This window comes from Halosimplex amylolyticum, assembly GCF_051414035.1.
GTDB classification, from domain to species: Archaea; Halobacteriota; Halobacteria; order Halobacteriales; family Haloarculaceae; genus Halosimplex; species Halosimplex amylolyticum.
The window spans coordinates 1-50,806 of the sequence record NZ_JBLKNW010000013.1; the positions used below are offsets into that span (position 1 = coordinate 1).

General features: G+C 66.4%; 47 protein-coding genes. 23 read left to right on the forward strand and 24 right to left on the reverse strand.

Annotated features, from left to right (window positions below; genetic code table 11):
- The first annotated feature begins 297 nt into the window (after positions 1–297).
- On the forward strand, positions 298–621 hold the full coding sequence (locus tag ACMGFE_RS24910; protein WP_436928016.1) for a zinc ribbon domain-containing protein: 324 nt from the start codon (positions 298–300) through the stop codon (positions 619–621).
- On the opposite strand, the gene ACMGFE_RS24915 is transcribed toward ACMGFE_RS24910, so the two are convergent.
- The 3 genes from ACMGFE_RS24915 to ACMGFE_RS24925 form a co-directional block, all read right to left on the reverse strand.
- Positions 622–1,050: a PIN domain-containing protein gene (locus ACMGFE_RS24915; protein WP_436927970.1), complete on the reverse strand. Its 429-nt coding sequence runs from the start codon at positions 1,048–1,050 to the stop codon at positions 622–624.
- On the reverse strand, positions 1,047–1,355 hold the full coding sequence (locus ACMGFE_RS24920) for an AbrB/MazE/SpoVT family DNA-binding domain-containing protein (protein ID WP_436927971.1): 309 nt from the start codon (positions 1,353–1,355) through the stop codon (positions 1,047–1,049). Before ACMGFE_RS24920 ends, ACMGFE_RS24915 begins: the two co-directional genes overlap by 4 nt.
- A gap of 1,726 nt (positions 1,356–3,081) precedes the next feature.
- The gene (locus tag ACMGFE_RS24925) at positions 3,082–4,284 is read right to left on the reverse strand and encodes an RNA-guided endonuclease InsQ/TnpB family protein (RefSeq protein ID WP_436927972.1); all 1,203 of its coding nucleotides are present in this window, start codon (positions 4,282–4,284) and stop codon (positions 3,082–3,084) included.
- Positions 4,285–4,644: 360 nt separating this feature from the next.
- Here ACMGFE_RS24925 and ACMGFE_RS24930 point away from each other — a divergent pair, with 360 nt between their 5' ends.
- Positions 4,645–5,310 carry a cyclase family protein gene (locus ACMGFE_RS24930; RefSeq protein WP_436927973.1) on the forward strand — a complete coding sequence of 222 codons (666 nt, stop codon included), beginning with the start codon at positions 4,645–4,647 and terminating at the stop codon, positions 5,308–5,310.
- A 14-nt stretch (positions 5,311–5,324) separates the two neighbouring features.
- On the opposite strand, the gene ACMGFE_RS24935 is transcribed toward ACMGFE_RS24930, so the two are convergent.
- Positions 5,325–6,785 (reverse strand): outer membrane protein assembly factor BamB family protein, encoded by a 1,461-nt coding sequence (locus tag ACMGFE_RS24935; RefSeq protein WP_436927974.1) that lies wholly within the window; start codon positions 6,783–6,785, stop codon positions 5,325–5,327.
- Between the two features lie 317 nt (positions 6,786–7,102).
- On the opposite strand from ACMGFE_RS24935, the gene ACMGFE_RS24940 reads away from it, so the two are divergent.
- Positions 7,103–7,279, forward strand: coding sequence for a DUF7331 family protein (locus tag ACMGFE_RS24940; RefSeq protein ID WP_436927975.1), 177 nt, complete (start codon positions 7,103–7,105; stop codon positions 7,277–7,279).
- A 27-nt stretch (positions 7,280–7,306) separates the two neighbouring features.
- The gene (locus tag ACMGFE_RS24945; RefSeq protein ID WP_436927976.1) at positions 7,307–7,753 is read left to right on the forward strand and encodes a winged helix-turn-helix transcriptional regulator; all 447 of its coding nucleotides are present in this window, start codon (positions 7,307–7,309) and stop codon (positions 7,751–7,753) included.
- A 23-nt stretch (positions 7,754–7,776) separates the two neighbouring features.
- Here ACMGFE_RS24945 and ACMGFE_RS24950 read toward each other — a convergent pair whose 3' ends face one another.
- Positions 7,777–11,121 carry an alpha-L-rhamnosidase gene (locus tag ACMGFE_RS24950; RefSeq protein ID WP_436927977.1) on the reverse strand — a complete coding sequence of 1,115 codons (3,345 nt, stop codon included), beginning with the start codon at positions 11,119–11,121 and terminating at the stop codon, positions 7,777–7,779.
- 696 nt (positions 11,122–11,817) lie between these two features.
- On the opposite strand from ACMGFE_RS24950, the gene ACMGFE_RS24955 reads away from it, so the two are divergent.
- Entirely contained in the window at positions 11,818–13,068 is a 1,251-nt protein-coding gene (locus ACMGFE_RS24955) for a Cdc6/Cdc18 family protein (protein ID WP_436927978.1), read from the forward strand.
- Between the two features lie 196 nt (positions 13,069–13,264).
- On the opposite strand, the gene ACMGFE_RS24960 is transcribed toward ACMGFE_RS24955, so the two are convergent.
- From ACMGFE_RS24960 to ACMGFE_RS24970, 3 genes are all read right to left on the reverse strand, one after another.
- Entirely contained in the window at positions 13,265–16,891 is a 3,627-nt protein-coding gene (locus ACMGFE_RS24960) for an Eco57I restriction-modification methylase domain-containing protein (protein WP_436927979.1), read from the reverse strand.
- 144 nt (positions 16,892–17,035) lie between these two features.
- Positions 17,036–17,599 carry a hypothetical protein gene (locus tag ACMGFE_RS24965; RefSeq protein ID WP_436927980.1) on the reverse strand — a complete coding sequence of 188 codons (564 nt, stop codon included), beginning with the start codon at positions 17,597–17,599 and terminating at the stop codon, positions 17,036–17,038.
- On the reverse strand, positions 17,596–18,021 hold the full coding sequence (locus ACMGFE_RS24970) for a hypothetical protein (RefSeq protein WP_436927981.1): 426 nt from the start codon (positions 18,019–18,021) through the stop codon (positions 17,596–17,598). The genes ACMGFE_RS24965 and ACMGFE_RS24970 overlap by 4 nt, the downstream gene beginning before the upstream one ends.
- Positions 18,022–18,139: 118 nt before the next feature.
- Between ACMGFE_RS24970 and ACMGFE_RS24975 the strand changes: the two genes are divergently transcribed.
- Positions 18,140–18,718, forward strand: a complete 579-nt coding sequence (locus ACMGFE_RS24975; protein WP_436927982.1) for a CinA family protein — start codon at positions 18,140–18,142, stop codon at positions 18,716–18,718.
- Positions 18,719–18,847: 129 nt separating this feature from the next.
- Here ACMGFE_RS24975 and ACMGFE_RS24980 read toward each other — a convergent pair whose 3' ends face one another.
- Genes ACMGFE_RS24980 through ACMGFE_RS24990 form a run of 3 tightly spaced genes read right to left on the reverse strand, consistent with a single transcriptional unit; the run spans position 18,848 to position 22,370 of the window.
- Entirely contained in the window at positions 18,848–20,095 is a 1,248-nt protein-coding gene (locus tag ACMGFE_RS24980; RefSeq protein WP_436927983.1) for an ABC transporter ATP-binding protein, read from the reverse strand.
- Positions 20,088–21,158, reverse strand: a complete 1,071-nt coding sequence (locus ACMGFE_RS24985; protein WP_436927984.1) for an ABC transporter ATP-binding protein — start codon at positions 21,156–21,158, stop codon at positions 20,088–20,090. The genes ACMGFE_RS24980 and ACMGFE_RS24985 overlap by 8 nt, the downstream gene beginning before the upstream one ends.
- Positions 21,159–22,370 (reverse strand): ABC transporter permease, encoded by a 1,212-nt coding sequence (locus ACMGFE_RS24990; RefSeq protein WP_436927985.1) that lies wholly within the window; start codon positions 22,368–22,370, stop codon positions 21,159–21,161.
- Between the two features lie 150 nt (positions 22,371–22,520).
- On the opposite strand from ACMGFE_RS24990, the gene ACMGFE_RS24995 reads away from it, so the two are divergent.
- Positions 22,521–23,465, forward strand: coding sequence for an ABC transporter permease (locus tag ACMGFE_RS24995; protein WP_436927986.1), 945 nt, complete (start codon positions 22,521–22,523; stop codon positions 23,463–23,465).
- Between the two features lie 30 nt (positions 23,466–23,495).
- Here the strand turns inward: ACMGFE_RS24995 and ACMGFE_RS25000 are convergent, their stop codons facing one another.
- Positions 23,496–23,843: a hypothetical protein gene (locus ACMGFE_RS25000; protein ID WP_436927987.1), complete on the reverse strand. Its 348-nt coding sequence runs from the start codon at positions 23,841–23,843 to the stop codon at positions 23,496–23,498.
- Between the two features lie 789 nt (positions 23,844–24,632).
- Here ACMGFE_RS25000 and ACMGFE_RS25005 point away from each other — a divergent pair.
- Positions 24,633–25,166, forward strand: coding sequence for a hypothetical protein (locus ACMGFE_RS25005; RefSeq protein ID WP_436927988.1), 534 nt, complete (start codon positions 24,633–24,635; stop codon positions 25,164–25,166).
- A 466-nt stretch (positions 25,167–25,632) separates the two neighbouring features.
- On the opposite strand, the gene ACMGFE_RS25010 is transcribed toward ACMGFE_RS25005, so the two are convergent.
- On the reverse strand, positions 25,633–26,832 hold the full coding sequence (locus ACMGFE_RS25010; protein ID WP_436927989.1) for a Cdc6/Cdc18 family protein: 1,200 nt from the start codon (positions 26,830–26,832) through the stop codon (positions 25,633–25,635).
- 1,193 nt (positions 26,833–28,025) lie between these two features.
- Positions 28,026–28,430, reverse strand: a complete 405-nt coding sequence (locus ACMGFE_RS25015; protein ID WP_436927990.1) for a DUF6788 family protein — start codon at positions 28,428–28,430, stop codon at positions 28,026–28,028.
- A gap of 203 nt (positions 28,431–28,633) precedes the next feature.
- On the opposite strand from ACMGFE_RS25015, the gene ACMGFE_RS25020 reads away from it, so the two are divergent.
- A complete protein-coding gene (locus ACMGFE_RS25020; protein WP_436927991.1) occupies positions 28,634–29,188 on the forward strand; it encodes a four-helix bundle copper-binding protein in 555 nt (184 codons plus the stop codon).
- A 246-nt stretch (positions 29,189–29,434) separates the two neighbouring features.
- Here ACMGFE_RS25020 and ACMGFE_RS25025 read toward each other — a convergent pair whose 3' ends face one another.
- Positions 29,435–29,983: a hypothetical protein gene (locus ACMGFE_RS25025; protein WP_436927992.1), complete on the reverse strand. Its 549-nt coding sequence runs from the start codon at positions 29,981–29,983 to the stop codon at positions 29,435–29,437.
- Between the two features lie 369 nt (positions 29,984–30,352).
- Between ACMGFE_RS25025 and ACMGFE_RS25030 the strand changes: the two genes are divergently transcribed.
- Positions 30,353–30,820 carry an SPW repeat protein gene (locus tag ACMGFE_RS25030; protein ID WP_436927993.1) on the forward strand — a complete coding sequence of 156 codons (468 nt, stop codon included), beginning with the start codon at positions 30,353–30,355 and terminating at the stop codon, positions 30,818–30,820.
- Positions 30,821–30,865: 45 nt separating this feature from the next.
- Here the strand turns inward: ACMGFE_RS25030 and ACMGFE_RS25035 are convergent, their stop codons facing one another.
- Entirely contained in the window at positions 30,866–32,464 is a 1,599-nt protein-coding gene (locus ACMGFE_RS25035) for an FAD-dependent oxidoreductase (RefSeq protein WP_436927994.1), read from the reverse strand.
- Positions 32,465–32,626: 162 nt separating this feature from the next.
- Between ACMGFE_RS25035 and ACMGFE_RS25040 the strand changes: the two genes are divergently transcribed.
- From ACMGFE_RS25040 to ACMGFE_RS25065, 6 genes are all read left to right on the forward strand, one after another.
- Positions 32,627–33,172: an iron transporter gene (locus ACMGFE_RS25040; protein WP_436927995.1), complete on the forward strand. Its 546-nt coding sequence runs from the start codon at positions 32,627–32,629 to the stop codon at positions 33,170–33,172.
- Between the two features lie 187 nt (positions 33,173–33,359).
- Positions 33,360–33,614: a hypothetical protein gene (locus tag ACMGFE_RS25045; RefSeq protein WP_436927996.1), complete on the forward strand. Its 255-nt coding sequence runs from the start codon at positions 33,360–33,362 to the stop codon at positions 33,612–33,614.
- Positions 33,615–33,617: 3 nt separating this feature from the next.
- Positions 33,618–34,844, forward strand: coding sequence for a DUF7972 family membrane protein (locus tag ACMGFE_RS25050; protein WP_436927997.1), 1,227 nt, complete (start codon positions 33,618–33,620; stop codon positions 34,842–34,844).
- 194 nt (positions 34,845–35,038) lie between these two features.
- Positions 35,039–36,388 (forward strand): cation:proton antiporter, encoded by a 1,350-nt coding sequence (locus ACMGFE_RS25055; RefSeq protein ID WP_436927998.1) that lies wholly within the window; start codon positions 35,039–35,041, stop codon positions 36,386–36,388.
- A gap of 82 nt (positions 36,389–36,470) precedes the next feature.
- A complete protein-coding gene (locus ACMGFE_RS25060; protein WP_436927999.1) occupies positions 36,471–36,692 on the forward strand; it encodes a dodecin family protein in 222 nt (73 codons plus the stop codon).
- Between the two features lie 78 nt (positions 36,693–36,770).
- Complete coding sequence (locus ACMGFE_RS25065) at positions 36,771–38,459, forward strand: NADH-quinone oxidoreductase subunit D (protein ID WP_436928000.1); 1,689 nt, start codon at positions 36,771–36,773, stop codon at positions 38,457–38,459.
- 232 nt (positions 38,460–38,691) lie between these two features.
- Here the strand turns inward: ACMGFE_RS25065 and ACMGFE_RS25070 are convergent, their stop codons facing one another.
- A complete protein-coding gene (locus ACMGFE_RS25070) occupies positions 38,692–38,931 on the reverse strand; it encodes a DUF8593 domain-containing protein (protein ID WP_436928001.1) in 240 nt (79 codons plus the stop codon).
- A 1,137-nt stretch (positions 38,932–40,068) separates the two neighbouring features.
- Positions 40,069–40,407: a DUF7344 domain-containing protein gene (locus ACMGFE_RS25075; RefSeq protein WP_436928002.1), complete on the reverse strand. Its 339-nt coding sequence runs from the start codon at positions 40,405–40,407 to the stop codon at positions 40,069–40,071.
- Between the two features lie 156 nt (positions 40,408–40,563).
- Here ACMGFE_RS25075 and ACMGFE_RS25080 point away from each other — a divergent pair, with 156 nt between their 5' ends.
- Positions 40,564–40,857, forward strand: a complete 294-nt coding sequence (locus ACMGFE_RS25080; protein WP_436928003.1) for a DUF7553 family protein — start codon at positions 40,564–40,566, stop codon at positions 40,855–40,857.
- Positions 40,858–40,979: 122 nt separating this feature from the next.
- On the opposite strand, the gene ACMGFE_RS25085 is transcribed toward ACMGFE_RS25080, so the two are convergent.
- Together ACMGFE_RS25085 and ACMGFE_RS25090 are read right to left on the reverse strand one after the other, a co-directional pair.
- Entirely contained in the window at positions 40,980–41,723 is a 744-nt protein-coding gene (locus ACMGFE_RS25085; RefSeq protein ID WP_436928004.1) for a ZIP family transporter, read from the reverse strand.
- 93 nt (positions 41,724–41,816) lie between these two features.
- Entirely contained in the window at positions 41,817–42,587 is a 771-nt protein-coding gene (locus tag ACMGFE_RS25090; protein WP_436928005.1) for a mechanosensitive ion channel family protein, read from the reverse strand.
- Between the two features lie 192 nt (positions 42,588–42,779).
- On the opposite strand from ACMGFE_RS25090, the gene ACMGFE_RS25095 reads away from it, so the two are divergent.
- Positions 42,780–44,093 carry a DUF8593 domain-containing protein gene (locus ACMGFE_RS25095; RefSeq protein ID WP_436928006.1) on the forward strand — a complete coding sequence of 438 codons (1,314 nt, stop codon included), beginning with the start codon at positions 42,780–42,782 and terminating at the stop codon, positions 44,091–44,093.
- Positions 44,094–44,175: 82 nt separating this feature from the next.
- On the opposite strand, the gene ACMGFE_RS25100 is transcribed toward ACMGFE_RS25095, so the two are convergent.
- The 3 genes from ACMGFE_RS25100 to ACMGFE_RS25110 all read right to left on the reverse strand — a co-directional run bounded on the left by ACMGFE_RS25100 (position 44,176) and on the right by ACMGFE_RS25110 (position 45,906).
- Positions 44,176–44,727, reverse strand: coding sequence for a hypothetical protein (locus ACMGFE_RS25100; protein WP_436928007.1), 552 nt, complete (start codon positions 44,725–44,727; stop codon positions 44,176–44,178).
- Entirely contained in the window at positions 44,727–45,545 is an 819-nt protein-coding gene (locus ACMGFE_RS25105) for a DUF2391 family protein (protein WP_436928008.1), read from the reverse strand. Before ACMGFE_RS25105 ends, ACMGFE_RS25100 begins: the two co-directional genes overlap by 1 nt.
- 91 nt (positions 45,546–45,636) lie before the next feature.
- On the reverse strand, positions 45,637–45,906 hold the full coding sequence (locus ACMGFE_RS25110; protein ID WP_436928009.1) for a hypothetical protein: 270 nt from the start codon (positions 45,904–45,906) through the stop codon (positions 45,637–45,639).
- 76 nt (positions 45,907–45,982) lie between these two features.
- Between ACMGFE_RS25110 and ACMGFE_RS25115 the strand changes: the two genes are divergently transcribed.
- The 3 genes from ACMGFE_RS25115 to ACMGFE_RS25125 all read left to right on the forward strand — a co-directional run bounded on the left by ACMGFE_RS25115 (position 45,983) and on the right by ACMGFE_RS25125 (position 48,513).
- Positions 45,983–46,735 (forward strand): GNAT family N-acetyltransferase, encoded by a 753-nt coding sequence (locus tag ACMGFE_RS25115; protein WP_436928010.1) that lies wholly within the window; start codon positions 45,983–45,985, stop codon positions 46,733–46,735.
- A 267-nt stretch (positions 46,736–47,002) separates the two neighbouring features.
- Positions 47,003–47,653 (forward strand): SWIM zinc finger family protein, encoded by a 651-nt coding sequence (locus ACMGFE_RS25120; RefSeq protein WP_436928011.1) that lies wholly within the window; start codon positions 47,003–47,005, stop codon positions 47,651–47,653.
- A 215-nt stretch (positions 47,654–47,868) separates the two neighbouring features.
- A complete protein-coding gene (locus tag ACMGFE_RS25125) occupies positions 47,869–48,513 on the forward strand; it encodes a helix-turn-helix domain-containing protein (RefSeq protein ID WP_436928012.1) in 645 nt (214 codons plus the stop codon).
- A 30-nt stretch (positions 48,514–48,543) separates the two neighbouring features.
- On the opposite strand, the gene ACMGFE_RS25130 is transcribed toward ACMGFE_RS25125, so the two are convergent.
- Entirely contained in the window at positions 48,544–48,978 is a 435-nt protein-coding gene (locus ACMGFE_RS25130; protein ID WP_436928013.1) for a hypothetical protein, read from the reverse strand.
- Between the two features lie 431 nt (positions 48,979–49,409).
- Between ACMGFE_RS25130 and ACMGFE_RS25135 the strand changes: the two genes are divergently transcribed.
- The gene (locus ACMGFE_RS25135) at positions 49,410–49,781 is read left to right on the forward strand and encodes a HalOD1 output domain-containing protein (RefSeq protein ID WP_436928014.1); all 372 of its coding nucleotides are present in this window, start codon (positions 49,410–49,412) and stop codon (positions 49,779–49,781) included.
- A 479-nt stretch (positions 49,782–50,260) separates the two neighbouring features.
- On the forward strand, positions 50,261–50,806 hold a 546-nt coding region (locus tag ACMGFE_RS25140), incomplete at its 3' end, for a hypothetical protein (RefSeq protein ID WP_436928015.1).

Here is a 50,806-nt window from a genome sequence, read left to right on the forward strand (position 1 = left end):
ACGGAGTCGATACCTGTAGTTGTAGTTCACGAGCGTTCTTCGATGAGTTCGTCGAGTTTTCCGCGAACGAACGACGAGAGGTTGAGGTGGTTCTCCTCGACCCACTCGGCTTGGTCTTCGCGGATGGTGATGTTCTTTCGCCTCACTACATGCGCGCTATGCGCACTTGTACGTATAGTTGTTACGGTTGCGTGGGCCTGTGGGCCTGCTACCGAATCGTATTTGAGAACTGTGCGGCGCTGTATCCCCTCCCTACTCGCTCCGCTCGCTCGTTGAGAAAGGGGCCTTAGCGCCTCAATTCAGGTAAAAGAGTATGACACGTCGCGGACGTGCTGGCGGTGTGGGTCCCAGAACACGAGTCGTGACGTACAGGACCTCGTCGAGTGCCACGAGTGTGGACTGGAGGACAACGCCGACAAGAACGGGGCGTCGAACATCGGCCAACGAGCCGTCGGTAGGGACATTCAGAGCCCGCTATCGACGGCGGGGGCTGTTGTGGCTCAGCCCGAAACGCAGGTCAGACTCGAAGGACCCGCCAAAGAGACAGAACTTGCGAACTCCCCAGCCGACGTGGACCTCACCCTCACTGAGGGAAGCCCACGAGTTCACTCGTGGGAGTAGTCACGCTGATTCGGTCCGGAACCGAATGATCGGGACATCGGTGACGTCGTCGTAATCATCATCAGCACCGACCAAGAGCATCCCGTCAACATGTACTGCGGTTCCGAGCGCGAAGGCATCGCCAAGCGCCGGAGCGTAGCGGAATTTGAAGTCGGCTGCTGACGCCCAGGTCTGTTGGGTGTCGACGCGCCGGATACCGCTTTCCTCGAGGACGTCGACGACAGCATCAGCGCGCTCCTCGCCGTCGATCGTCCGGACGATATAGTGGACCTCGGCGAGGTTGATAGCCGAGATGTAACCGTCTGCTGCGCCTTCAACGGCGTCGACGTACGTTTCGACGGTGTCGCTCCCCGGTTCGTTGCAGAAATAGGCAATGAGTGGTTCGGCGTCGAAGACGATCGTTTCGGGAATCTCAGCCTCGTCCGTCATGCGTCAGCCTCGTCGTCACCGGCGTAGCGCTGCCGCAACTCCTCGTCACTGGCTTTGTCTGCTGTGCGTTCCTCCTGGAGGCGCTCGGTTGCCGAGCGCCCCTGCTGGTCGGTTTTCCCTTCCAGAATGCCACGCAGGTCTGTAACCGAGCGGATGGGGCGAACAACGATGTCACCCTCTTCGGTCCGAATGAACTTCACACGGCCAGGTGTGTCGATACCCAACTCCTCGCGGAACTCCTTCGGGATGGTGGCTTGCCCGCGTGATGATACGGACACCACTTTTTCAGACTCTGTCTTGCTCATACTATTCTCTATCATTACTTTGTCGTAGTCGAACAAAAGACTAACGCTGATCTAGATTATTAATGAATCAAACTAATCAGTACATCTAATCTCCAGTGGAGCACCGTGGGCAAGACGTATTTTCCAGCAGACCTGTGGGGAGATGGCCGAGTATCAGGTGATGATGAATACGCCTCGGGGATCTACCCAAATCTAGAGGACCCCTGCGAGAGCATGCTGCTGATGGGCGGCAGTGGATCGGGCCAGAGGTCGCCATCGAGCTATTCTTAACCGGGTGATTCTTGCGGGACCCGAGTAGAGTATGTGATTAGTGTTCTGAACCCTTCCAAATTGCTCGACAGGGTTTCGGGACAAGAGAGACAGCATCTCAAGCTATCCTATCTATATATTGGGGGAAAGTGCCGTTCGAAATCCGAACTCGGCCGTGAACACATCCGGAGTGTTAACCAACAATCTGAACTGAAAATAGGTCTGTTGGTTAATAGTCCACTCCCTCCACCGTTTCCGGAGCTTTGACTGCTGTCTACCATCCGACACACCTATTCTTCGAGCGTTTCCGAGGAATCACGACTATGCGCTGTCGTTTTCCTCCTCACGACCGCCGCCACATCTCTCCCTGCAATAGTCGCTAGTTGCACCAGCCCCGACAGATTCAGTGGGAGCAACCCGCTGCAGAAGTGATCTGTTCTCTCTGACCATAGAGGGCTCCATACTCAATCAACCTTACAACACCCCCGTATACTAGCGGAGGGATTTCCGGTTATGGAATGACGTATTAGAGCTCGAGGTCCGCAATATCTCCAAAATCAAGGCTAAATCGCATCTAGATAAATTGGCAGAACTCTGAACAGTGAGACCATTCAGAGAGACCACTGAACCATGGCTCCGAGTTTTCGCTTACGTAATGCTATCAACTTCGACAGTACAATTCAAGGTACAAGCCGGAATTTCACTGTAAGACCGGCTCTCTGCAGTGATACACCGACTCCAGACTCGTCAGATTCGGCAAGAAACCGAACGACTAGACGGCTTTCTGGAAGCGATGATATCGCCCACTTGAGCGGGTGTACATACGGTTATGGAGTTCCCCTGAGACTGGTCAGAACACTGCTCGCCAGTCATATCACCCGTGTACTCCCTGTTATGCCCGATTCTTCCCCTTCAAATTCCCCTCTCTGAAGTATGCTCTCACTCGGTCGCACTCACTATTTCATCAAATATACGTTCAACAGGGGGATGTTCCGACAAAATGCGATCTGGGTTACCCTGCACTCATCCTCTCAGCCGTTGCAGGCGATTCCGCCAAATTCTCGTGAGAATCACCGCTTGTACGGCCATATTCGAATATGCAGTTTCGTACTCGAGGGAGGGCTGTTTCGCTCACATATGAAATATTTTCCATCACTGCCTCTACTATCCGAATTCCTCACTTCTGCTGGGGATCGTCTCCTCTCTCGTAGTTCCCTCTCTACCGTTTTGATGTACAGACACTACCGAACACAATACTGCGGGGAATAGGGATGCTGTACCACCTCTCAGATGCGCCTGAATAATCCCAAGTGCAGAATTCACCGCGAAAAATGCTTCATTCCCGGATGTACCGAGTTTCGGCTGTCTTCCAAGGAGAACTCGACATCGTAAACTACCCCACCCTACTTCGCTCGGGGTCTACAGACCCGCTCGCTCGTTGAGGGTGGGGCTTTCGCGTGGACTCCCATTCTATGCCTTAACAGGAGGCAGGAGGTTGATATTCCCCACTCACGTTCAGCGTCCCGCGATTCAAGCGCACGTCTACGGGTGCGCCTCCATCGTCTGCGTTTTGCCGACGACGGAGATACTGCAAACCGATGTTCTTTGCGGCGTTGTAGTCGGCGTGGTTCTCGTACCCGCACTGCTGGCATTCGAACGACTCTTGGTGGCGGTTCTCGTCGTGGGTAAACCCACACGTCGAACATCGCTTCGACGTGTTCCGAGGGTCTACCTGCACCACCTCTAGACCGTGTTCGTCTGCCTTGTACTCGACGTATCCGTACAGGCGTCGGAATGCCCATCGGTGTTGCCACGTCGCCTCGGGAATGCCCTCTCTGATGTGGCTCAGGTCCTCAAACACGATGTGCGAACAGTCGTTCTCGACGGCTTCCGAGATGAGGTCGTTCGCGATAGTGTACAGGTGGATGCTAAAGCGCCCTTTGGCTTTCCGACCGACGCGTTCGATGTTTTCGTGTGCTGCTCGCGATCCGCACTGACCGAGCGATCCACGCCGTTGCTCGTACTCTCGATTCCAGTGGTTAAATTCGTCCGCACTCCAGAACGTGCCCGTCGAAGCAACCGCAATGTTGTTGACGCCCAGATCGACACCAAGGACTGTTCTGTGCTCGGTGTCGGGTTCGGGAGATTCTTCGACTTTCCGCATCGATGCGTGGAGATACCAGTCACCGTCGCGATATTGGAGGTGTCCCATCCGAAACTCGTAGTCCTCGTTAGAAACGTACTTTGTGGGCGGTGTCTCCGAGTCGTCGGGGAGAACGTAATCGCACTCAACACGTCCATTGGGCGTCGATAGCGAGACGTGGTCGCGGTGGAACGTCGCGCTCCGCTTGTCGTAGACTGCGCTGTCTGCCGAGAAGTGCGGTTGCGACGTGTTTTCACCGCGTTTGAGGCGCTCGACTCCACTTTTGACGGCTTCGACGGCCCGCCGAATACCTTTCTGAACAAGGTTCGCGGTAAGACCGGTCTCATCGCGAAGGCGGTCGTAGAGTGCGCGTTCGGCCTTGGCTTTTGAGGTGACGTGGTAGCCATCGTCGCCGTGCCAACACCACTTACTCGCGGTGTTGGCGCAGTGTTTGAACTGTTCGACGGTCGCTTGAAGGAGCGAGTCGGCTCCAGCAGGCGTGTCGAGCTTGATAACGGCGGTACGACGGTACTCCACTATATTTCACATACCCACAGGTGGTTACTTAATAGTTTGGAGTTGATTTACCGTTGTTCGTGGATTGTGATAGGTGCTGTCGGTTTCCTCCCCGACCTACTCGCTTACTGCGTTCGCTCCTTGAGGACGGGGCATCCACCTTGGTATTCTGGTGAACCTCGACTCACTCCTGCAGGTCTGACCGCCTGAGTGGCTCTGTACGTACCCCAGTTTCAGATGGAGTACAGAGATTTACTTCGGGTTTCACTCATCGCTTGGATTAAAGCGGGGGCCCTACAAGAGAATCCTCGTCGTCGAACGGTTCAGAATACGAACACTGAGGACCGAACTTCTATAGTCCAACCGGGCGCCCACACGGGCATGAGCGAGTGGATCGACCTGACGCAGACGCTGGGGGAGGACAGTCCGACGCTGCCGCCGCTGCATCCGAAACCGGAGTTCGAGGACTACGCGACCCTGGACGAGGACGGCTACAACTCGACGATGCTCCACCTGGAGACCCACTGCGGGACGCACATGGACGCGCCGACGCACTTCCTCTCGAAGGACGACCACCGGACCATCGACGAGATCACACCAGACGAGATGATCACCGAGGGCGTCGTCTGCGACTTCACCCACAAGGAGCCAGGTAGCGCCGTCACCCGGGAGGAACTGGCCGAACAGGCCGACCGCTACGACCTCTCGGCGAGCGAGTACCTGATCTTCGACTGCGGGATGGCGCCGGCCGACACCGACGAGTACCTGAAACACTACGTCTACCCCAGCGAGGGCGCCGCCGAGTACATGGTCGAGCGGGACATCGCCTGCTTCGCCATCGACGCGCTGTCGGCCGACGAACCCGGCGCCACGCTCGAAGCGCACCACGTCCACAACACGCTGTTCCCGGAGGATATCCTGATCGTCGAGGGGGTCGCCAACCTCGATCAGGTGTCGGCCGGCCGGTACGACGTGGTCGCGACGCCGATCCCCTACGCCGACCGCGACGGGTCGCAGATCCGACTGCTCGTCCGTCCCCAGGAGTAGGTCTCCCGGTTCCGCTACGGAACGGTCTCGAAGACGCCGAGCCTGCCGTCACCGAATCCGACGTAGAGCGTCCCGTCGAACCCCTGGGCGGTGAACACCGTGTCGGTCGGGCGGTAGACCGCCCGCGGTTCGCCGGAGGTGGCGTCGACGGCGAACAGGCTCGTGAACTCGGCTTCGTCCGGCGTGATCGCTTCCGCGACGACGGTGTCGGCCGTCGCGGCGAGCGGCCAGCCGTTGTTCGAGGGCGTGACGAAGCGGAACCGCCGGTCGCCGCCGGGGAGGTCGTACGCGTCGACGGCGTTCATCCGGACGTTCGCCCGCGTGTACAGCCGAGTGCCGTCCGGCGAGAGCAGCGGATAGTGGCCGTAGGCTCGCTCGCGCCAGGCGACCGTGCCGTCGCTCGTGACGGCGCCGACGGACTCGTTCATCACGTACACGCGGTCGCCGGCGGGGACGAGCCAGCGCGTCGACATCGGCACCCGCCACAGCGTCTCGCCGGCGGTCGAGACCCCGACGAGCGACGACTCGTCGTCGCTGGGCCCCACCGCGGCCACGACGACGCCGTCGAGCGCGGTCGTCGCCCGGACCTCGTCGGCGAGTTCGCGCTCCCAGCGTCGCTCGCCCGCCGGTCCGAACCCGGAGAGCGTCCGACCGCTGGCGACGTAGACACCGTCGGCGCCGACAGTGACGGCGGAGAGTCCCGACACAGCGGTCGACCAGCGCTCGTCGCCGTCTGCGGTGTCGAGCGCGGAGACGACCGTCTCCAGCGGCTCCTCCGGCGTGTCGTGCGTGGATTCGGGTTCGAAGAACTCCGTCGCGCCGACGACGACGGCGTCGTCGACGAAGCCGTGCACGGCGAGTCGCCGGTCCCGCTCGACCGACCACCGGCGCGTCCCGGTCGCGGCGTCGAGGGCGTGGACGGCGGTCCACTCGTAATCGTCGCCGCGGCCGTTGACGCTGTAGACCGTCCCGTCCGCGACGGTCACGCCCCACTTGTCTGTCCGGTTCGTCGGTTCGGCGTGCGACCCGGCCTCGGGATCCCCCGCGAGGGACCGCTGCCAGTCGAACCGCTCGCTTCCGGGCGACAGCGCCGCGACCGCGGAGTCGCCGTCCTCGTCGTTCGCCGTCACGTAGAGGCGCCGGTCGTCCGCGTCCAGACCGAGGACGTTCGCGTACCCGACGTCGATCCACCGATCGGGACGCCACGTCGGGAGGTCGCCCGACACCCTGGTGACGGTGTCGGGCGGGGCTTGCCCGTCGGTCCGCGTGGCGGTCGTCTCGTCGGTCTCGCCCGGCGCGTCTGTGTCGGCGACAGTCGGCGTCCCGGCGGGCGCCGGCGTGGGCGTGGCCGTCGGGTCGCTCGACGGCACCGAGGAGGTGGGCTCGCGGTCGGCGGCCCCATCGTCCCCGAGACAGCCCGTCAGAGACGCCAGTGCCGCCGCCGAGAGCGCGAGTGCGCGGCGTCGCGTTGGCATACCGGTAGTGCGTCCCCACCCAGGAAGGGCCTTCTGGAGGGTCAAACGCTCGCTGAATCGCCGGAGTGGGAGAACCCCCGTCTGGCACCCGAACCGTCGCCTCTCCCACCCCTGGCGCTCTCCCACCCCTGGCGCATCTCGTTTCCCACGTCGCCCCCGCATCCCCGTTGCCGTTCGTCTCCCGTCGTCCCCGTTGCCGTTCGTCTCCCGTCGCCCCCGACCGTTTTCGGTTACCTACAGGTAACCAGGTGAGGTCGAGGTTACCGCGCGTATTTAGGTATGTGAGCGTAACGTACTGTTAGAAGGTAACCCCAATCATGTCAGTCCGAAGCGGCGACGATGCGAGCGACGAAACGGGCGGTTCCGATCCAGGCGCCGAGCCGCGGTACGTGGATCTCTGTCTCGAAAGCGGCGACGTGATCGTCTACGATCGCGAACGAGCGGACGCGTGGATCCAGTCGGCGGCGGCCGTCGACCTGGAAACGGCCGTCTGACGCGGTATCGACGCGGAACGAACCAGTATGACCGACCGACGAAACACGACGGAGGCATCCGGAGACCAAAAACCGGGCGAACCGGCGAGCGAGCAGCTGGAAGTGTGGTGCGCGGGCGAGAACTGGTGCCCCGTGACGACGACGGCGACGCTGATCGGCAAGAAGTGGCACCCCGTCATCGTGCACCGCCTCCTCGAACACGGGCCGAGCGGGTTCAACGAACTCCAGGACGACGTCGACGGCATCTCCAGCAAGGTACTCTCCGACAGCCTCGACGACCTGGAGGAGAACCGCCTCGTCGACCGCGATATCGTCAGCGAGAAGCCGTTTCGCGTGCGGTACTCGCTGACCGCGTACGGCGAGTCCCTCGAACCCGTCATCGCCGCCATGCGCGAGTGGGGGCAGACGTACCTGACCGAGCCCGCCGAGGAGTCGGACGACGATTCCGGAGACGACGAATCCGACGAGCGCTGACGCGACGGTTCTATCGCGACCGATCAGTTCACGGTGAACTCGTAGTCACCCGAATCGACATCCACGACGAGCGCGTCGCCCGCTCGGTCTACTGACTGGACCCCTTCGGGCAGCGAATGGTCCGCCTCCGCAGCCTCCGCGACCGCCGGCAGCGAGTCGCCGGATTCTCGAACCTCTCCGTCCGCCGCCCCGGGGAGCCGAACCGTCGCGCTCCCGTTCCACGGGACGGTCACCGAGAGAGCGTAGCCCTCGTCGGTGCGCTCCCACGCGCTCTCGAGCGGCCCGTTGGGCGTCTCGACGCGTCCCTCGGCCCACTTGAGGTCGTCGACCAGCGCCGGCGCGACCGTGACGTGCTCGGTCGCCGGCCGGTCGCCGATCCGGAGGCCGGCGAGGACCTCGTAGAGGAACTCCGAGACGTGGGCGAACGGCGAGTGGTTCAGGGAGTTCATCCCCGAGCCGACGCTCTCGTCGGAGTCCCAGCGCTCCCACATGGTCGTCGCGCCGTTCCGTGCCATGTACACCCAGCCGGGTTGCTCGGGCTGGCTGACCACTTCGTAGGCCAGGTCGGCGTACCCGTGGTCGGCCAGCGTGTGGATCAGCGGGCGCGTCCCGAGGAAGCCGGTCCTGAGCTTCCCCCCGTCCGAGCGGACTTTCACCGCGAGGTTCGCGGCGACGGCCTCGACCTCCCCCTCGGGCACCAGCCCGAGGAAGAGCGGGACGGCGTAGGAGGACTGGGTTCCGGGACCGAACTCGCCCGCCTCGGCGTCGAAGAAGCGGTCGACGAACGCCTCGGCGACCGACCCGGCGCGGTCGCGGTAGCGCTCTGCGTCGGCCTCGTTGTCGAGGACGCTCGCGATCTTCGCGAAGGTGTCCGTGACCTGGTAGAGGAAGGCGGTGTTGAACAGGTCGTGCGGGAGGCCGCGCCGGGGCTCCTCGGGGTCGGCGTTCTCGAAGGTCAGCCAGTCACCGTACTTCCCGTACTCGCCGGCGAGGACCCCGTCTCCGGCGGCGTCGAGCCAGTAGTCGACGTAGGCGCGCATCCCCTCGTACTGTTCTCGCAGGATCCCGACGTCGCCGTCGTGGCGGTAGCAATACCAGGGGATCATCACGCGGGTGATCGACCACGTCGGGTCGGCGGGGTCCTCCGGCGACTTGTCGGGGATCACGTCGGGGACGTAGCCCATCTGGGAGGCCGCGTCGTCGTGGTCGCGCAGCCACTTCTCGTCGAACCGGACCGCGTCGAAGTTGAAGAGGAGCGCCCGCGTCGAGATCTGGGCGTCGCCCGTCCAGCCGAACCGCTCGTCGCGCTGCGGGCAGTCCTCGGGGATCGAGTGCGTGTTGCCCCGCAGGCCCCAGACGGCGTTGTGCTGGACCTGATTCAGGTCCTCGTTCGAGCAGGCGAACTCGCCGCGCCGATCCATCGCGGTGTGGACGACCTTCGCCGTCACGTCGTCGGGGTCGAGACCCTCCGCGCCGTCGGGGCCGAGGCCTCCCGGATCGTCGGTGTCACTCTCGCCCGGGTAGCCCGACACCTGAACGTAGCGGAACCCGTGGTAGGTGAATCGGGGTTCGTACGTCTCTGTCTCGTCGCCGCCGGCGACGTAGGTGTCGGTCGCGTCCGCGGTCCGCAGGTCCGTCGTCGAGAGGGCGCCGTCCTCGGTGAGCGCCTCGGCGTGGCGGAGCGTGATCTCGTCGCCCGCCTCGGCTCCCTCGATAGCGAGTTCGACCCAGCCGGTGAGGTTCTGGCCGAAGTCGAGGATCGGGCCGTCCTCGCGCTCGGCGACGACCTCGGCGTCGAAGGTGTCGACGACCTCCATCGGCTCGATCCGCTGCGGTTCGAGCGCCCCGCCCGGGCCGTCGACGACCGTCGCGGCGTCCCAGGAGCCGTCGTCGAACCCCGGCGCGTGCCAGCCCGACTCCTCGCGGCGGGCGTCGTACACTTCGCCGTCGTAAATGTCGTTCTCGACGAGCGGGCTCTCGGCGGCGAGCCAGTCGGGACCCGTCGAGAGTTCGCGCGTCCGTCCGTCCGCGAACTCGACGGTCAACGTCGCGCGGGCCCGGGGCGAGCCGTCGGCGAGCCAGTGGGCGCTGCGCTTGGCGAACCACCCGCGGCCGAGCCACAGGCCGAGCGCGTTCTCGCCCTCGTCGAGGTGGTCGGCGACGTCGTGGCTCGAATAGAGCACGCGCCGTTCGTAGTCCGTCCACGCCGGGTCGAGCCGTCCGCTCCCGACACGCTCGCCGTTGCAGTACACCTCGCCGTACCCCACCGCGGCGACGTGCAGTCGCGCCGACTCGACGGACCCCTCCAGCGAGAACTCGCGGCGGAGGAGCGGGGACGAGGACGCCATCTCGGACTCGTCCACTCCGTTCACGAGGTGATCGCGTCCCCAGACGTCCGTCTCGACCGTCGAGGAGGCCGTGACGTCGCCGCCCCGTGCGAGGTCGGTGCCGTCGTCGTCCCGGACGGCGAGCGCGGCGAGCGCGAAACACGCCCACTCGTCGTGTGACTCGACACGCCTGCCGGCGCCGTCGCGTCCGGCGTCGCCGCTGGTGCTCGGCGCGACGGCGTCGAGGTCAGTGGCGGTGACACGGACGTATCGCCCGTTCGCGTCGACCTCGTGGCGCCGGGGAGTCGCGCCGCTCCCCGATTCGCCCGCGGAGTCGTCAGTCTCGTTCGCGGAAGCCGTCTCGCGCTCGACGACCGCGGTCGGCGATTCGAAGTCCGGGTCGTCTGCGACTTCGACGCGATAGGCATCGGGGAACCCGAACCCCGTGAGGGGGTCGTCCCTCCACGACGTCGTCACGGCGTAGTCGTCGGGCGTCCGGACCACGGTGACGGGGTCCGCGGGGTGGAGCGTGATCTCGGCGAGGTCGCGCGACGCGCCCAGATCGACCTGGACCCACGCCTCGCCGTCGGCGTCCGGATCCCGCCACCGGCTCCGCCAGCCGTTCGTGTCACCGGCACCGGGCTGGTGAGCGATCCACTCGCCGCGCCAGTCCTCCGGTCCGAGCGCCGTCGAGAACGGTTCCGGGTCGGCCCAGCGCGACTCGCCCTCGTCGGTCGATACCCTGACCGACCAGTAGTACGTCGCGTCGGCGGCGAGCGCGGGCCCGTCGTACGCGACGTTCGTCGCTCGGCGGGAGTCGACCTCGCCGGAGTCCCACAGATCCCCGCGGCCCGCGGCGACGGCATCGCGGTCGCGACCAACGACGATCCGGTAGGCCGTCTGTCGGGCGCCGCGGCGGTCCGTCGGGAGCCGCCAGGAGAACCGCGGCGCGCTCCCCGGGTCGACGTTCTCCGGCGCTCGCTCGTACTCGACGCCGAGGTCCGTCGGTGCCGGAACCCCGCCGTCAGATGACGTATCCATGGACCGTAGCCGGCGAGTAGATACGTAAAAGTTGGTGCGCGAATCGGCGGACGGGCTCGGGTCGGTGCCGCAGCGAACACATCGATAGAGGGGTGTCTCCCACAGGCTGGGGCCAGTTCACAATTCACACTGAGGAGTGGAAGACAGCGAACTCACAGAGAGGCGCGCTAATCAGTCGGACCGGTTCGAGAGAGTCACGGCAGAAGAGGGTACTCCCACCCCCCACTGCTTCAAGTGCTTCGAGAGAAAGGAAGAATGGGCCCAGTGGAAGAAGAGGTGAAAGATGAAAAACGGCGTGAAGTAGGGCGTGACCGGGAAGTGGATGTCCCAATAGCTCTGAGATGTGACCCCTCCTTCTACTCTAACTGCGTTTGACCAATCCATATTATTATAACGTTTTCGTTATAGAATAGAAATAATAATGGTAGATAGGACACAGAATCGACGTATTCAGACGTCTCGGAACTGTAATAAACGTTCTCAGAACTTCAATTTTGACTCAGTCTTGCGCATAGATTCGGCTCTTTAAGTCAAATATCTTCCTGAACGTTCTGTGCCGTACACCGAACGTGCGAAGCACTTGAAGCAGTGGGGGGTGGGGGAGACTTAAAGAACCGGAAGATGCAAAGCACTTGAAACAGATGAAATATCGGGGTCCGAGGTTTTAAGTACTATTGTGTTAGTAATCCGAATATATTGACTAGTACCCTCAGCCCGGAAGACGATATCTTCCAAGATGAAGATGTGCTGCGTGATCACTACCCGGAACGAATCCTCGAGCGTGACGAGAAGATCAACGAGTATCTTCAGATGTTCAAGCCAGTGGTGCGGAACAAACGTCCGAGAAACGTGTTCGTACACGGGCAGACTGGTGTCGGAAAGACCATCGCGACGAAGGCTGTTTTCCAACGGATTATCGACAGTATCGAGCAGTACGACTACGATTCTAACAAGAACATCGACGAGCCAAGTGTTAGGACAATCCACCTCGAATGTAAGGACCTAAACACGTCCTATCAAGTCGGAATCCATCTCGTTAATGAGCTTCGCTCGTTGAACGGTCGCGAAGAAATCAACACCACTGGCTATCCTGCTGGCGAGGTGTATTCGAAACTGTTCGCGGAACTTCGGGCAGTCGAACATACCCACGTTCTCATTGCCCTCGACGAGATCGACAACATCGGAGAAGACGACAACGTCCTCTACAAGCTCGGTCGCGCAAACGACGACAACAGCGCGAATCACGTCGATCCAGAGTCAACAAAGGTTGGCATCATCGGAATTACCAACGACCCGAACTTCCAGTCTAACCTGGATCCACGCGTCAAATCGACACTCTGTGAACAGGAAGTCTACTTCCCGCCGTACGACGCAAACGAGCTCAATACCATCCTGACCGACCGTGCGAAGAACGCATTCCACGATGGAGCTGTCGAAGATAGTGCTATCGCACTACTCTCTGGTATCGCCGCAAAGCGAGATGGATTCGCTCGAACCGGTCTCAACCTACTCTACAAAGCGGGCCAACGTGCAAGTAATGAAGACGCCGGTGCTGTGACAGAAGAACATGTCCGGAGTGCAGAGGATGCACTCGAACAGGATATGGTTCTTAAAACAGTCAACTCACTCTCCACCCACGCAAAACTCGTCGCGTACACGCTTGTGAAACTGGACGATGAAGACGAACTACCCGCGAAAATCGACAAACTCTACGCTTGGTACGAGATGTACGGCAACGCGCTCGGGGTCGATCCGCTGACATCGCGCTCTGTCCACGAAATCCTGAATGAGCTAATGCTCAGCAACATCGCCGAATGCCACGAAGAAAACAAAGGTCTCAGTGGGGGACGATATTACGAGTACGAACTCTGTGCTTCGAAGAGCGTGATCATTACTGGACTCGCAGACGACACGCGGCTCAACGATCTCGACGACGATCGCCTGTAATGAACACCCCAGTCTTTCAAGTGCTTCTCCAACACCCCACCGTTTCAAATGTTACCCTGATCCGTCTCTTCAACACGTGTTCATTTACCGGAACATGCCATTCGATATACGGTTCGTGCTCCTCTGTCGTCACTTCGAACGGCGGGAACACATCGATAGAGGGGTGTGTCTCTTTGGCCAACTGACGAACGAACACTCACCGATCCTCGGTCGGCCCGAACGTCGGCCGCGACTCGCCGTCGGTGTGCTGGCCGCGCTCGATGGTCTCCACCCACGGGTGCTCGGCGATCGCCGCCAGTTCCGCGTCGATCTCGGGCGTCCGGACCGCGTCGGCCACCTCGGTCGCCGTCCGGAACAGGTCCGCGGAGAAGCGGTCGGCGATCGCCGCGTCGCTGCCCGCCTGCAGGTGGGAGCGGTACCAGTCGAGATAGCCCGTCTCGTAGCCGTCGAGGAGATTCGATAGCACCCCACAGAGGTCGGTCTCCAGGCGGTCCGTCGTCGCGTCCCGCAGGTACAGCTCGTAGGTCACCGCGTTCGCGACGCTCTGGAGTTCCCGGTACGCGTCCGTGGCCCCCGGCAGTTCGCCGTCCCTCTCCGCATCCCGCGGCGGTTCGTCGTCCGTCGCGACGGCCCCCGGCAGTTCGTCGTGCTCGACGGCGGTGGCCGTGATCGCGAGGAGGCCGTAGAGGTCGTCGAGCAGTTCGGATTCGGTCGCCGAGATCTCCATCGGGAGGACGAGGTGTTCGAGGAAGTACGAGTCGAGGTGCATGTCGCGGATCGCGCGGTTGAAGATGTAGAAGTAGACGAACCAGTTGGCGAACTGCGTGTTCAACAGGAGCGCGAGCGCCGTGTACGTCAGGTCGCTCTCCTCGGGGATCACGACGTTCGTCACCGTCTCGAAGTCGTACACGCCGACGGGGTCGTACAGCGACGCGACGATGATGTGGTCGTAGGGGTTCTGCTTGTGTGCGATGATGTTCTGGGCCATCACCTTCGGCGTCTCGACGCGCTCGCGCGTCGCCGGAGAGAGCCCCTCGGTCTCGATGCGGTCCTCTGCCGCGCGGGTGAAGTAGCGCTGGACCTGCTTGCCGTTGTAGGCGATGGGCGCGTCTGCACCGGCGTCAGCTGCGTCTTCGGCGCCGTCGGCGTCGGAGCGAATCCGATTCGTCGTGCTCGCGCCCCGCCCGGCGTCGGCGCCGATCGACCCCAGCGTCGGGTAGTCGACGCCGCCCAGGCCGGCCGCGACCTCCTGCTCCGCGACGGAGAAGCTGACCGGCAGCGTGCCCAGTTTCGCCGCGAACGACCGGTCGACGGTCGCGGCCCCGTCGACGTGATACGAGCCGGGCGCCAGCGGGCCGCAGCGGTAGTCGTCGCCGGCGGCGTCCCGGGAGAGGTGGATCGTGACCTGTTCGTGGTCGACGTTCCGGAACGCCTTCCCGAGGTCGACGCCGCGGTGCATCTCGTCGAGGCAGAACTCCCGGAAGTCCTCCCAGTTGGAGTTGTACGTGCTCGGCTTGGGGACGATGTAGCTGAGTTCGCCCTCCGTGAGCGCCCAGCTCCGCTCGGTGAACAGCTTCGCGACCTCGCGGCTCCCGTCGATCAGGTCGTAGCTGTCCTCGAGGACCGATTTCTGGAGCGAACCGAGGTCGCTGCCGTGGGGCGGGTTCCCGATCACGACGTCGAACGCCTCGCCCTCGGTGGGCGAGTACGCCGTCGGGAACTCGAATATCCAGTGGAACGGGTCGAGCGACGACACGTCCTCCGCGGTGATGGGGCGCTCGACGCTCACCGACCCCCGGTCGGCCATCAGTTCGAACACATCCTCCACGTTCTCCGGGTCGGCCTGCCGGACGTCGGCGTGGTAGGCCGTCGTCTTCCAGTTTCGCTGTTCCCGGAACCCAGCCTCGGACACCTGTTCGCGCTCCGCGTGGGTCATCGTCGAGTCGAAGTCGAGGTTCAGCTTGACCGCCCCGGTCACCTCCGCCATCGTCCGCTCGAACTCGTCGAACGATTCGAGCGATTCCTCGACGGTCACGTCGCGTTCTTGGGCGTAGACGCGGTTCAGTTCCTCCTGGAGGACGTCCCGCTGGGTCGTGAGGCGGTCGCGGAGTTCCTCCGCGCGCTCGCCCGACGCCGGCTGGTACGCCTCGATGGTCTCGCGGTAGTCCGCGACCGCCTCGGAGTACGTCCTCCGCTCGTCGTCGACCCAGTCGAACTCACAGTCGGGGATCGGCGAACCGTCGTTCCCGGCGGTCGCCACGCCAACTAAACCGTTGCCCTGTCGGAGGTTACAGTCGAGGTTCGGGAGCGGCTCGATGCCGGGATCGGCCTCGCCGAGGTCTACCGCGTTGGCGCCGATCAGCCAGAGCCACAGCCGGAGTTTACAGACCTCGACGGCGCCGTCGAGGAGGTCGACGCCGTACAGCGACTCGCGGATGACGTCGCGGCGGAGGGTGTAGCGGTCCCGATCATCGTCGCCGTCGGCGCACTTGCGCCGCCACTCCTCGAGGATCTCGCCGGCGGTCAGCAGGAAGGCCCCGCTCCCGGCCGAGGGGTCGATCACCGATAGCGAGGCGAGGACGTCCTCGACGTCGGCGAGGTCGACCGAGGGGTCGGCGTCGCCGCGGACCTCCTCGAAGAACTCGTCGGAGTCGGGGATCGCCGCCGCGTCCAGGTCGGTCCGCGCCGCGAGCTTCTCGCGGACCCTGTTCCAGAGGGTCTCGCGGGCGTTCTCGTAGGCGACGTAGTTCGGCGTGTAGTAGGCGCCGACCTGCTTGTTGCCGGCCAGGAGCTGTTCGCCGCTCTCGGAGACGTCCATCTCGTCGAGTTCCGCCAGCGACAGCGACGCCTCGTCGGAGAGCTCGCTCACCGTGATGACGAACTTCTCGAAGATGTGCCCGAGCACGGCCGGCGAGAGCTTGTCCGGCGAGTCGGTCCCCTCGTCGGGGGACTGCTCGATCAGCCAGTTGTACTCGTTGAGGTCGCCGACGAGACGGCCCCAGTCGCAGCCCGATCCGTCGAGTTCGCGCTCGCGGATCTCGCCCCCCGACTCGGTGTCGATGGCGTGGTTGCGGAACAGCCCGCCGTCGAGGGACGGGAAGGCGATCGAGAGCGCGTCGCTGACCTCGTACTCCGTCCACCCGGTCGCGTTCAGGTGGTCGAAGAAGGTGGCCGAGAGGAAGGCGTAGAACTCCCCGTCGCCGAGGACGCTCTCGAACAGCTCCGTCGGGTCGAGCGCGACCCGGTTGCCCGCGCTGTCGATGCCGTGGATGACGTCTTTCTCGACGAGGAAATAACAGAATATCAGCCGGTCGATCGTGCGCTGGGCGGCCATGAGTCGCGCTTCGTCGTCGATTTCGGTGCCCGGGGGGAGGGCGAACGAGCGCGCGATGTCGAGGCGGACGTCCCAGAGGTTGCGGTAGAAGCGGTCGACGACGTCGCGGATGTCGAACAGGCCCTCCAGCCCGTCGTCGACGGCGGCCAGTTTCCCCCGCTTGCTGTCGCGGACGTCGCGGGCGTGTCCGACCGACTGGTCGTAGACGAACCACTTGTGCTCGCCGTAGCGATTGTAGACGGCGACGCGCTCCGTGTCGGGGTTCCAGAACCAGTAGTAGTCGAAGTTGCGGCCGCGAAGTCGGAGTTCGTCGACGACCTCCTCCTGGCGCTCGGGGTCGACGCCCTCGAAGTACGCGAGACGCGCGTCCGGGTCGAAGCAGAAGCGCGTCTCGGCGAACTCACCGTCGAGCAGTGCGACATCGGCCTCCCCCCGCTCGAAATAACCCTGCTCCCGCAGAAACGCCAGATCGTATCGCGTGCCACACATCTGCTATCGGGTAGTCCCCGCACTCGCCCATTATCGTTTTGGCTGGGTTCCTCCCCTCGTCTACTCCGTGTCGGAAACGCTGTCGTCGAGGAGGGTGCGTATTCACAGTGATCATCTGTATACGCGGTCGGTGATGCCCTCGGCTCACTCCAGTCCGGACAGCAGTTGCGCGACGTACGGGCTGTCCTCCCAGCTCCGGTGGCGTCCGATGCGCTCGACGAGCGCTCGCGCGTCGTCGTGGGCCAGGTACCCGTTGTGTGCGTAATCGCAGACGAGTCGCGGCGTCGGGACGATCCGCGGGCCCCGGAGCGCGGCGTGGACGAGCGCGAAGTTCGTGCCGCCGAACTCGTCGGTCAGGAGGCCGTCGACCCCCTCGGCGTTCGCGAGGACGACCCCGTCCGTCTCGCCGTCGTCGAGTCCGAACGCCGGCCGCGAGTCGGGCGCGTCGGGGAGTTCGTACGGGTCTCGCACCGCATAGTGGTCCCGCGCGGCGAGGGCGTTGCCGGCCGCGACGGCGTGGATATCGCGGTACTGGGCGACGTCTTTGAGCTCCGAGACGACCTCCGGCGGGACGAGGAGCGTACACGAGGTCAACAGGTACTGCAACGGGTCGCCGCCCTCCCACCCCCCGTCGGCCCGCGGGACGGCCAGGCTCACGAGTGCGCTCGTGTCCGCGACGACCGTACGGAGCCGCGATCCGGCGCTCATCGATCGGCGTCGGTGCCGGTCGAATCGTCAGCGCCGGCTGAATCCGTAACGCCCGCCGAACCGTCGTCGCCGTCGGGATCGACCGTCTCCGGATCGCCGTCGTAGACGTCGGTGTCGTCGGGCGGAGCGAGGTCGAGCGGGTCGCTCTCCAGGTCCGCCTTCAACAGCCGGAGGCGCTGGGCCGACTCGGGCCCGACGAGTTGCTCGACAGCGTCGAACTCCAGCTGGTCGGCGTAGTACTTCCGCGCCACCTGCTTCCGGAACGCTTCTGTCTCGGCCGTCTCCTCGACGTACTCCCGGATGGCCTCGACCAGCAGGTCCGTCCGGTCGGTGTCGAACAGGTCCGCGATCGCGTCCAGCCGCTCGACGAGGTACTCGGGCGACTGGAAGTGGACGCGTCGGGGGTCGTCGCTCGCGCTCATCTCGTGTGCACGTTTTGCACACGGACCGATAACGGTTTCGCCGCGATGTGCAGACCTTGCACACGCCGAGCCAGCGAGTCTGACGAACGTTTTACCAGCCGGCCGCGTATCGGCGACCATGACCCACGACCGGTCCGTCGCGGGACGCCTCGGCGACGCGCTCACCGAACGCGGCGAGACGCTCGCCGTCGCGGAGTCGTGCACCGGCGGTCTGCTCGGTTCGACCGTCACCGGCGTCGCGGGGTCGAGCGAGTACTTCGTCGGCGGGATCATCAGCTACACGAACCGGACGAAACGCCGGCTGCTCGCGATCTCCCGGGAGTCGCTGGAGCGCCACGGCGCGGTGAGCGAACCCGTCGCGAGCGCGATGGCCCGGCACGTCCGCGACGAGACCGGCGCCGGCTGGGCCGTCTCGACGACCGGCTACGCCGGCCCGAGCGGCGGGGACGAGGCCCCCGTCGGGACCGTCTACGTCGGGATCGCCTACGCCGGCCGCGGCGATGCCGGTTCCGATGCCAGCGCCCACAGCGACGACACCAGCGGCGACGACGATTCCGACCGCGTCGACGGCCCCGGCGCCGATCCCTTCGCCGTCGTCGAACGCTCCCAGTTCGACGGGTCCAGACAGGAAGTGAAAGAACAGATCGTCGAGCGGGCGCTGACCGCGGCACTGGAGCGGATCGAGTCGCTGCCCTGAGTGGGGTCACGGACGCCGAACTGTGCCAGTCTGCCGAAAATAGCGTCACTGTGCGTTTCCCTCGTTGCGTTTCCTCGGACAGTGTCCGAACAGACGAAACGAGGGAAAACGGAATCGCCTCGGACGCCTTCACTCGGCGTCAGTCTGGCCCGCCGGCATCGACTCGCCCCGGCGCAGACACGCCGCCGGGTGACCCGCTTCGGTCGGTTCGAGCGACGGGTCCTCCCGCTCGCAGACGCTCCCGAACGCTTCGCCCAGCCGCGCCGCCGCCGCGTCGACGTCACCGGCTACCAGCGACTGGATCGCCTCGTCGAGGACGCGCTCGGAGTCGGGATCGGAGAGTTCGGCGGGCAGTCCGTACTCGGCGCGGACCGCCGACGGTTCGTCGAACTCGGCGGGATCGACGGTCCCGTCCGCGACCGCCAGCCGAAGGTCGTGGACCGCGCGGAAGCGCCCGTCCGCGAACTCGAACCCGTCGGGCGGGATGACGCTCGGACAGCGCGGGTGGAACGAACACCCCGCGGGCGGGGCCGCGGGGTCGGGTACGTCGCCGGTCAGCTCGACGGCCTCGTCGCGAGCGCGCGGGTCCGGTTCGGGGATCGACGAGAGGAGCGCGCCGGTGTAGGGGTGTTGCGGGTCGGCGAAGATGGCGTCGACGGGTCCGCGTTCGACGATCTCACCGAGGTACATCACGCCGACGCGGTCGCACACCTCTCTAACCACGCTCAGGTCGTGACTGATGAGGACCATCGCGAGGCCGAGTTCGGTGCGCAACTCCTCCAGCAGCGAGAGGATCTCCGCCTGGACGCTCACGTCGAGCGCGCTGACGGGCTCGTCGACGACGAGGAGGTCGGGGTTGAGGACGAGCGCGCGGGCGAGGGCGACCCGCTGTTTCTGCCCGCCGGAGAACTCGCGGGGGTAGCGGTCGGCGTCGGCCGCAGAGAGGCCGACGCGTTCGAGCGCGTCGACGGCGACCTCCCGGCGGCGGTCGGGGTCGCTGATCCCGTGGATCGCGAGCGGCTCGGCGACCGACTCGCCGACGGTCAGTCGCGGGTCGAACGCCGAGTTGGGGTCTTGGAAGACGACCTGGGCGCGCCGGCGGAACCGCTCCAGTTCGTCGCCGTCGAGCGACGACACCGCCCGCCCGTCGAAGCGGACCTCCCCGCCGGTCGGGGCTTCGAGTCCCAGCAGCGCCGACGCGGTCGTCGACTTGCCACAGCCCGACTCGCCGACGAGCCCGAACGCCTCGCCCGCTCGCACGTCGAAACTCACGCCGTCGACGGCCTTCACGTGGCCGGTGACCCGCCGGAGCAGTCCCGAGCGGACCGGGTAGTGTTTCTCCAGGTCGCGAACCGACAGCAGCGCGTCGTCAGTCATCGGCCACCTCCAGGTCGGTCGGGAGCGTGTGCACGTCGTCGTATAGCACGCACGACGCCCGATGGTCGGCGGTGCCCGATTCGCGCTCGATCGCCCCGCCGTCGCCCGGTCCACCCTCGGCGGTCGCGCCGCCGATCGACTCGACCGAGCGGAACGCAGGCTGGTCGCCGTCGTCACACTCGGGGACTGCGTGGGGACAGCGGGGGTGGAACCGGCAACCGTCGGGCGGATCGGTCGGGTCTGGTATCGACCCGTCGATGGTCTCGAACCCCTCGCCACGACCGGGGAGACACGCCAGCAGCGCCCGCGTGTAGGGGTGTGCGGGCGTCTCGAAGACGTCGTACACGCCGCCCGACTCCATCACGTTCCCGGCGTACATGACGACGACGCGGTCGGCGATCTCGGCGACGACGCCCAGGTCGTGCGTGACGAACAGCAGCGCCATCTCCCGTTCGGCCTGCAGGTCGGCGAGGAGGTCGAGGACCTGCCGCTGGATGGTCACGTCGAGCGCGGTGGTCGGTTCGTCGGCGATCAGCAGATCGGGATCGCAGGCGAGCGCCATCGCGACGACGGCGCGCTGTTTCATCCCGCCAGAGAACTGGTGGGGGTAGTCGTCGAACCGGGCCGCGGCGTCGCCGATGCCGACGCGGTCGAGGAGGTCGATCGCTTCCGCGCGGGCCGCCGACTTCGAGACGTCGCGGTGGATCCGGATCGCCTCGACCACCTGCGCGCCGACGGTGTAGACGGGGTCAAGCGCGTCCTGCGGGTTCTGGAAGACGTGGCCGATCCGGCCGCCGCGGTACGATTCGAGCGTCGACTCGGAGAGGCCGGTCAGGTCCGTCCCGTCGAAGCGGACCTCGCCCGTGATCTCGGCCGAGCCCGCCGAGATCAGGCGCGTGATCGACTCGCAGGCGACGGTCTTGCCGGATCCCGATTCGCCGACGAGACAGACCGTCTCGCCCTCCCGCACGTCGAAGTCGACGCCGTCGACCGCGCGGACGGTCCCGTCGTCGCCGCCGAACCGGACGTACAGGTCCCGGACGGAGAGCAGCGGGTCGGCCATCTACCGCACCTCCTCGCGGGGGTCGAGCACGTCGCGGACGGTGTCGCCGAAGACGTTGAACGCGACGACGAGACCGACGAGGATGAGCACCGCCGGGAGCGTCGTCCACCACTTGGCGTGCCAGGGCATGTAGCGCTCGCGGAGGCCGAATCGGATGACGCCGCCCAGCGAGACGGGGCGCGTGCGGTTGAGCTCGAGGTAGGCCAGGCCGACCTGTGCGAGGATGAGCAGCGGGATGCGGCGGGTGAGCGCGGTGACGATGGTCGCCGTCGAGTTGGGGACGACGTGGCGGCGGATCACGTGGAGATCACTGGCACCGGCGGCCCTGGCGGCGCGGACGTAGCCGGCGGTGCGCCGCTGGATCGCCTCACCGCGGACGAGCCTCGCGATGCCGCCCCAGTCGAGCAGGCCGAACACGAGCACGAAGGCGAACAGGCCGCCGTCGGAGATGTTCTCGACGTTGCCGAGGTAGAGCGTGGCGACGACGATGTAGACGACGATGGCGGGGACCGTCTGCTGGACGTCGACGTAGCGCATCAACACGTCGTCGACCCAGCCGCCGTAGTAGCCCGCGGTCGTCCCGACGACGGTCGCCACGACCGCCATGATGACCGCCGTGGAGATCCCGGCCTTGAACGCGACGTGGACCCCCGAGATGAAGTGTTCCATCACGTTCTCGCCGATGTAGTTGGTCCCGAGCGGGTACTGCCAGGTGCCCTGGCAGTGGCCGTCGACGACAGGGCCGATGCAGGAGTAGCTGTCAGTGACGCTCATGTTCACGCTTCCGAACACCGGCGGCTGGAGGTTGTGTGCGGGCTTCGCGTAGGTGAACTCGAAGACGTCCGGTCCGAGCAGTCCCAGCACCGCGAACGCGACGAGGTACGCGAGCGCCAGGACGCCGACCGGCCGTCGCAGAAAGGCCCTGCCGTGGCGAGCGGTCCGCTCGCGGTTCGCGACCAGCGGAACGAGGACGTACCTGCCCAGGACCACGAGCGAGACGAGCACGATCCAGCCTACCTTTCGAACGTCCCACTCGAGCGGCGGGATCGTCTTCGCCGGTGCGACGAGCAGATCGTACGCCAGCAGCGCGCCGACGGCCGCGAGCGCGAGGACGAACGCGAGCGTCCGGGCGGCCGGACGTCGTCGACCCCCCGCCTCCGCGTCCCAGTCGATCCGGGTGAACTCGGGCGAATTGGAATCGCTGGAGGGCATGGCCCCCAGTGGGTCGGCCGCCCAAATGAAACTTTATTATCTGTTATGACATACCCCGGAACGACCGATGGTTCCCGACGGCACGCCTCCGAACCGATCGCGACGGGGTCCCGGGGAGGCCTCGACCGACGAGTTCCCCCCGACAGACAGATGAGTTACCTCCGCTTCCTCGCCAGGCGCGCGGCCTTCGCCGTCCTGTCCGTGTACGCGGTCGTGACCGTGACGTTCCTGATCATCAACAGCGTCGTCCTGCTGCCGATGAAGCGCCGGGTCGCCCTCGCGGAGTGGGGCGGCGCGTCCGAGGAGCGACTGGAGGAGATCCGACAGGGGTACCTCCAGGCGCGCAACCTCGACGTTCCGTTCCACGAGCGCTACGTCGACTGGCTCGTCGACGTGACGACGCTGGAGTGGGGCTACTCCTTCGCCTACCGCCAGCCGGTGATCGCCGTCCTCGACGGGCGCGTCCAGACGACGCTGGGATACGTGATCCCGGGCGTCGCGCTCGCTGTCGTCCTCGGCGTGGTGCTCGGCCTGTTCGCCGCGCTCTCGAAGGACAGCGGCTTCGACTGGTCGGTCCGGATCGCGGCCTACGCGCTGTTCGGCGTCCCCGTCTTCATGTTCGTCATCTACCTCCGCCACCTGGGAGCGACGAACGGGGCCGTCCCGGCGCTCGGCCGGCACGCGCTCGCGACCGTCGCCGTCGCCGTGAGCCTCCTCGCGGGACAGGTGCGGTTCGCCCGCGCGTCCGCGCTCGAACAGACCGGCCGCTCGTTCGTGAAGATGCTCCGCGCGAAAGGCGCGGACCGGCTCCGACTCGCCAGGCACGTCCTCCGCAACGCGGCGATCCCGATCGTCTCGCTGTCGATGACCGAACTGCTGGCCGTGCTCGTGTTGAACATCTACATCATCGAGGCGGTCGTCGGCATCCGGGGACTGGCCGCGGCGAGCCTCCGGGCCGTCCGCGCCAGCGACACCGCGCTGGTCATCTGGACGACGATGGTCCTCGTCGTCTTCGGCGTCGCCGGCAACTTCCTGCAGGACGTCCTCTACGGCTCGCTGGACCCCCGGATCCGATCGGAGGGCGAGTCGCGCTGACGGCGGTCGCGTCGCGCCGATCGGGCGCGACTAGACGCGCTCGACGAACGTCGCGTCGGCCGAGGTCCGCCCCCGGTTGAACGAGAGGACCCGCGCCCGGATCGCGTCGCCCTCGGCGAGCGAGTCCGGCACGTCCTCCGTGAAGAGGACGAACCCCTCGACCTTGCCGACGGCGACCCTGTCGCCCGAGTGGTGGTCCGTGAACTCGGCGACGCCGAACTCGTAGGTCTCGCCGATCTCGACCGGAGGTTCGCGCTCTTGCGCCGCGTCGTGTGCCCGCTTCGACGCTCGACCGTCCGCGGATCGCCGCCGGACGACGGCGACGACGAGCAACAGCGCCGCGGCGCCGACGCCCGCCGCGATCCAGAGGTTCTCCATATCCGACTCACCGACCGGACCAGCAAGAACGCTGTGGAGTCGGGTCCGCCCCGACCGCTTCCCCGAGCGGAACCAGTAAACCCCGAGTCCCCCACCCGGTTGCACGGATTCGATACCAGAAACACCACATTACCTATATAATATATTTGCAGATAGTTGCTCGTTACTTCCCGACTTCACTCTCTCACCATAACGACGTATTATCACGCAAACACCGGTCCGAACGTCGGATCGAGATCCGGGTTCGATCCCGTCGTCGTGGGATTCAGATCTGTGAGAGGACCGCAGACGAGTCCGTTCACTTCAACGGACGAACGTCCGGGACGAACGTCCGAGTTCACCGTCACGCACGAGCTTCCGGCGGGCCCGTCCACTCGAAACAGGCGTACTCCGATCCCCGACTGTTCGAGCCGTTTCGTCGGGTCGTCGGAACACTGCGCGTTCGGTATGTTATCGCATCGGCTGCCACCCCGGTCGCCGTCCGGCGATCCGACCCGGGCGATCGGCTTACAGTCGTACCGGTGTAATTCCGGGAGTAGGTAGTGTATTACGCGAACGCGGGCGCTCGTTCAGCCGAGGTTACTCCGTTCTCGGGGCCACATCTGTCCAGTCTCACGTCGGTGAACCGGAGTAATCGGGTGTGCACGGGTCCGTTGCGAGTAACGCCGACTTTCCGTAGACGGGACAGATCGAACGATATCGTGGGTTTATGCGGATTTGGGGGGTACGTACGGCTGCGACCGGACGATAGCGACCCAGCGAACTCTCACCATGAGTCTTCACGAACCTATGCACGGCCGTCGCCGCGACAGCTACGGCGATGGCGATCTCGACGTTCCGGACAAATCGGGTCAGAACGGCCCGTGGATCCACCGACAGATGAACGGGCAGAAACAGCGCGCCGACAGACCAGACGACCGGCCGGCCGGAGCGATCTCGGACGTCGGCATCGGCGGGGACGTCGGCCGTGCCGACGTCGATCCCGAACAGCTCAGCGCCGGTGCGCTCAGATCCGAAGAAGTCGGCGGCGACGACGAGAGCGAGGAAGGCGACGAGGCGACCGAATCGGCCGTCTCGTCGATCGTGACGAAGGTGTCCGTCCGAACGTCCGACGACGACGACGACCGCGACCGCGAGCCGATGGAGCGGTTCAACGGAATGCAGTCCCGCCTCGGCCTCCGTCCCAAGAGCGTATCGCGCGTCGAGGGAAGTGCCGTCTCCGACGTCGTTGCCCATCGCTTACAGTCCTGCGACCGGGCTGCCGGCCCCAACGAACCGACCCCGTGGGTCGAACAGGCGTCTGGTTATCTCGCACGCGACTGATTTTCCGGTTTCTTTCGGTACTTCGGCAGTCTCCCGGCGATCCCGCCGAAACCGCTCTGGGAGTCTTATGTAACATCGACGCGTACCGGGAGATGTTTCGTTACATAAGACCCTCGAGAGGAAGGACACGCGGCGCCGGTAGACGCTCGATAATCGAGACACCGGATTTCCGGTGAATCGAGCGGGGAGACCCTGAGTCGTGTCGAAATTCGGCCGTGCGGCACACCGGGTTTCCAGTGAAACCCGTATCTCGACGGGAGCGCCGCAGCACAGTGTGAGACACCGGGTTTCCGGTGAATCGGGCGATGGCCGATCGGCGGCGAGCGGTTCGCAGGAGTGGGCTGGGACGGGTTCGTGAGGGGACAGGGCGGGTTCGTGACGAGGCAGAGCGCGCCCGTGATGGATCAGAGTGGGTTCGCGATGGGTCAGGACGCGTTCGTGGCGGATCAGAGCGGTCCGTGACGGCTCAAATAGTGTCCGCGAGGACGTCTCGGACGACCGCAGGGTCCTCGAGGAGTTTGTGATTGGTGTAGCTCCCCTCAGCACTCCCGCCACTGTGTCGCGACTGTTCGATGATATCGAGGAATGCGTGTTCCTTGAGCAGGTCGCGGACGCGCCGCAGCGAGAGCATGTCCGAGCTCTCCTGTCGGCAGATCTCCTTGTAGACGTCGTAGACCTCCGTCGTTCGGAAGCCGTCCTGGTTGGTCTCGTTCAGCGAGAGGACGGTCAGCGCCTGGAGGACGTACCGGGAGTGCGGGGTCGACCCCCGGATGAGTTCCCGGAAGCGGTCCGTCTCGGCCCGTTCGCGAGCGTCGACGACGAACTCCTCGGTGACGCGGTCCGCACCGCGGGACTGGGCGATCTCGCCGGCGTAGCGGAGGATGTCGATCGCCTGGCGCGCGTCGCCGTGTTCCCGCGCCGCCAGCGCCGACGCTTTCGGGATGACGCCGTCTTCGAGGACGCCGTCACGGAAGGCGTCTTTTCGCGCTTCCATGATGTGGTTGAGCTGAGTCCCGTCGTACGGCGGGAAGACGAACTCGCGTTCGCAGAGGCTTGACTTGACCCGCTCGTTGAGCTGTTCTTCCTTGTACTTGATCTTGTTGCTGATGCCGATGACGCCGATCTTGCAGGAGTCGATCTTGCCCGCCTCGCCCGCCCGGGACAGTTGCATCAGGATGTCGTCGTCTTCGAGCTTGTCGATCTCGTCGAGGATGACGAGAACGACGTCGTAGCAGTCGTCGAGGATCGCCCACAGCCGCTTGTAGTAGGTCGACGTCGCGATGCCCTTGTCGGGGATCTTGATGCCCGTTCGGTCGGGGTCGTTCAGCGACGCCGCGATGGTCTGGACGGCCTGCGTCTCCGTCGAGTCCTGGGCGCAGTCGACGTACGCGAACGTCGCGGCGACGGCTTCGTCGTGCGCCGTCGAGACGAGTCGCCGGGAGACGTGTTTCGCACACAGGGACTTCCCGGTGCCCGTCTTGCCGTAGATGAGGACGTTGCTCGGGCTCTGACCGAAGATGGCCGGGTTGACCGCGTTCGCGAGGTTCTGGATCTCCTCGTCGCGGCCGACGATCCGCCCCTCGTCCGGGAGGTGGTTGATCTCCAGCAGCTCCTTCTGGACGAAGATCGGGTCTTCGCGTATGAACAGATCGTCGGAGTCTGACATGCGAGGGTGACACCACGTTTCCGGTGAAATCACTTTATTCTTTCCTAGCTGCGGAGATTTTCGGATGGAGGGGTGAGCGAGGTGGGGAGACACACACACCACGTTTCCGGTGAAACGGGGAAATCGGGGGGAGAGGGTTCCAGGGGAAACGGGGGTTGCGGGGCGGGGCGAGTCGAGACGATCACCCGAACGTCCGATACCGACCCTGTCGAGAACGAGTGCGATCGGTGTGCAACGATCCCGACGATGCCGTCGAAATCCGCGTCAACGACGGGTATCGAGAGGTAGCACACCGGCGTAGAACGGTGACGTAATTGGAAAGAGAATTAGCAATAGAGAGCACGTACCTCGGAGATACGGCGACATCTGCAGCTGGACAGGATCCGTGAATTCACCGGAAACGTGGTGTGTGATACCCACCCGTTCGCGATGTCCGGGAACGAGTTCAGCTCGGAGACCGGGAACAGTATCACGTCGTCGTTCCACTCCGGAAAGAGTGAACTACGAACGGGAACGGGAGTGAGGAGAGTTCCGACCGAGAACTGACCAACTGTCCGATCAACAGGAGCGATAACAGACCACACGATAGCGGTGTTCACTTAAAGAAGTATATAAAGGTACTAAAAAGGACCTCTAGCTATCTATCTAGTGTAGTAGGAGTACCGTGAAATCGGATGCTAGTCTAGTGGAATACAAACTCAAGAGACCAAGAGATACAAATCCGGATTTTCCTAAACGTAATCGATCCTCGATCTGCCTGAGACGGACTGTTCGACGTCTATTTCGAGTGCACTGCCTGGAACGGCACTTGGATTTATTATATTAATTAAATCTTTCTTTAGTAAAAGTAAGTAGTAGTGTATAGCTGGTGTGTAGCCAGCATCTGAGTGTGTGTTATGTTACATTCTCTGTTTTAAGTCGTATGGTGGGTTCACTGTTGTGGGCTGATCCGGCAACATGATCCGGTGGCGTCACAGTACCCCGCTGGTTGAACACCTCCTCCCTTCCTCACCCCCACCCCACCCCCACCCTCTCCCCCCGTTTCACCGGAAACGTGGTGTGTGTGTCTCGACCACCGCTCCGATTCGGCCGTTTCGCCCGCTCGATCGTCCATCTATCACATCTGTTACTTTTATCGTCTCGGTCAGTCGGCCTCCGGGGATCGGGGTCGTTCAACTCACGGTACGGGGCACTCACTCGTTGTCCGCGTACTCCTTGTGGAGCGTCCCGTCGCCGTCCCGGTAGTACCGGTACTCGTATGGGCCGTGCATGTCGCTCTCGGCGCCCGACGCGCACTTGCAGCCGTCTTTTCCGCATTTCACGAGTTCCTCGACGATGTATCCGTCCGTCGTCTCCGCCACCGGATCCGCCGTCTCCGGGAGGTCGTCCCGCTCGACAGGTCGCTCCTTCTCGTCCAGCAGTTCGTCGACGTACCGCTGGACGATCCGCAACGACTCCACGTCCTGCTTCGCGAGCCCCTCGCGGAGATACTTCGGGAGCTCCTCGACTCTCGACGAACGGTCGGGATCGGCCTCGTAATCAGCGGCGGTATCGTCGCCGGGATCGGACTCGGCGGATCGGTCTGCTCCGTCGGTCATCTCTTATGTAACGATAGGTCCACGAGCACAAGACGTTTGTTACCTAAGACACGGGGCACACGGACCGATGTGACCGAGGCACGACCCGGGGCGGCGGAGTAAGACCACGTTTCCGGCCCGGAACGGCGACGAGCGCGAAGTAACAGCCGTATAGATGGGACAACTATCGGCTGTTTATATGTGAGCGGTTGGGGAAACGCCAGATGGGTTCACGCCCGGTATCTCTCATGTCACAGCAACTCGGACCGACGAGTCAGGGGAATCAGATGGCCCAACAGCCCGCGATGCAGTCCGGCGGAACGCTCCCACAGCAGACCCGGACGGCGCTCCACGAGGTAGCGCAGGCGGTCCAGGTCTGCGGGTGGTGTGCCGACCAGTGCATTCAGGACGCGGATCCGAACATGATAGAGTGCATCCGACTGTGCGAGGACGTCGTCGAACTGGGGGAGACGGTCCTCGCGACGGCGCCGCGCTCGTCGCGGTACACGACACAGATCGTCCAGGCCTTCCAGCAGGCCGCCCAGGAGTGCGCCCAGGAGTGCGGCCACCACCAGGCGTCACACTGCCAGGAGTGCGCGAGCGTCCTCCCGCAGGCTGTCTCCGCGACCCAGCAGCTGACGCAGGGGCAGCAGATGGGCGGACAACAGGCGGGCGGGCAACAGATGGGCGGACAACAGGCGGGCGGGCAACAGATGGGCGGACAACAGGCGGGTGGGCAACAGATGGGCGGTCTGCGCGGCGCCCAGCAGACCTGGTAGGGCGCTGCGGACAGCAACCGCAACCAGGCGGTCACCCGTCGACCGCTCGCGACGGCTCCGTTTCTCCGTTCTTTCCGAAGCCGGCCGACGTCTCCAGGCTCGCGACAGACGGCGAGATGCGTCAGTCGTTCGCGCAGGCGTGGGTCACTCGCTGGTGTCTCTTTCTCGCCGGCGTCAATCACTCGCCTGCGTCGCTCACTCGTTTGTGTCGCTCACTCGCTTGTGTCGCTCACTCGCTTGTGTCGCTCACTCGCGTTCCGTGGTTCGCGTGCCGACCCAGGCGCCGAGCGTGATCCCGTAGAGGGCGTGGCCCACGTGGAACGCGACGCGGTCGTCGGGGTCGGTGCCCAGGATCGTCCCGAGGACGACCCGTTCGCCGAACGCGGAGAGGGCGAGGCCGTAGAGCAACCCGGCGACGGTCGTGGGGACCTCTCCGGAGTACGTCGGCGGGCCGGGCGGCCGGTCGGGAGCGGACTCGTCGCGAGCGACTGATTCTCGCCCGCGGAACAGCGCGCCGAACGCCGCGCCGGCGGCGCCGCCGTACGCGAAGTGGAGGACGAGCGCGGGGATAGGGTCGTCCTCGGGCGCTCCGCTCCCGACGAACTGCGCCCAGAACTCGGCCGTCGGTGGCAGCGAGCGGCTCACCGGGAGTCGGTAGACGGTCATCACGAGCGTCGCGAGGAGGCCACCTTCGAGTCCGCGGCGGGCCCGTCCCACGAGTGCGGTGTTCCCGCCGGAGGCAGACCGGCCGTCGTGGGCGTCGCTCTCACGTCGTTCCGAAATTGCTCGGCTCACGGTCGATCCGTCGCGTCCTCGGTCCCTAAGTGCTCGGTACGCAGTGTCCGGGACCGGCCGGGGGGTCGTCGGCCACGGGCGGTGAACCCGGCCGGAGACGGGGAGTGGTTGGAATCCGGTATCCGTCCACCGGCAACTGGAAGCCGTCAGTCCGCCGCCGGGTAGGGGAGGCGAGCCTGCGATCCGGGGCGGCGGAGGTGGCCCCGGTCGGCGGAACAGCCGCGGGGTCGAACGGATAAGGGCCGACGAGCGAACAGATGTACCGTTTTCGGCTGTTGAGCGTCTAGGGGCGCCTTTCTCGGCAGGCGTCTGGTGGACGGAGTCGGCAATATAAACGTCTCCAGACCCAATTGACGACCGGCGATACCCATGAGCGAGAGCGACGCATACGACCAGGACGAGTACCGCGAGGACGACTACGACGAACGCGAGGTAGACACGAACCCGACGGAGAGCGGGAAGTGGATCTCGCTCCTCGTCGCGCTGCTCGGGCTGTGGATGCTCGCGCAGTCGTTCCTCCTCGACCCGATCGCGGGGAACTTCTGGAGCGACGTCATCGTCGGCGCAGCACTGGTCGTGCTCGGCGGCTACAACTACTACCGCCGCGCGAACGACCAGCTCGGCAGCGTCGGCGTCGGCGCGTTCGTCGCACTGCTCGGGCTCTGGCTGATCGCGACGCCGTTCATCCTCGGCTCGACAGAGGGGACGGCCGCGGTCGAGACGGACATCGAGTTCTGGAACGACATCGTCGTCGGCCTGCTCACGTTCCTCCTCGGCGCCTACAGCGCCTACGAGGCGCGCGACACCGACGTCGCGACGCCTGCGGCACGGACCTGACCGGGCCGTCGACCGGGAAGTGACCCGAGCGGTATTTTTCGCAGTTCAGCGGTTAGAGGGGTACTCGACGTCGACAGCGTCGAGGTCGTCGACCGCCGGCGTGTCGAGGACGGTCCCGTCGACGTCGAACCGCGAGCCGTGACAGGGGCAGTCCCACGACTCCTCGCCGTCGTTCCAGGAGACGAGACAGCCCATGTGCGGGCAGACGGCGGAGACGGCGTGGACCTCCCCGTCCTCGTCGCGATAGGCCGCGACGGGGTCGTCGCGGTCGTCGGCGACGGTCGCCTCGCCGGGGGCAAGTCCCGACAGGTCGAGGTCGGGACGGGACTCGACGTATCCCCCGAACAGGTGGCTCATCGCGTGTTTGTTGTGCGAGACGAGGTCGGACTTCGAGGCGCCGAACTCGAAGCGCGTCGGGTCGTAGACGTCCGTCCACGGGTTGTCGCGGTCGCGGATCAGGTCCGCGAGGAGGAGGCCCGCGGCGACGCCGTTGGTCATCCCCCAGCCGCCGAAGCCAGTCGCCACGTAGACGTCGCGGGTCTGTGGCGCCGCCCGCCCCACGAAGGGGACACGGTCGATCGACTTGTAGTCCTGTGTGGCCCAGCGGTACTCGATTGAGTCGACGTCGAACCGCTCGCGGGCCTGCCGTTCGAGTTTCCGGTAGCGGTCCGTGGTGCTGTCGGCGTGGCCGGTCCGGTGGTTCTGGCCGCCGATCAGCACGAGCGAGTCCGCGCCGGCGTGCGGTCGCACGGAGAAGTACGGCTCCTCGGGGTCGTAGTACAGCCCCTCCGGGACCTCGCCCGCGAGCCGGGCGGCGACGACGTACGACCGCTTCGGGGAGAGCCGCGAGAAGTACAGCGCGTCGTCGGCGATCGGGAAGTGCGACGCGACGACGACGGCGTCGGCGACGACCTCGCCGCGGTCGGTGCCGACGCGGCAGGGGTCGCCGTCGTCGATCTCGCGGACGGTCGTCTGTTCGAAGACGCCGCCGGTCGCACCGCCGTCAGCGCTCCCGGTCCCCTCGCCCTGGGCGGCCACCGCCTCGGCGAGCGCGAGCAGGTACTTGCGGGGGTGGAAGTACGCCTGGTCGTCGAAGCGGACGGCGCCGCCGACGTCGTAGGGGAGGTCGGTCTCCTCGACGAAGGAGACGGGGAGGCCGAGCCGGCGGGCGGCGTCGACTTCCGCGCGCACGTCTCGGCGCTTCCCGCCGGGTTCGACGTAGGTGTACGCCGGCGCGCGGCCGAACTCGCAGTCGACGCCGAGGGCGTCGACGGTGTCGGCGACGTGTTCGATGGCGGCCTGGTTGGCGTCGGCGTACTGCTGGGCGCGCTCCTCGCCGAAGTGGTCGATCAGGTGGTCGTAGACGAGCCCGTGGAGGGAGGTCACCTTGGCGGTGGTGCGCCCGGTCGTCCCGTCGAGGATCCGGTCGCGTTCGAGGACGGCGACCGACTGGCCGGCCTCCACGAGTTCGTAGGCGGTCGTGACGCCGGCGATGCCGCCGCCGACGACGGCGGTATCGACGCGCAGGTCGCCGTCGAGGGCGTCGTAGTCCGTCCGCTCGGACGTGTCCATCCAGATCGAGCCGTGGCGGCCGGCGAGGTCATCGCTCCCGGTCGCGCGAGCCGCGTCGTCTGAGGGTGTCATGTGCTCGGGCCTCCGAAGGGGTGAGACAGTCGCCCGGAGGGCGGTTGAAAGTTCGCCCGGAACGTGCGTGGGTGGGCGCTGCGCGTTTCCCCGCGAGGCGGCGACGCGCCCTTCCTTTGCCGGCCGAACGCTTACCGATCGATCGGCCGTACCCGACCAGGTATGAGCCAGCACGGCAAGACGACGAGCGAGGAGTTCGACGAGCGCCAGCAGGAACTCGCCCGCGCCGAGGGTGAGGCCTACCAACGGTCGCTGCGCTACATGATCGAGGAGGTCGCCCACACCGGCGACATGACCGAGGCGGACGACTACGTCGTCGGGTTCGCCCAGGAAGAGGCGGAGGGACTCTACGAGCTCACCGGCGAGGGGGAGTTCGCGTGGCGCGAGCCCGGCGACGAGAACTGCCACATCGAGGTCGCCGTCGCGGACGTCGACGACGGGCGGTTCGTCCCCGGCGCGGACGTGAGCGTCCGGATCGCCGACCGCGACGGCGAGGAGGTCGAGGCCGCGACGCTGCCGCTGCTGTGGCACCCCGGGCTGTACCACTACGGGGCGAACCTGCGACTGCCCGACGACGGCACGTATACGCTGGAGGTCCGCGTCGAACCGCCGACGTTCCACCGCCACGACGAGGAGAACGGCGACCGGTACGGCGAGCCCGTGACCGTCACCTTCGAGGACGTGGACCTGGAGACCGGCAAGTCCTGAGCGACCGGGGCGTGCCGGCCCGAATAGGACGACGAGTCGGTCGCGACAGGATGGCGGGCCTCCCCCGGATCGCCACGGTGACCGGGCAACGCGCCGCGAATCACCCACGAGAATATATGTCTCGCGGTCGTTGCATCGACATGATCCAGTCTGGGGCTGGTCCGGCCGGGAGGGGTGAGTCTCGGCGATGAGCCTCGCGATTCGCCGGCCGGTCAGTCGCGCCGCGTCGTTCGCGCGCGGCCTCGTCTCGGTGTACCGGAAGCGGGCGGTCCAGTTCGCGGCCGGGAGCGGCGCGTCATCGGTGCTCGCGTCGCTCGCCCCGGCGGTCGTGCTCCCGGCCGCGCGCTCGGTCGCCGCGCCGCCGGGAACCGGCGGCGCGGCGACGAACTTCGTCCGCTCCGGCCGCCGGCGCCGGCGGCCGAGGCACGCGCTCACCTGGTGAGCGATGGCACAGCCAGACCGATTCGAGTCCGTCCGACGGTACGTGTCCGTCGTCGTCGGCCCGTTCAAGACCGTGTACCGCCGGGTCGGGAACAGCCGTCTCGCCTCGTGGCTGCTGTACACCGGGGAGCGGCCGCTGGTGACGTTCGCACTCCTGTGCGGGGTGTTCGTCACCTTCCTCGGGCTCGCCCTGCTGCGCCCGGTCGACATGCAGCAGTTGCTCTCGGACACGAACACGCTCCAGACGCTGTTCTCGGCGCTGCTGAGCGGCGCGATCCTCATCGTCTCGGTCGTCTCCTCGATCAGTTCGATCGTCCTCTCGCAGGAGATCACGGACATCGAGACGGAGCAGTCGCGGATCGACGCCTCGATCGAGTTCCGCAAGCGCGCCGAGAGCCTGGCGGAAGTCGAGGGGAGCCCGGGCCAGCCGGCGGCGTTCCTGGAGGTCATCCTCTACTCCATCTACCGGGAGACGCGAGCGCTGCAGCGGGCGACCGAGGCGTGCGACGACGAACAGTTCCGCGAGCAGGTCGACGCGCTGGGCGAGGAGATCGTCGACGAGGCGAGGGCGGCGGCGGAGACGCTCGACGGCGCCCGCTTCGGGACGTTCAACGTCCTGTCGGCGGGGCTGCACTACGACTACTCCTGGCAGCTCAACACCGCCCGGCGGTTCCGCAACCGCTACGAGGACGAGATCAGCGAGGAGACGGCCGACGCCCTGCAGGCGCTCATCGACACGCTGAAATTCTTCGCCACCGGCCGGGAGTACTTCCAGTCGCTGTACTACAAGCGGGAGGTCGCCCGGCTGTCGAGCAACCTGCTGGTCGTCTCGCTCCCGGTGATCGTCTTCATCTCGTACCTGCTGCTCGCGCTCGACGCCAACATCATCCCGATCTTCCCGATCGGCCCGCTCAGCTCGCTCCCGGTGTTCATCATGCTGGCCTACACGGTCTCGCTCGCGCCGTACGTGGTCCTGACGGCGTACGTCATCAGGGTCGCCGCGATCACGCTGCGGACGCTCGCCGCGGGGCCGTTCCTGGTGCGCCAGCCCGAGCACGACGACATCGTCGAGCTCGAAGTCGACATCGACCCCGACTCGTGGGAGGAGCAGGCCGAAGCTGACGTCGACGGACGGGACGACGGGAGCGGCGAGCACGAAGGGGAGAGAGACCGGGACGCGGCCGGTGACCCGGGCGACGCGGAGGGTGACCGGCCGGCGGCCGAGGACTGAGCGGCGGGGCGGGGTCGCTGGAGGGCGCAGTGCGTCACCAGAGGGCGGGGTGAGGCCGCTGACGGGCGCGGTGGGGTCGACGGACGATCCGCGCTCGGACGGTCGCGCTCGACCGTCCAAATTCTGCCGCTGGCGCGGGCTGACACGCGGTCACGCGGCAAAAGTTCCTTTCGTGGTCGGCCCCAACACGTGCCATGGCAGTGTACGACATCGCCCTGCTGGTGGTGAGCCTCGCCATCCTCGGCGCCGTGGTGTTGCCGCGAGTTTTCGCGGACAAGCCGATGTCGTTCCCCCTCATCTACGTCATCGGGGGGATGGCGCTGTTCTCACTGCCGCTGGGCGTGCCGGCGCCGGACCCGGTGGAATCCCCGCTGATCGCCGAACACCTGACGGAACTGGTGGTGATCATCGCGCTGATGGGTGCGGGGCTGAAACTCGACAGGCCGTTCGACTGGCGGGCCTGGGCGCCCGCCTGGCGCCTGCTCGGGGTGACGATGCCGCTGACGATCATGGCCGTCGCGGGGCTCGGCTGGTTCCTGCTCGACCTACACCCGGCGACGGCGGTGTTGCTGGGCGCGGTCGTCGCCCCGACCGACCCGGTGCTGGCCTCGACCGTCGAGGCGACGCCGCCGACGGCCGAGACCGACGCCGAGGTCGACCCGGACAACCAGGAGGGCGCGATCCGGTTCGCGCTCACGGCCGAGGCGGGCCTCAACGACGGGCTGGCCTTTCCGTTCACCTACCTCGCGATCGTGATGGCCGGGGTGAGCCTCCAGGCGACCGAGTCGGCGGGGTCGGCCGAGGCCGCACTCGGGTCGCTGATGCCCTGGATCGCCGAGTGGTTCGGTTTCTACGTCGTCTACAAGATCGCCGTGGGGATCGTCGGCGGCGTCGTCGTCGGCTACCTCATCGCGCGGTTCATCTTCGGCCGTCCCTCCAGCACCGACCTCGCGCGGGTGATGGAGGGCGCCGAGGCGCTGGCGGCGACGCTGCTGGCCTACGGGGCGACGGAGCTCGTCTCCGGCTACGGCTTCATCGCGGTCTTCGTGGCGGCGCTCGTCCTCAGACACTACGAGTGGGAACACGAGTACTACCAGAAGCTCCACGACTTCGCCGTGCTGGTCGAGCGCCTCCTGATGGCGGCCGTGCTCGTCCTGTTCGGCGGCACCATCGTCGGCGGCATCCTCGACCCGCTGACGGTGACGCACGTCGTCGTCGGCCTCGCGACCATCCTGCTCATCAGGCCGCTCGCGGGCCTGATCGGCCAGATCGGGTCCGGATCGCTCTGGCAGGAGCAACTCATCATCGCCAGCTACGGCGTCCGCGGTATCGGTTCGTTCTACTACCTCGCCTACGCCCTGAACACGGCTTCGTTCCAGGAGATCGAGCTCGTGATCGCCGCCGACGAGCTGTGGGCGTTCCTCGGGTTCGTCGTCGTCGCCTCGCTCACGCTCCACGGCATCTCGGCGGCGCCGGTGATGAACTCCATCGACAAGTGGCGCACCGAACACAAGGACGACTTCACCGCGCCGACGGAGGACTGACGCGACGGCCGAGCGCCGTCCGCGGTCGCTTGCGAGGGCTTGCCGTGGTATCACCCGCGACGCCTCCGAATGTGTGCTACCGATGACTGCAGTCAAGATCGTCAAAGTGCTGGGTACGTCCGAGGAGTCGTGGAACGACGCGGCCGACGAGGCCGTCGCGCAGGCGAGTCGGACGATCGACGACATCCGCGGCGTCGAGGTCGAGGACTGGACCGCGGACGTCGAGAACGGCCAGGTGACCGAGTACCGCGCGACGGTCGAAGTGGCGTTCCCGGTCCACGCGGACCAGCGCGGCTCGGAGTGAACGCGCGAGCCGGCGAGCACCACCCGTCCCGACGAGACAGATGAACCTGACAGCAACCACCGACGGAGCGAGTCCGCCATGAGCACAGACACGGAACTGAGCGACGCCGAGGCGACCGAGGCGACGGCGGAACCGAGCGAGGTCGAGGCGATCATCGGCGACCGCCTCATCGGACGGGACGACCACGTCAACGCCCCGGGGTTCGTCGTCTCGCCGGGGGACGTCCAGTCGGTGCTGTTCGACCTGCGCGACGAGGCCGGGTTCGACCACCTCAGTTGCCTCACCGCCCAGGAGTACCACGACCGCTACGAGTCGATCTACCACCTCACGAGCTACGACGAGCGGACGCGGGAGGTCGACGTCGTCGTCCCGATGCCGAAGGACGACCCAGCCAACGAGTCGGCGGCGCCCGTCTACAGCACCGCCGGCTGGCACGAGCGGGAGGCCTACGACCTGGTGGGCATCGAGTACGAGGGCCACCCCGACCTCCGGCGGATCCTCCTCCCCGAGACCTGGCAGGGTCACCCGCTCTCGCTGGACTACGACCAGACGGAGTCGCAGATCGTCCCGTTCAAGGCGAACCAGCCGCTGCAGTCGGCGACGAGTTCGCCCGAGTCGACCGACGGCGAGGGGGAGACCGACCCGGGGACGATGTTCATCAACATCGGCCCGCACCACCCGGCGACCCACGGCGTGCTCCACCTCAAGACGGTGCTCGACGGCGAGCAGGTCGACGAGGTCGACCCGGACATCGGCTACCTGCACCGCTGCGAGGAGCAGATGTGCCAGCAGGGCACCTACCGCCACAAGATCATCCCCTACTCCGACCGGTGGGACTACACGGCGAACATGCCCAACGAGTGGGCCGTCGCCCGCGCCATCGAGGGGCTGGCGGACATCGAGGTGCCCGACTACGCGCAGGTCCTGCGGACGATGGCGACGGAACTGGGCCGGATGTACGGCCACTTCCTCGCCGTCGCGACGTTCTCGCTGGACATCAACGGCGACTTCACCGCCGCCTTCCAGTACGGGTTCCGCGACCGCGAGTACGTCCAGAACATCCTCGAGGACCTGACCGGCCAGCGGATGATGTTCTACTACTTCCGCGTCGGCGGCGTGGCGTGGGACGTCCCCACGCCGCGCGAGGAGTGGTTCGACAAGGTCCGCGGGTTCCTCGACGAGCTGCCCGGACGGGTCGCCGAGTACCACGACCTCCTCTCGAACAACGAACTGTTCCAGATGCGCTGCGTCGACACCGGCGTCCTCCTCCCGGAGGTCGCCAAGTCCTACGGTGCGACCGGCCCGGTCGCGCGCGGCTCCGGCATCGACTACGACCTGCGCCGGGACGACCCCTACGGCTACTACCCCGAACTCGACTGGGACGTGGCCGTCCAGGACGGCTGTGACAACTACGCGCGGGTGCTCGTCCGCCTCCGGGAAGTCGAGGAGTCGGCCCGCATCGTCTCCCAGTGCATCGACCTGCTCGAAGACTGGCCGGAAGACGAGCGCGACATCCAGGCCAACGTGCCCCGCACGCTCCGCCCGGATCCCGACACCGAGATCTACCGCGCCGTCGAGTCGGCGAAAGGCGAGATGGGCGTCTACCTCCGCAGCGACGGCACCGATTCGCCCGCCCGGTTCAAGATCCGCAGCCCCTGCTTCCACAACCTCTCGACGCTGCCGGAGATGGCCGAGGGCGAACTCGTGCCAGACCTGGTCGCAGCGGTCGGGAGCCTGGACATCGTCCTCGGCAGCGTCGACCGCTGACCTAGTCACCCGATACCCCAGACAGGCCGAGCTTAACAACGGCATCATTGTTAGGCAAACGCGGTCCCGTCCCCCAAATGCGGCGATCCGCCTCGGCGAGTCGGTGATAACCGATGGACGCTCACGACTGCTCGTCGGCGTTGTAAAAGAACGCAACTACCGGGCGTGGGAGAAACGGGAACGTCGAAACAGTGGCGCTGAACGGCTCTCGACGGGCGGAGCGGCTCTCCCGTCAGGAGAGCCGGATCTCGTCGTCGGTGACGACGGCGATCTCGCTGGTCGGGAGCGGGTAGTCGTCCTCGTCGGCGCTACTCCAGCCCATCTTCGAGGACACCTTGTCGGTGATGCCGGGGTCGGGGTCGACGTAGGCGGTCCCGCCGCGCACCTCCGAGACGACGCCGATCTTCTCGCCGTGCTCGTCGACGATGGGTTTACCCTGGTCGTCGTCGGAGACGGTGGTTCGATCGGCCATCGTTACCGCCCCCCGGAGCTGTAGTGGTCGCTCTCCTGCTCGTGCTCGCCGGTGCGGCGGCCCTGGTAGAGGCTCTGCTGGTGCTGTTGGCCCGCCTGCTGCCCTCCGTGCTGCTGATCCTGTTGGCGGCCCTGCTGTTGCTGGCTTCCGTGCTGGCGGCCCTGCTGTTGCTGTCCGCCGTGCTGGCCGCCCTGCCGGCCGTGACCGAACTGTCCCTGCTGGTTCTGGCCGCGCTGGTACAGTTGCCCTTCCTGCTGGCCTCGTTGCTGGCGCTGGTGCTGTTGCTGACCGTGCTGCATACCCTGCTGCTGGTGGCCTTGGTGCTGCTGAGCCTGCTGTTGGTGACCCTGCTGCTGTCGCTGTCCGCTGTGTTGCCGGCCCTGATGCTGTTGACCCGGCTGTTGGTGGCTCTGCTGCTGGTGGCCCTGCTGCTGGTGGCCCTGTTGCTGGTGACCCTGCTGCTGACCGTGTTGTCCGACCTGATGCTGGCGGCTCCGCTCACCGAACTCGCCCGGGCCGCGTTCCCGCTGGTCGCCGTAGTCCTGCTGGGGGCCGTACGGTCCCTGATCGTAGGACTGCTGCCCGTACTGGCGGCCCTGCTGCTGGCGGCCCTGCTGCTGGCGGCCCTGCTCACCAGACCGGTGCTGCCCGAACTGGTTCTGCTGGCCCTGGCGCTGTTGGCCGTGCTGCATGCCCTGCTGATGGCGACCCTGCTGGCCGCCGAACTGATGCTGCTGTCCCTGCTGGTGGCCCTGTTGCTGGTGACCGTGTTGCTGCCCCTGCTGGTGCTGCCCCTGCTGGTGCTGCCCCTGCTGCTGGTGGCCTTGCTGGGTGTGCTGTCCCTGCTGCCCCTGCTGCTGGTGGCCTTGCTGGGAGTGCTGTCCCCGCTCGCGGTTCGACTGTCGGTGCTGGTCGCTCTGGTTCGAACTGTGTCGGTCCATAGTAGTACTCGGTGGGTGATCGCGCCGCCCGTCGCTCGGCGGCGGTCGGTCTGCCCGAGTGCAACCAGACGCTATCGAGGCATAGTTACACGTCGCTTAGCCGGATCCGGGGACGGCGCCGGATCGGGAGAACTGGCTAGCCCGAGAATACCAGATTTCTCGTCGTTTCTCCGGCCGGGGCGGGCGGACGGGCCGCTCAGGCGGGGGCGTCCTCGGCGAGGCGGACGGTCCCGGTGTCGGGGTCGAAGTCGATCACCCCGTAGTCGTCGAGCATGGGGAGCTGTCCGTGGTAGAACCAGGTCTGGACGCGCCGTTCGACGTCGGTCGATACCTCGTCGGGCGGGCTGTCGGTGAGCTGGGAGACGACGTAGGTCGCTACCTCCGAGACGGAGGCCGGCTCGCCGGTGTCCCGGAGGTACTTCAGCAGGTATCGGCAGTGCGGGTCGTCGAGCACGTCTGCGAGCCGTTCGCCGTGGTCACTCGAGTCCGCTGCACGCTCCTCTCTGATCGCCGGATTGTCAACCCCGTGAGTCATGATTGGCACGTTTCGGCGCTACCCACATCAGGACGGTGCCTAAAGGAATAGACTGGGGCGGTGAGCTACCCGATCTCTACTCGGCGGATACGGGCGCTCTCGACGCTATAATCGCCGGTCCTGACTTCTTTCACGCTGGGGCCCGTACGTCGGGGTATGGATCGGAGACTAGCCGCGGCGAGAGACGCGATCGATTCTGCCCGGGAGATCACCGACGACGCGACCGCGGAGGAACAGCTCGCCTCGATCCGCGAGGCGCTGGAGACGCTCGACGAGGACCCGGTCGACGAGGCCGCGATGGGCGACCGACTCGAGGAGATGGAACGACAGTTCACGACGCTGGGGGAGGACCTCGCGGAGCTGCCGACGTCGCACCTGGAGACCGCCCGCGACCACCTCGACGCCTACCGCCGGGAGCGCGCACCGGAGTGGGAGGCCGACCGCGACTGAGGCCCCGGAGCGGACGGCGCGCCACGAACACGGCTCCGCGCGACGTCGGACCCACGAACACGGCTCCGCGCGACGTCGGACGGTGGTGTCACGCGGGACGGCGCCGCGACGCCGCGCGGCGGTCACGCGACGAGGAGCACCGCGGTGTAGACGGTGACGCCGGCGGTGAACGACCAGAACTTGCCCTCTCGATCGGCGGGCACCTCCTCGCGGACGACGCTCAGCATGATCCCGCCGGCGAGGAAGGCGAAGAGGAGGCCGAGCGTCGCCCGGTCGAGTTCGGTGACCGAGCCCACGCCGGCACCGACGAGGACGGCCACCGCGAGCGCCCAGCGGCCGGTCCGGTGGTAGGCCTCCTCGTGTCGGTCTTCCAGCGACACGTCGTTCAACAGGAAGTGCAGTCCGAGCGCGAGCGCGAACAGCAGCAGGTTACTGACGCCGGGCGCCTCCTGGTGGAAGAGCAGGTAGCCGACGATCGCGTTGTAGGCCGCGTAGGACGCGACGTGAACGCGGAAGATCCCGGGGCTCGGCTTGTCGTCGATCGATTGCTCGGCGGACTGGTGGGCCAGCTGTTCGAGCCCGTAGTAGGTGATGAAGCCGAGCATCGTCACGAGATACACCTCCTTCTCGGTCGGGAGGGCGATCAGCGCCTGTTCGTTCATCGGCTTCCGGAAGTCGTCGATCTCCGGGAGCACGTGGACGAACACGTACGCGACCGAGACGCCGCCCGCGAACGAGAGGAACCGGCCCCGCGAGAGCCGGGCCAGGAACAGTTCGCTGCGGGCGAGGAGGTGGGTCGACGCGAGCGCGACTGCGAGGACCGCCGGGAGGACGCGCTCCGCGAGGGCTGTCGAAGAGGGATCCATCGGGTGGGGATCACCCGCCGACCGCCGCGCGTCTGCTGGCGAACGGGGTCACGCCGACCCCTCGCCTCGTGGAGGTCGGGCCACGGTCGCGGGTCAGTCGTCGTCCGCGTCGTCAATCGAGCGGTCGGACCCGCCGTCGGTGACGTGGTCGGAGCCACCGTCGGTCGCGGTCGCGCCGCTGGGCTCGGGCGTCGCCGACCTGGCCGATCCCATCCAGCGTTCGATGTTCTCGGCGACGTAGGAGTGACCGCCCCAGCCGAGCGCGATGCCGGCGCCGATGGCGACGGCGGCCGCGAGCCCCCACGCGAAGGCCTCGGCGAACGTGTAGAGGATGCTGACGTCGATCCCCATCGTGTCGAGGCCGATGACGATGGCGGTGAAGTACAGGAACATGCGGGTCCCCGTCGCGAACCACGACGTGTAGGCCGTCTCGGTGGCCGCGCGCGTCTTCATGATCGCGTCGCCGATGAAGTCGGCGACGACGAAGCCGATGACGATCACCAGCAGGCCCGCGATGAACGCCGGCAGGTACGAGACGGCCGTCCCGACCCACTCCGAGAGCAGGTCGATCGCGAGGACGTTCGCGGCCGCCAGGACCGCCAGGGCGATGACGAACCACTTGGCCAGCTTGCCGAACGTGGCCGAGACGGCGCTCTCGGACCCGCCCATGACACGCCCGAGTGGCGTGTCCATCGTCATCCGGTCGAGTTCGATCGCGTCAGTCAGCCGCTGGACGGCCTTCCCGAGCGCGATGCCGACCAGCCAGCCGACGAGCAGGATGACGATCGCGCCGACCAGCCGTGGCAGGAACGCGACGATGTCGCCGATCGTCTCTTCGATGGTGTTCGTTACGTCTATCTGCATGACCGTCGATGTGTACGGTGTCTTCATAGGTGACAGCAGTTCACGTACGTACTCTCACGCGGAAAGCCGAGAGGTTGCGTACGCAACCCTTGCGGATAAAACGGGGACAAACTCCGGTATGCCGACGATACCGGAGCGTTCGCGGCTGAACTGACTGTGTTCTTTTGAGTCGTCCGCCCGAACGTCCGCGTGATGTCGGGAGAACGAAACACACGCGGGGAGAGTCAGATCACGACAGACACGGATACGATCAGAAACTGGGGAGAGACACACGAGGTCGTCCCCGTCCGATACGAGGAGGGAGGTGAGACGCGGATGGCGTTCGTCCGCGAGTCGGACGTCGAAACCCACCACGACCGCCTCGACTGGACCGAGTTCGAGACCGGCATGGACGAACACGACATGGTCGCCGTCCGTCACGACGACACGGACGAAATGGAGATCGTCGACCGGAACGAGGTGGTCGGGCACGCGGCGATCACGGACGAGGACGTCGAGGAACGCCTGCTCGAGGGGGAGACGGTCAGGTCGGAGTTCACCGAGCGCTCGGTCGTCGAGCGCACCATCGTCGAGGAAGTGACCGTCGAGAGCGAGGTCACCGATCGCGAGATGATCGAGTCCGACACCGTCGACGCCGAGTTGATCTCCCGGGAGGTCGAGGACTGCGAGGTCACGAACGTAGACATGACCGACACCGGCATCGAGGCGCTGAACACCTTCGGCACCGGGACCCGGTCGGAAGTCGCGTGCGACGTGGAGGTCACGGTCGACGAGGCCTGGACGGTCACGAAGGAGAACGTCGAGCGAGTCACGATAGATAGCCGGATCGTGGAGACGGACGTCGAAGAGACCGACACGCTGGAATCGGACACCATCCGGGAGACAGTCGATCTGGAGGGCGTCGAGCGGACGGTACTCCAGGGCGAACTCGTCGACTCGAAGCACGCGGCCGACCGGGCGATCGAACACGGACACGTCGAGAGCCGGTTCCGCGACGACGACACCATCGAGACGCACCTGATCCGCAGTCAGGTGATCGAGGAGGACGTGTCCATCCGCCGGATGGTCTCCGGTGAGGTGCGCGACGCCGAGACCCTCTCCTCGGAGACCATCTCGCACATGGCCGTCGAGAGCGACATCGTCGAACCCGCGGAGTACGACAGGGACCTCGCCATCGAGCGCGAGGCGGCGGGGATGGACGAACGGGCCACGACGGCCGAGACGGTCGAGGCGGACGAGACGATGACGGCCGGCGAGGCGTCGATCCCGTCCGAGGACGACGAGGGGAAGACGGTCGTCAACGCCAGCGGCGACGAGATCGGGATGGTCGCGGCCGTCGACGACGGCCGGATGTACGTCGACCCCCACCCCTCGATCACCGACCGGATCCGGACCGCGCTCGGCTGGACCGACCACGACGACGAGGACACCTATCCCGTCGAAAACGACCACATCGCCCGAATCGAGGAGGACGAGGTCGTCCTCGGCGTCGACCGGCAGGGATAGACGGTCCCGATCAGCAGCAGCGATCCAGACCGGCAGCGGGGGTTCCGACCGGACCGCGGGTGACGGTCCGGCGGGCCCGGACTCAGGCGGGGATCCAGGAGACGACGTCGGCAGTCGGCGTCGTCCCGTTCGGACAGCGCACGGTCGCGTTCCGGTGGGCGTTCGCGGGGACGTTCTCGAAGGTGATCTGTCGGGAGGGGCGCGGACAGTCGACGCCGACGGTCGCCGAGACGAGGCCCGCGTCGCCCGCGTTCCGGAGCGTGACGCCGTAGTACGTGACGTTCTCGCCGCCCCCCTGGACGCTCGTGACGTTCGCGCTCGGGTCGACCGCCGCGGGGGCGGCCAGCGCCTGCCAGACCGCGAACGCGAAGAGCCCGACGGTGACGGCCAGCGCGACGCCCATCACCGCCTGTTCGGCCGTCGAGACCGCGGCCTCCTCCGGCGGCTCCCCGCTCGTCCCGTCGACGTCGTCCTCGTCGGCGGCGTCCGAATACCCGCCGCCGGAGCGACCGTCACCCTCCTCGTCGCGCTCGTCGGACTCGTCCACGACGTCAGGGTGTCCGGCGCTCTCGGTCGTCCCGTCGCTCACGTCTCGGGAGCGATCGCCGTCGGCGTCGCTCGTCCGGTCGGTCATCAGAGGACCACCTCGCCGGCGCTGGCCCCGGCGGCGGCGGGGAACCCGAGGACGATCGTGAGCTGGACCCACTCGGTGAGGGAGCGGCCGTCGAACTGGCCGAACCCGAGAAGCAACACGACGGCGACGGCGAGGCCGACGACGTAGGCCGTCGCGGCGGTCCCGAGCTGGAGGACGTGCGTGCGGCCCTCGATGCGGTCGCGGTGGCCGCGGAACTCCAGTTCGTGCAGGACGAGGTGGACGACGCCGACCGAGAGGACCACGAGGACCGCCAGGCGCGGCCAGCCGGCGTTGCGCGCGATGACGACGACCTCCTCGGTCGCCGCGATCGGGAAGGCGAAGAAGACCGCGCCGAGCGTGAACACGGCGAGGTTGTGCGGGAACGCCTCCTCCTCGATGGGCGCGTCGGTCTCGCCGAGCAACCGGTTGGCCAGCGCGGCGCCGAAGCCGAAGGGGACGACGAGGACGAGACCCAGCCGGACGACAGACGAGACGGGGTCGCCGAGGGTCACGACGCCGAAGACCAGCAGGACGACGAGCGCGGCGACGAAGCTCTGCGCGACGAGTTCGGCGAAGTCCGCGAGGATCCGGTGGAGGGGCTCGTCGCCGCCGTTCCCGTCTCTGAACCCGACCTTTCGGGTGAGGACGAAGACCGTCCCGAGCCCGACGGTCGCGAAGCCGACGAGGTGGAGGATGGGGAGTCGCCAGCTGAGCCACCAGATCTCCATGGTCAGCACCATCGCCACGCCGACGACGAGGAGCGCGCCGGTGACGCCGCGCCCCTGGGTCCGGAGCGCGTCCAGGACTGCGTTCGACATGTCCCCGATCCTACGGGTTCCCGGGGTATATCTCGCCCGCCCGCCGATCGCTCGCCGACGCGACGTCGACCGTGGTTCGACGGCGCATCGGTCAGCTCTCCCAGACGAGTTCGAGCGACAGCTTCGCACCGCAGCCGCCCTCTCGCGGGGTCTCGTCGCTCTCGGCGTTCATCTCGTCGTCGTCGACGTAGCCGGGGCAGTACCCCTCCTCGATGATGTGCTGGATTCCGACGGTCGCGCCGCACTGCGGGCAGTCGACGGCGAGCCCCTCCTCCTGTTCGTGGACTGCGTCCGGTTCGAGCATCATCCGCGCGCCTGCCGGGGCGTCGTCGCTGTCGGCACTGGTGTCTGGGTCGGTCATGCGTCCGTGTTTCGGGCCCTCGCCGGAAAAAAGAACGGTGCCAGGACTTTACAGGGGGGGCGGTCGAAAGGCGGGTATGGAAGTCAGGGACGCCCGGACCAGCGACGCCGACGGTATCGCAACGGCCGCCCGCGAGTCGCTCCGCGCCTCGTACGGTCACGTGCTCGACGACGAGACGGTCGACGAGGTCGTCGGGGAGTGGTACGACGAGGAGCGCGTCGCCGAGTTGCTCGACGAGGAGACGACGTTCTGGCAGGTCGCGGAGGACGACGACGAGGTGGTCGGGTTCGTCCAGGGCGCGCTGCTGGACGCCGATCCGCCGGTCGGCGAGATCCACTGGCTCCACGTCGCGCCCGACGCGCGCGAGCAGGGGCTCGCGCGGCAACTGCTCGGCGCGGCCCAGGAGACCTTCGAGAAGCGCGGCGCGGGCGTCCTCCAGGGGGACGTGCTCTCGGCGAACGAGGAGGGGTGGTCGTTCTACGAGGCCGACGGGTTCGAGCGCATCGACGAGCGCGAGGTGACCATCGCCGAGGAGACGTACGAGGAGTACGTCTACCAGCGAGCGATCGGCGACGTGGCCGACGAGACGGTCGTCGAGGCCATCGAGAGTTCGGAAGGGGAGCTATTTGTAAACTTCAGCGAGGGCGAGCGCGGGTCGAAGGCGCCGTTCTACGCCGCCTACCGGACCGAGAACCTGGAGGAGAAGTACGGCTGGTACTGCAGCAACTGCGAGTCGGTCGCCACGGCGATGGACTCGATGGGCCACATCGAGTGCAACGACTGCGGCAACCGGCGCAAGGCGACCCGCTGGGACGCCTCGTACCTGTAGGTCGGGCGACCGATCCGCTGGCCGGCCGCGCCCGAATCCGGCTGGTCGAGCCCGATTCCCGGCGGTACGGTCGACGTACCCGCGAAGGGTTTAGGGAGGTGGATAGCATACCCCCTCGCCACGGAATTGCCCGACGCGGGCCGTCTCCCTCCCGCCGACTGTGCGTGGACTGGCGCGATCGCTGTACGGGAGGCCGATCGACGTCGGGCGCCCCAAACTATGACGCGAACGAGAAACACACAAGCGTCACTCTCGGACCAGCCGCTGGTGCCGGCGGAGCGAGTCGACGGCGGGGCCCTCGACGAGGCGTCCCGCCGGGCCTGGACGGAGGCGATGACGGTCCGTCCGTTCGGCGACGGGTACCTCGTCGACTGCGAGGGCGGAACCCACTACGTCTCGCTGGCGCCGAGCGACTGCTCTTGCCCCGGGTCGGCCGACGACGCGCGCTGTGAACACGTCAGGCGAGTCGCCATCGAGATCAACCTCGGCCGGGTGCCGCCGCCGGCGGAGCGGACGATCCCCTGCCGGGGATGCGACCGTCGAGTGGCCGTCTCCGCCGCGGATTCGCCGCCGGCGCTGTGCGCGGAGTGCCACCTGGAGCCGGGCGACGTGGTCGTCGACGCGGAGGCCGACGAGGAGACGCCGCTGCTGGTCGTCTCCGAACCCGGGCGGCCCGCCGACGTGGTTGCGCTCCCCGACGACGACCGCACGGTCGCGAGCTACCCCGGCAACGACGGCTATCCGGCCGACGAGCCGGTCGTCGAGGCGGTGTACCCGCAGGCGGTCTCGACCCGGCGCGACCCCCAGCGCTACCTGTTCCCGCTCGCGCGGCTCCGGCGGCCCGAGCGCGACCGCGGGACGCCGCCCGAGCGCGGCGACGAGTCCGGCGACGGCGAGTCGGGCCGCGACGACGGGTGAATCGGACGAATCGCGGCACTGCGGCCGGTCCGCTGCCGGCCCGGATCCCGGTGGGAGTGACGGGAGAGACGGAAACGTCTCCTTGCGACGGCAAGGGAAGGCGTTACGCGTCGGACTCCGTCGAGTAATCCCGGCCTTTTCGAACGCTAACCCGGCACTTGCAACGGTGGGGTCCGTATACTATTGGCCGGCGAACGCGAAACGCCGGTACGCAGATGAGTACCATCGTCAAAGCCGGGCTGCCGGCCGAGCAGTTCGCACTCGCCGAGACGTTCGAGGCGCTCCCGGAGGCGGAGTTCGACGCCGTCAGGCTCGTCACGCACGGGACCGACCGGGTCGTGCCGCTGCTGTGGGTCACCGACGCGGACTCGCCGGAGGTCGCGGAGGCCCTGGAGGCCGACGACACCACCGACGACGTCTCGCTCGTCTCGCGGCGCAACCACGACTCGCTGTTCCGGATGCGCTGGACGGCCCGGGTCAGGTTCATCACGCACGTGCTCGTCGAGGAGGAGGGCGCGGTCGTCAGCGCCCGCGGGACGAACGACGGCTGGACGTTCAGAGTGTTCTTCCCCGAACACGACGCCGTCTCGCGCACCTACGACGCCTGCGCGGAACACGACATCGACCTCGACGTGACGCGGATCTACAACCTCGACGACGCCCCCTCGCTGGGCGGGTTCCACCTCACCGACGAGCAGTTCACGACGGTGAAGGCGGCGCTCGACCGCGGCTACTACAAGGTCCCGCGGGAGGCGACGCTCGAGGAACTGGCCGACGAGCTCGACGTGTCACACCAGGCCCTCTCGGAGCGACTGCGCCGCGGTCACCGCACCCTCATCGAGAACGTCATCGGCCCCTGACGAGTCGGTCGCCGACGCCCGAGCGGGTTCTCACTCCATCGACGTGGACGCGCTCGACTCGCCGGCCGCCGTGCCCGTCGACTCCGACGCGTCGGACTCCCGGCCGTACTCGGAGGACTCGGTCCCGGACGTGTGCTGGTCGTCGAACTCCGACCAGGTGGACTGCTCGGTCTCGCCGCCGCGCTTGCGCATCAGGTAGACGGCACCGGCCACCGCGGCGAGGCCCAGTAGCGTGATCCCCAGCGAGGAACCACCGGACCCACCGTCGTCGTCCGTCCGATCTTCGACGCGGGCCACCGTCGGACTGCCCTGGTCTTCCTGGGCCGCCCTGACGTCGGCCTCCTCCCGGAGCGCCTCTTTGACGGCCTCCTTGACCGGCTCGCGGATCAACTCGCGAGCGAGCATGCGGGCGCCGCCGGTTATCGCGTCGCGCTTCGTGCCGGAGTCTGTCTGCTGCAGTTGCATACGTCTTCTCTCCGACTCGCTGGCCCGATACGATTCGGCTTGCGAATACAGGGAGCCGCCGGTCCGGACGCCCACCGCTCGCGGTCCCGCCGGTGCACGAGACGCCCTGTGCGAGGGGGCTGATCCGCGTCGGCGGCGTGGATCGGCCCCGGCGGTCCGCCGTCCCAGATCGGACGGCGTCGGCGGGACGCGAAATCGCCGCGTTCGCGGAGAACGTGACTGAACGATCGATTTTCTCCGGCGAGAAGCGGTGCTCGGCCCGGGCGGGCCGCGGGGGGTAAGCCGAGATTACCGGGCGTCTCGCGGGGAAATCGGGGCATCCCTGGGCGGTACGATCCCGCTCCCGTCACCGAGTTGGATCCGTATACTAACAGTTGACCGAGCAGAAAGGCTTTTAGTAATCGATGGATAATGAGAGGTTGTCACAAACAATGTATCGCAACCAAACGTACGTCAAACCGGCCGCCCAGGAGCACCAACAGGCCGGGGATGCGCAGACGTACTACGTCAAACACGACTTCGAGGGGTCGGCGGAGCTGACGACGACGCTTGCACACGCAATCTCTGACGTGACCGGTGTCGACGTGACTGACACGGGCTTCACCCTCAACGACCACGTCGACCCGGAAGCGATGGACCGCCTGTTCAAGCCGAAAGACGACGGGAGCCCGCGGATCAACGGCCACCTGTCGTTCACCATCTGGGGCCACCAGGTGACGGTGTACAGCGACGGACAGATCGCCATCGTGCCGCCGCGCCAGCCCGCCCAGCCCCGGCAGGGCCCCCAGCAGCCCCAGCGGTAACGAACTTCCCCCCCTCTTCTCGACGACTCGATACCCGGGAGTGCGCGACGTCTCCGTCGGTATCTCGACGCCTGGACGTATCTCGACGCCTGGACGACGCTATCCCGGCCGGTGAGGCGCCGAACCGGTCGTCAGGGTCCCTCGAACGCCGGACCGACTGCTGGGCCTGGAGCGCCGCACAAGAATTCCTTACCGGCGGCGCGGTGGCGTCTGTTGTAACTGTCCCGAAACGGTGGCCGATTACTCGACGAGCGCGAAATCGAAAACGCGCGCTTCTGGCGGTAAGAGCCGTCGAATTGCCGGTTCCCGGCTGAACAGTGTGGCCGATTTATGGGAGGCCCGCGGTTCGGTTCCGTTGCAGCCGACGGGGTCCCGGGGACCGGCCGGACCGGTCGCCGCCGGCGACTGAACAGTGGACAACGGGACGCCGTCAGCGAAACGCACAGTCCGCTCACTGCCGCCGTTTCACAACACGACCAATGAGTCAGACAAACCAACTCGTCAGTAAAGCGATCGAACTCCAGCAGAACACACTCGAGAACAGCCAGCGCGCGATGGAACGGGCGATGGAACTCCCGATCAAGGGGACCGTCGACTTCCAGCGCAACGCCGCCCAGCTCATGCTCGACGGGCTGGAGATGGGCAACAGAGTGAGCAACCAGGGCGTCGAACTCACCCGCAACGCGCTCGACACGTATCTCGCGACGGTCGAGGACACCGCACGCGAGACCACGCAGATGGCCGAGCGGGGGATGGAACAGGCGGGCGAGATCGGGCAGCGGAGCCTCGATTCGACGCGGCAGTTCGCGACGAGCGCGACCGGGAACGGAAGCCAGGCGGACAGGACCGGGGACTACCTGCCCGGGACGCCACAGCAGCCCCGACAGCCCCAGACCGGCGGCCAGCCCCAGACCGGCGGCCAGCCCCAGACCGGCGGCCAGCCCCAGACCGGCGGCCAGCCCCAGACCGGCGGCCAGCCCCAGACCGGCGGCCAGCCCCAGACCGGCGGCCAGCCCCAGACCGGC

What these genes read in the sequence shown, in the direction of transcription:
- ACMGFE_RS25085 (WP_436928004.1), bottom strand. Translation starts at nt 41,723, where the DNA reads ATGGATCCCTCTTCGACAGCCCTCGCGGAGCGCGTCCTCCCGGCGGTC.
- ACMGFE_RS24990 (WP_436927985.1), bottom strand. Translation starts at nt 22,370, where the DNA reads ATGCCCTCCAGCGATTCCAATTCGCCCGAGTTCACCCGGATCGACTGG.
- ACMGFE_RS25000 (WP_436927987.1), bottom strand. Translation starts at nt 23,843, where the DNA reads ATGGAGAACCTCTGGATCGCGGCGGGCGTCGGCGCCGCGGCGCTGTTG.
- ACMGFE_RS25055 (WP_436927998.1), top strand. Translation starts at nt 35,039, where the DNA reads ATGGCAGTGTACGACATCGCCCTGCTGGTGGTGAGCCTCGCCATCCTC.
- ACMGFE_RS24985 (WP_436927984.1), bottom strand. Translation starts at nt 21,158, where the DNA reads ATGGCCGACCCGCTGCTCTCCGTCCGGGACCTGTACGTCCGGTTCGGC.
- ACMGFE_RS25040 (WP_436927995.1), top strand. Translation starts at nt 32,627, where the DNA reads ATGAGCCAGCACGGCAAGACGACGAGCGAGGAGTTCGACGAGCGCCAG.
- ACMGFE_RS24915 (WP_436927970.1), bottom strand. Translation starts at nt 1,050, where the DNA reads ATGACGGACGAGGCTGAGATTCCCGAAACGATCGTCTTCGACGCCGAA.
- ACMGFE_RS25090 (WP_436928005.1), bottom strand. Translation starts at nt 42,587, where the DNA reads ATGCAGATAGACGTAACGAACACCATCGAAGAGACGATCGGCGACATC.
- ACMGFE_RS25050 (WP_436927997.1), top strand. Translation starts at nt 33,618, where the DNA reads ATGGCACAGCCAGACCGATTCGAGTCCGTCCGACGGTACGTGTCCGTC.
- ACMGFE_RS25130 (WP_436928013.1), bottom strand. Translation starts at nt 48,978, where the DNA reads ATGCAACTGCAGCAGACAGACTCCGGCACGAAGCGCGACGCGATAACC.
- ACMGFE_RS24930 (WP_436927973.1), top strand. Translation starts at nt 4,645, where the DNA reads ATGAGCGAGTGGATCGACCTGACGCAGACGCTGGGGGAGGACAGTCCG.
- ACMGFE_RS24975 (WP_436927982.1), top strand. Translation starts at nt 18,140, where the DNA reads ATGACCCACGACCGGTCCGTCGCGGGACGCCTCGGCGACGCGCTCACC.
- ACMGFE_RS24970 (WP_436927981.1), bottom strand. Translation starts at nt 18,021, where the DNA reads ATGAGCGCGAGCGACGACCCCCGACGCGTCCACTTCCAGTCGCCCGAG.
- ACMGFE_RS25075 (WP_436928002.1), bottom strand. Translation starts at nt 40,407, where the DNA reads ATGACTCACGGGGTTGACAATCCGGCGATCAGAGAGGAGCGTGCAGCG.
- ACMGFE_RS25125 (WP_436928012.1), top strand. Translation starts at nt 47,869, where the DNA reads ATGAGTACCATCGTCAAAGCCGGGCTGCCGGCCGAGCAGTTCGCACTC.
- ACMGFE_RS25045 (WP_436927996.1), top strand. Translation starts at nt 33,360, where the DNA reads ATGAGCCTCGCGATTCGCCGGCCGGTCAGTCGCGCCGCGTCGTTCGCG.
- ACMGFE_RS25035 (WP_436927994.1), bottom strand. Translation starts at nt 32,464, where the DNA reads ATGACACCCTCAGACGACGCGGCTCGCGCGACCGGGAGCGATGACCTC.
- ACMGFE_RS24935 (WP_436927974.1), bottom strand. Translation starts at nt 6,785, where the DNA reads ATGCCAACGCGACGCCGCGCACTCGCGCTCTCGGCGGCGGCACTGGCG.
- ACMGFE_RS25095 (WP_436928006.1), top strand. Translation starts at nt 42,780, where the DNA reads ATGTCGGGAGAACGAAACACACGCGGGGAGAGTCAGATCACGACAGAC.
- ACMGFE_RS25065 (WP_436928000.1), top strand. Translation starts at nt 36,771, where the DNA reads ATGAGCACAGACACGGAACTGAGCGACGCCGAGGCGACCGAGGCGACG.
- ACMGFE_RS25080 (WP_436928003.1), top strand. Translation starts at nt 40,564, where the DNA reads ATGGATCGGAGACTAGCCGCGGCGAGAGACGCGATCGATTCTGCCCGG.
- ACMGFE_RS25135 (WP_436928014.1), top strand. Translation starts at nt 49,410, where the DNA reads ATGTATCGCAACCAAACGTACGTCAAACCGGCCGCCCAGGAGCACCAA.
- ACMGFE_RS24945 (WP_436927976.1), top strand. Translation starts at nt 7,307, where the DNA reads ATGACCGACCGACGAAACACGACGGAGGCATCCGGAGACCAAAAACCG.
- ACMGFE_RS24960 (WP_436927979.1), bottom strand. Translation starts at nt 16,891, where the DNA reads ATGTGTGGCACGCGATACGATCTGGCGTTTCTGCGGGAGCAGGGTTAT.
- ACMGFE_RS24980 (WP_436927983.1), bottom strand. Translation starts at nt 20,095, where the DNA reads ATGACTGACGACGCGCTGCTGTCGGTTCGCGACCTGGAGAAACACTAC.
- ACMGFE_RS25100 (WP_436928007.1), bottom strand. Translation starts at nt 44,727, where the DNA reads ATGACCGACCGGACGAGCGACGCCGACGGCGATCGCTCCCGAGACGTG.
- ACMGFE_RS25020 (WP_436927991.1), top strand. Translation starts at nt 28,634, where the DNA reads ATGGGTTCACGCCCGGTATCTCTCATGTCACAGCAACTCGGACCGACG.
- ACMGFE_RS25015 (WP_436927990.1), bottom strand. Translation starts at nt 28,430, where the DNA reads ATGACCGACGGAGCAGACCGATCCGCCGAGTCCGATCCCGGCGACGAT.
- ACMGFE_RS24995 (WP_436927986.1), top strand. Translation starts at nt 22,521, where the DNA reads ATGAGTTACCTCCGCTTCCTCGCCAGGCGCGCGGCCTTCGCCGTCCTG.
- ACMGFE_RS25110 (WP_436928009.1), bottom strand. Translation starts at nt 45,906, where the DNA reads ATGACCGACCCAGACACCAGTGCCGACAGCGACGACGCCCCGGCAGGC.
- ACMGFE_RS24950 (WP_436927977.1), bottom strand. Translation starts at nt 11,121, where the DNA reads ATGGATACGTCATCTGACGGCGGGGTTCCGGCACCGACGGACCTCGGC.
- ACMGFE_RS25115 (WP_436928010.1), top strand. Translation starts at nt 45,983, where the DNA reads ATGGAAGTCAGGGACGCCCGGACCAGCGACGCCGACGGTATCGCAACG.
- ACMGFE_RS25030 (WP_436927993.1), top strand. Translation starts at nt 30,353, where the DNA reads ATGAGCGAGAGCGACGCATACGACCAGGACGAGTACCGCGAGGACGAC.
- ACMGFE_RS24920 (WP_436927971.1), bottom strand. Translation starts at nt 1,355, where the DNA reads ATGAGCAAGACAGAGTCTGAAAAAGTGGTGTCCGTATCATCACGCGGG.
- ACMGFE_RS25105 (WP_436928008.1), bottom strand. Translation starts at nt 45,545, where the DNA reads ATGTCGAACGCAGTCCTGGACGCGCTCCGGACCCAGGGGCGCGGCGTC.
- ACMGFE_RS25010 (WP_436927989.1), bottom strand. Translation starts at nt 26,832, where the DNA reads ATGTCAGACTCCGACGATCTGTTCATACGCGAAGACCCGATCTTCGTC.
- ACMGFE_RS25060 (WP_436927999.1), top strand. Translation starts at nt 36,471, where the DNA reads ATGACTGCAGTCAAGATCGTCAAAGTGCTGGGTACGTCCGAGGAGTCG.
- ACMGFE_RS24940 (WP_436927975.1), top strand. Translation starts at nt 7,103, where the DNA reads ATGTCAGTCCGAAGCGGCGACGATGCGAGCGACGAAACGGGCGGTTCC.
- ACMGFE_RS24965 (WP_436927980.1), bottom strand. Translation starts at nt 17,599, where the DNA reads ATGAGCGCCGGATCGCGGCTCCGTACGGTCGTCGCGGACACGAGCGCA.
- ACMGFE_RS25005 (WP_436927988.1), top strand. Translation starts at nt 24,633, where the DNA reads ATGCACGGCCGTCGCCGCGACAGCTACGGCGATGGCGATCTCGACGTT.
- ACMGFE_RS25070 (WP_436928001.1), bottom strand. Translation starts at nt 38,931, where the DNA reads ATGGCCGATCGAACCACCGTCTCCGACGACGACCAGGGTAAACCCATC.